The organism is Ruegeria sp. AD11(2025), from assembly GCF_056542405.1.
This window is the reverse complement of record NZ_JBQFZU010000013.1, coordinates 1-55,413: the sequence shown is the minus strand read 5'-3', so window position 1 is coordinate 55,413 and position 55,413 is coordinate 1. Positions and strand designations below refer to the sequence as shown.

The window sequence follows — 55,413 nt, the reverse complement described above, 5'->3', positions numbered from 1 at the left end:
ACCCGGCCTCGGTCAGAATCCGCTCGATCTCACCGCGCGAAGGGGGATCATCATAGATGCCGACAGCATAGGCCGCCGGATGCGCCTCGAACGCCTTGCGAATTTTCGAGCTGGGCTTCAGTTGCCCGGCAGTGACGATGATCTGGGCATCACCCGGAGCCCAGTCTTCGAACGCAGCGAGAATCGCAGCGGCGGCCACATCTGTGGTGTCCTCGACAAAAACGGCACGCGGCCCAGGGAAGAATCCCACCGCCTTGACCGCGTCCAACAAAAGGGCCGGATCACCGCGCAAATCCGCGCCCGGCATACGGGTCAGGCGCATTTCCTCTTCGGCGTTGGGTCCCAGCAGGGCGGCCAGAACCTGCTGCCGTTTCAGCGCCACGCGCATCGCATCCGTGCCGTAGATCAGCAGCCCGGCCTTGTCGGCGTCTGGTCGGGCAAAATACCCCTCAGCCTCGCGCGGGCTGAGCTTCATGTGCCAAGACCCGGCGCGGCGTAGAGCTCGGCTATGATCTGATCCGACAGAATCACCATCAGCCGTTCTTTGGCATCGCGTTCGTCGGCCAGCGTGGACACGGTCGATCCGGCGGCCGAATAACCGACAAAATTGTTGACCGTGCCGGATGCAACGACCTGACCGGTCGCATTTGATCTGAGCGCGAAGTTCGCCCTGCCTTCTATTGTGTACCGGTTGGTCTCGTTCGTCGTGGTGATCGCAGCCGACCGGAATGCGGTCGAAACGTTCACATCCAGATTATACTCGCTGCCCGAATTTGCGCTGCGGCCCAGACGCTGTTCCAAATTCTGGACCAGCATATAGCTGTCGACCGAATTCGGGGCCGAGACGGCGACCTGACCATTCAGGGCCGCGCCGGAACCGCCGGGTGCGTAGACCGGTTCAAAGCCGCAGGCGGCCCCCAGAAAACAGGAAGCCAGCGGCATCAACAACAGGGTTCTGCGATTAAACAACGACATTCACGATCCGGCCCGGGACAACAATTACCTTCTTGGGCGCATTGCCATCCAGCGCCTTTTGTACAGCTTCGGTGCTGAGCGCGATTTTTTCAACCTCATCCTTGGCCAGATCCTTGGCGACGCTGATTTCCGCGCGGCGCTTACCGTTGATCTGGATCGGTAGAGTGACGGTGTCGTCGACCAGCATTGCCTCATCAGCGACCGGCCACGGCGCGACCGCGACCAGGCCTTCACCACCCTGATGCGCCCAGATGTCTTCGGCCAGATGCGGTGTCATTGGCGACATCAGCTGCGCCAGTGTCTTGATCGCCTGCTTCTGAGCCGCAGCACCAGCCTTGGATTTTGCCAACGTGTTGGTAAAGGCGTAAAGCTTGGCGATGGCTGCATTGAAGCCAAAGCTTTCAACACCCAATGTCACGTCGCGGATGGTTTTGTGCATCTCGCGCAGCAGGTCTTCATCCCCTTCGCCTTTGGCATCGGTGTCCATGGCGCCGATCTTGTCGCAGAGGTTCCAGACGCGGTTCAGGTGTTTATAGGCTGCTTCTGCACCTGCAGCTGTCCATTCCACGTCCCGCTCGGGCGGCGAATCGGACAGCACGAACCAACGCGCGGTGTCTGCACCAAAGGCCGAGATGATGCTGACCGGATCGACCACGTTCTTCTTGGATTTGGACATCTTGGCCGAGGGGATGATCTCGACCTCGGTGCCGTCTGCCAGTTTGCCGTCGGTCACATCCTCGGGCAGGTGATAGACCGGACGGCCATTGGCGTCGCGGGTCTGGTAAATCTCATGCGTCACCATGCCTTGGGTGAACAGCGCATCGAACGGCTCGATCGCCTTTTTCGGCAGGTGGCCGGTAATGTTCATCGCGCGTGCAAAGAACCGGGAATAGAGCAGGTGCAGAATCGCGTGCTCGATGCCGCCGATATACTGGTCCACATTCATCCAGTATTCGGCCTCGGCCAGATCGGTCGGTGTTTCGGCGCGCGGGGCGGTGAAACGGGCGAAATACCACGACGAATCGACGAACGTGTCCATCGTGTCGGTCTCGCGCTTGGCCGGGGCATCGCAATTCGGGCAGGTGCAATCGCGCCAGGTTGGGTGACGGTCCAGCGGGTTGCCTGGTTTGTCAAAGCTGACATCGTCGGGCAGGCGAACCGGCAAGTTTTCCTTTTTCTCTGGTACGACACCGCAGGATTCGCAATGCACGACGGGAATCGGGCAGCCCCAGTAACGCTGACGGGACAGACCCCAGTCGCGCAGTCGGTACTTAGTTACGCCTTCGCCCCAACCTGCTTTTTCAGCGAAATCGACAGTGGTGTTGATTGCTTCTTCGCCGGTCGCCTCGGTAAGACCGGCAAAGTGGTTCACCCAGCGAACTTTCTCGGTCTTCGGTGGGACGAATGCGATCTTGTCGACCGGTGTCTCATCGTCCAGAGCAAAGAAGGTGTCCACCACGGGCAACCCGTATTTTCGGCAGAAGTCGAGGTCGCGCTGATCGTGCGCCGGGCAGGCGAAGATCGCGCCGGTTCCGTAATCCATCAGGATGAAGTTGGCGATCCAGACCGGTAGTTCCCAATTCGGATCCAGCGGGTGCTTGACGCGAATCCCGGTGTCATAGCCCAGCTTTTCAGCCGTTTCGATGGCTTCTTCTGTGGTGCCGCCCTTTCGGCATTCGGCAACAAAATCAGCAATTTCGGGGATTTCCGCTTCAAGCTGCTTTGCAATCGGGTGGTCCGGCGAGATGCCGACGAAAGACGCGCCCAGCAGCGTATCGGGGCGAGTCGTATAGACAGTGATTGGCTCACCTCCGTCGGTGCGTTCGAACCCGAACTGCAGGCCGCGCGACTTGCCGATCCAGTTTTCCTGCATCAGACGCACCTTGGCAGGCCAGTTCTCCAGCGTGTCCAGCGCGTCCAGCAGCTCTTCGGAATAGTCGGATATCTTGAAGAACCATTGGGTCAGCTCACGCCGCTCCACCAAGGCGCCTGAACGCCAGCCACGACCGTTTTCCACCTGTTCATTGGCCAGAACGGTCATGTCGACCGGGTCCCAGTTCACCACGGCGTTCTTGCGGTAAACCAGCCCGGCTTCGAGCATATCCAGGAACAACGCCTGCTGCTGGCCATAATACTCCGGGTCACAGGTAGCGAATTCGCGCGACCAGTCGATCGACAGGCCCAGCGGCTTCATCTGCCCCCGCATGTCGGCGATATTGCCATAGGTCCAGTCCTTGGGGTGACCGCCGATGGCCATGGCGGCGTTTTCCGCAGGCATCCCGAACGCATCCCAGCCCATCGGGTGCAGTACGTTGTGGCCGGTCGCCAGCTTGTGCCGCGCGATCACGTCGCCCATCGTATAGTTGCGCACATGCCCCATATGGATTCGGCCCGAGGGGTAGGGAAACATTTCGAGCACATAGTATTTCGGTTTGTCCGCCGCGCGGTTGGCGGTAAAGATTCCGGCCTTGTCCCAGGCCTCTTGCCATTTTGCTTCGATTTCGTTGGCCGAGTAGCGAGACATCGTGCGGTCCTTCGTGAATGAAAACGCCGGGTAGGAACCCGGCGTGGTATTAGTGTGATTTTCGGCGGGTTGCTAGAACTTGTTGTCCGCGATGCGTAGCTGGCGGGCACGGGACAGGATCGCATCTTCGACCGCGCGCGCCGTAGCCGCACTGACCGGAGCGCCGCCACTGGTCTGCAGCGACACTGACAAAGAGCGCGCCGCCAGCGCCGGGTCACTGATGTGAACGGTCGCACGGTATTGGCGTCCGCCACCCGGAGGTGTGCCGTAACCCGTTACAATCACGCCGGTAAACGGATCGACCTCCTGAACGGGCAGGAAGTTCAGCACATCCAGCGACGCAGCCCACAGGTAGCGATTCACATTTGTAATTTGTTCGGCATTGGCGGTGTTGAACACATCCCAGATGGTCGAACGCTCCGGGTCGTTAAGCTCGCGCTCTTCGGTATTGCCACCAATCAGATTCGGGTTGTACTCGGTCGGCGTGGCCCGATTCTGTCCGCAGGCCGACACGGCAGCAGTCACTATGATCAAACCGAAAATCGTCTGCAGGCGCATTGTCGACTGGTCCTGTTCACTTTGGTCTACGTTGTCAGATGTTACTCCTAGACAAGGACCCGATCCGCAACAACCCTATTATTGTCGCATTCGCGTGGGTTTGGCCCCGTTCCGGCCCTCAAAACCGACTGTGGCATCCTTGCACCAATTTTATGCCAATGCGATCCATTCATTTATGCCAAGCTTGCGTGTCAGGGGCAAAAAGAGCGAAACGGTTCCCGTGCTGAGACATGTGCTGAGGCATGTGTCGAGTAGAAAAACTTTTGAAACCGAGGGAAACAAGATGAAAAAAGTTCTCTTCGCATCGACCGCTCTGATCGCGACCGCAGGTGTCGCAGCGGCTGACTCCGGAATTAACTTCAGCGGCTACGGCCGTTTTGGTATCGGCTACCTGGAAGACCGTGCCGGTGCTGTTACCAACTTCGTAACCGGTACCACCACCACCACTGGCGGTGCCGTGAACACCGGTGTTATCACCACCACCAACACTGCAGTTGTCGACACCGACGACGCGATCCTGGTTTCGCGCTTCCGTCTGAACATCGACGGTTTCACCGAAACCGACGGTGGCGTTCGCTTTGAAGCACGTGTTCGTATGCAAGCCGACGAAAACGCGGCCAACGGTGAAGCCAACAACGCTCGTCTGAACGGCGCACGTTTCTCGGTTATCTACGGTGGTCTGCGCGTTGACGCCGGCAACGTCGCCGGTTCGTTCGACAACCTGGCAAACTACTACGGTAACGAAGTTGGTCTGGAACTGTTCGCAGGTCAGTACTCGGGCGTTGACTATAGCTTCCTGAGCTATGTTTCGGGCGACAACCCGGGTTCGAACGCTGTGTTCTTCCAGTACGCGGTTGGCGACTTCGCCTTCGGCGCATCGTATGACCAGCAGACTGTGGCCATCAACGGCAACCCGCAGGACGCTGACCGTTGGGACGTAAGCGCAACTTACACCTTCAACAACATCACTGCTGCTGTGGCCTATGGTCAAACCGATCTGCCGGGCGGTGGTAGCGATCCGAGCCTGACCGTTCTGACCCTGGGTGGCGAATGGGGTGATTTCAACGGTACCCTGTTTGTTGCAGACGACGCGACAGAAGTTGACGCAACTGACGGCACCGCATGGGGTCTGTCGGCTGCTTACAACCTGGGCGCCGCAACCACCCTGCTGTTCACCTACGGTGACGGTAATGCCGACGCTGACACACAAGAAGTCGCAATCGGTGCCATCTACGACCTGGGCGGCGGTGCATCGCTGCGCGGTGGTATCGGCGTCAACGACTGCGACATCTGCGACGACAGCCGCATCCAAGCTGACTTCGGTGCACAGTTCAACTTCTAAGTTGATCTGAAACCGGAAGGTTTTAGGGCAGGTCCTCGGACCTGCCCTTTTCTTTTGTGCCGACATGGTGTTTTTCTGCGCGGAAAGCAGATTGAGGAAACCAATGTCGCTGCAAGAAATCACTGTCCGAATCGCCAAAGCCGAAACTGCCGCGGGGCGGGCCGCGGGATCCGTCAAACTGATCGCGGTGTCCAAGGTGCAACCGGACACGCGTGTGCAGGCCGTTCTGGATCAGGGACACCGGTGTTTCGGTGAAAACCGGGTGCAAGAGGCGGTAGGCAAATGGCCGGGCTTCACCGCGCGATACCCGGATGTCGATCTGCACCTGATAGGACCGCTGCAAACCAACAAGGCCCGGCAGGCGATAGACTTGTTCAGCACCATCCATTCCGTCGATCGGCCCAAGCTGGCCAAGACACTGGCTCGGCTGGCGCAGGAGGTTGGTTCCTGCCCGGAGTTGTTCATTCAGGTCAATACCGGAGAGGAGGAGCAAAAGGCCGGTATCCTGCCTGCCGACGCGGACGCCTTTATCGCCGAATGCCGGGAACTGGACCTGCCGATTCAGGGCCTGATGTGCATTCCACCGGTTGACGAGGAACCCTCGCTGCACTTTGCCCTTCTGGCCAAGATTGCCGAGCGCAACGGTCTTCAGGGCTTGTCGATGGGAATGAGCGGAGATTTCGAACGGGCCATCGCACTTGGCGCAACGCATGTGCGCGTGGGATCCGCCATATTCGGTGAGCGGATCAAGCCGGAGGGATAATCAACCGCGCACCCAGAGCCACCTTGCTGGCGATCCAACGCAGGTGGTCGCGGCGGAATGCAATGCAGCCCTCGGTCGGATAACCGGGGCGGCGCCACTGGTGAATAAAGATTGCCGAGCCGTTGCCGGGCACGGCATTGGGCCAGTTCCAGTCGGTGATCAGCACCAGATCATACAGGGGATCGGCGCGGCGCAGCTTTTCATGGCTGAAGGCATAGGGTGCGGAGACGAGGCGGTTATAGTGATTGTCCCGCACGTCATCCGACCACAGGTCCCACGGACCGATTGGAATCGCCCACTCAGCTGGTTTCGCAATCCGGTCCGGCCGGTACAGCATCCCGACGATGTGATGCGTACCCATCGGTGTCGCACCATCCCCCTCGCGCTTCGAGCGTGCCAACCCGCCCTTGCCAATCGAACAGGGAAAGACCCGGCCGGCAAACCGCACGCCGCGCGGGGTCAGTACCAGGTCGTCAGGCGTCACAGCAGGTGCCCAGACTTGGCCGCCTTGGTCGCCAGGTATCCCCGATTGTGGGCTGTTTCACCCACTTTCAGGGGCACGCGCTCCGTCACGGCGATCCCGGTTTTCTCCATCATGACGATTTTCGCAGGGTTGTTGGTCAGCAGCCGAACCGAGTTGAATCCCAGCGATTTCAGGATATCCGAGCCCAGGCGAAAATCACGCTCATCATCTTCAAAGCCTAGCCGGTGGTTGGCTTCGACCGTGTCAAACCCCTGATCCTGCAGGAAATATGCGCGCATCTTGTTGGCCAGACCTATCCCCCGACCTTCTTGGTTAAGGTACAGCAGCACCCCGGCTCCTTCCGAGCCCATCTGTGCCAGCGCGCCCCGCAACTGAGGCCCACAATCGCATTTCAGGCTGCCCATCAGGTCACCAGTGAAACAGGCCGAATGCAGCCGCGCCAGAACCGGCTTGCCGCGATCCGGGCGACCGATTTCGACGGCATAATGCTCTTCACCGCCGTCCTCGGGACGAAACACATGCAACCGTCCTGCCTCGGAGACTTCCATCGGCAGGCGCGCCGCGACCACTTCATGCAGTGCGCTGCGATCCGCCAGGTGCGGCGCGGCGCGGGTGTGGTCGATGCATGTCAGGCCATGTGTCGCGGCAAAGTTGCGCCCATCCTCGATGGGAAGAACAACCGCCGCAGGTAGCAGGCGTGCGGATTTGGTCAGGGCGATGGCGATGCGGTGCAGGTTGGCGTTACCCTGACGCTCGGTCATCAGGGGGCCTTTCATTGGCGCGTTCAGATCGTCCGATGGATCGGCCACGGCCTGAACCCAGCCAATATCCGCATCTGCCGGGATGATCACCCGGGCCAGATCACCGTCATAGGCCCGCGCCTTCAGCGTCTCGGCCCGGCGCACGGTGACGGCGACCGCAGGGTTGCCGCCAAGGCCGCGCAGATCAGCAAGCCGCTGGGCGCTCAGTGTCTCGGTAGCAACGGCCAGTACGCTGAAACCGCTGTCATCGGTCAGGGCAACTGGAACGCCCATACGCAGATCCGCGCGGGCCCGCGACAGCAATTCTGAAATATCCGGGACAAGACTCATCTGTGTTACCCTGTAACCATCCGGCCTCCCTGTAGCCTGATAAGACGGAAATGTGAAACATTTCCTCTGCCTCAGACACGAGGGCGTGAAACCATTGCAGCAAACCTTGTTGATTGCATCTTCCGCGCGCAAGTGGTGGAAAAGGCTTAGGAGGACCGCACATGGCTCAGCTCAAGAAAATCCTGCTGGTGGATGACGACGAAGACCTGCGCGAGGCGCTTAGTGAGCAACTTGTGATGACCGAGGACTTCGACGTGTTCGAAGCCCATGACGGAGCATCCGCGATGGAGCGTGCGCGCGAAGCGATTTATGACCTGGTCATTCTGGATGTCGGCCTGCCGGATACTGACGGGCGCGAGTTGTGCCGCCTGATGCGCAAGCAAGGCGTCAAAAGCCCAATCCTGATGCTGACCGGCCATGACAGCGACGCGGATACCATTCTGGGTCTGGATGCGGGTGCCAACGACTATGTTTCCAAGCCATTCAAGTTTCCGGTCCTGCTGGCCCGTATCCGGGCGCAACTGCGCCAGCATGAACAGTCCGAGGATGCGGTGTTTGTTCTGGGCCCCTACACGTTCAAGCCTGCGATGAAGATGCTGATCACCGAAGACGATCGCAAAATCCGGCTGACCGAGAAAGAAACCAACATTCTCAAGTTTCTGTACCGCTCGACCGATGGCGTCGTTGCCCGAGACGTGCTGTTGCACGAGGTCTGGGGCTATAACGCCGGTGTCACCACCCACACACTTGAAACGCACATCTATCGCCTGCGCCAGAAGATTGAGCCCGATCCGTCCAATGCGCGCCTTTTGGTCACAGAATCGGGTGGATATAGGCTGGTGTCTTAACTGGTTGTGGATTGACGTGGATCAAAGTGATACTCTGGATGTGTAATTAGATTGCTCCCAACCCGCGCATGTCCGGGTTATGACATGCACCTCCCTGTTGGACTGCCGGGCCTGATGGCCCGGCTTTTTTCTTTATATTGGTTGAAGAGAAAGCGAATCTGCCACCTCGGGGAATGGGTTAACTGGTTCCTTCTTTCTCCAGGATAGTGCCGTAGGTCATGCCACTGCGGAGACTGCGGAAATCGGCATAGATTTTGCCATCTTCAAAGGTGGCATCAATAAGACCGTTCACTTTGCGGTTTTCGCCAGTGTGACTTTCAACCATGGCAATCGTTCCTGAGCCATCGCGGCTGATTGTTCCGGTTACCTGACCTTCGTTCCAACGATCCGAACCGATGCGGCTCCATTTGCTGGTACCCCAGAATGCATTGTCCTGTTGTTCTTTTATCTCCAGAACCCATTCGGACTGGTTGAAACGCGGTGCCCCGTCGCTGTGTTCGTTGGGCAGGGCGGCAACTGTGTGGGTGCCATTCCAGATTCCGCGCAGGTCGGGTGCGTTTTCGGCGGCCGCAAGGGTGGCAAAAGCAAAGGTGCTGGCAAGTGCGGCGGCGCCAAGTGTCTTAAGTCTGGTCATGATCTCCTCCATTTTCTTTCCATAGATGTTGGGGGTGGAGACTTCGATTTCTATGCGGGCGTTAATACATAAAGGTTAATTCATCCACGCTTCATGAAGGAAAAATTGCGTTCAGAGCGCTCACCTTGGCGCGAGTTTCAAAACATGATTGTCTCTGTCATTTCCCATGGTGCCGGGCGAAACGCCACGCTAGTCTGCGCCAACCGCGACAGAGGAATCCCCCATGCCCTTTACCCTTGCCACCTGGAACATCAACTCGGTCCGCCTGCGCGAGCCCATCGTGCTGAAATTGCTGCAGGAAGAGGCGCCGGATGTTCTGTGTCTGCAGGAATGCAAGTCTCCGGTCGAAAAGATCCCCACGGAGGGGTTTGCGGAGCTAGGCTACACCCACATGATCGCGCGCGGGCAAAAGGGTTATAATGGCGTCGCCATCCTGTCGCGCCTGCCGATGGAGGAGGTGGGCGACAAGGATTTTGCTGGTCTCGGTCATGCCCGCCACATCGCAGGGCGGTTGGAGAATGGTGTAACGATCCACAATTTCTATGTTCCGGCGGGCGGCGATGTGCCGGATCGCGAGAAGAACGAGAAATTCGGTCAAAAACTCGATTACCTGACCGATATGCGCGACTGGTTCCATGCGGAAAAGCCGAAAAAATCCATTCTGGTCGGCGATCTGAACATCGCCCCGCGTGAGGATGACGTCTGGTCGCACAAACAACTGCTCAAGGTCGTCTCGCACACACCGATCGAAGTCGAATCGCTGGCCGAAACCCAGGATGCGGGCGGCTGGGTTGATATCACCCGCCAGGATATTCCCGAGGGGCAGCTCTATAGCTGGTGGTCTTATCGTGCGCGTGATTGGGACGCGGCCGACAAGGGGCGGCGGCTGGATCATGTCTGGGCCACGCCCGATATCTCGAACGCGGGGCACTCCAGCCGTATCCTGCGCGACGCACGTGGGTGGGAGAAGCCCAGCGACCACGCCCCTGTTTTTGCCAGTTTTGACCTGTAATTGCGTAACTCGGCCCTTGGTTTCTGCAACAAGCGGTTGCATATAGGGCGCGAGTTCGAACCGGAGAGTGAATGCCATGGACCTTCTGAACGCTGCTGCCAGCCCCGAGGCAACTGATCTGATCAAGGACGGAACCGAGGCCACGTTCATGGCCGACGTGGTCGAAACCTCTCAGGTTACTCCGGTCATCGTCGATTTTTGGGCGCCCTGGTGTGGCCCCTGCAAGACGCTCGGGCCGCTGCTGGAAGAGGCCGTGACCGCGGCTAAGGGTGCGGTGAAGATGGTCAAGATCAACGTGGACGAGGCGCAGACGATCGCCGCGCAACTGCGCATCCAGTCGATCCCGACCGTGTACGCGTTCTTCAAGGGCCAGCCCGTAGACGGGTTTCAGGGTGCAGTGCCGGGGTCCGAGATCAAGGCGTTTGTCGACCGTGTGATCGAGGCCGCGGGCGGTGAAAGCCCCGGCGGGCAACTGGACGACGCCATTCAGGCCGCCGAAGAAATGCTGGCAGAAGGCGCGGCCACTGACGCGGCTCAGACTTTTGCTGCCATTTTGGGCGAAGATCCGAACAATGCCAGGGCCTATGGCGGGCTGGTGCGCGCGCATATCGCGGCCGGTGATCTGGAACAGGCCGAGGCAATCCTGAACGGTGCACCAGCCGAGATTTCCACCGCTGCCGAGCTGGAAGCCGCCCACGCGCAATTGGAGCTGGCCAAGCAGGCCGCAGATGCCGGCCCCGTGGCCGAGTTGACCACTACGGTTGAGGCAGAGCCCGACAACCATCAGGCACGGTTCGATCTGGCGCAGGCACTGCACGCCAATGGCGATGTGGAGGAGGCCGTTGCGCAGCTGTTGGAGCTGTTCCGACGCGACCGTGAATGGAATGACGGCGCCGCCAAAGCGCAACTGTTTACCGTTTTTGACGCGCTCAAGCCCAATGATCCGATTGTTCTGAACGGTCGCCGCAAGCTCAGCTCGATGATATTTGCCTAATTCGGGATCAGGGCTACACTCGGATACATGATGCATCCCGCTGATCTGCCGGAAACGGTATCCGTTTTTCCATTGCCCGGGGCGCTGTTGCTGCCCCGTTCTCGCCTGCCGCTGCATATATTCGAGCCGCGCTATCTGCAAATGTTGGACGATGCGCTGAAAACGCAGGAACGTCTGATTGGCATGGTGCAGCCGAACCCCTGTCAGAGCAATGAAGACAAACTGCACCGGATCGGCTGCGCCGGGCGGGTGACGCAGTTTTCAGAAACCGAGGATGGCCGTTATCTGATCACGCTGACCGGTATTTCCCGGTTTCGCATCACGTCGGAGCTGGACGCCTTTACACCTTATCGGCGCTGCGCCGTGTCATGGGGCGGGTTTGACCGCGATCTGGGAAAGGCCGAGCTGGACGAAGGCTTTGATCGTTCGCAGTTTCTTTGCCTGCTGGAACGTTTCTTTGCCTCGCGTCAGCTGTCGACGGATTGGGATACGTTGAAAGACGCCGATGATGAGCTGCTGGTGAATTCATTGTCGATGCTGCTGGATTTCGATCCCGAAGAGAAACAGGCACTGCTTGAGGCCCCGTGCCTGCGCACCCGGCGCGAGACTTTGGTGACATTGATAGAATTCGCCATGCGCGGCGGAACGAACGAGGAAAAACTGCAATGACCGACCCCGAACCCCCCTTTGATCGCCACATGCTTGAGGCGCTGATCTGCCCGCAGACGCACACCACGCTGCAATACGACGCTGAAAAGCAAGAGCTGATCTCGAAGGCCGCCAATCTGGCCTTTCCGATACGAAATGGGATTCCGGTGATGCTGGTCGACGAGGCGCGTACGCTCGACTAAATTGAGCGACCTTGCAGCAGTTTCGGCAGGTCTCCGGTCAGTCCGGCGGCCTCGCGCACGAAGCCGCGACGCAATCCGGGCAGAGACCCGACGATCCCCATCCCGATATCGCGCCCAGCACGCAGCAGCGGGTTGTCGTTGGAGAACAGCTTGTTGAACACATCCGTCGCCATGGCCAGCGCGGCCGTGTCGAAGCGGCGCCATTCCTGATAGCGTTCCAGTACCTGGACCGAGCCGATATCCTCACCGCGCCGCCCCGCCAGCGTCAGCACCTCGGCCAGCGCGCCTACGTCGCGGAGCCCGGCGTTCAGACCCTGACCGGCGATAGGATGCATGCCGTGTGCCGCGTCTCCGACCAGAGCTAAGCGGTCGCCAATGAATGAATTGGCGATGGTCAGGTTGAGCGGGTAGGTGAACCTGTCTCCCTGCAGGCGTATATCTCCTAGAAAATCTCCGAACCGTGGGCGCAGAACCTGCAGATATTCGGCCTCGGGCAGGGCGTCGATGCGCTGTGCGGTTTCAGTCCGTTCGCTCCAGACGATCGAGCTGCGGTTGCCGGTCAACGGTAAGATGGCCAGCGGGCCGGGGGGCATAAAGAACTGGTGTGCGATACCGTGATGGGGCAGGTCGTGTTCGATGGCGCAGACCAGTGCGGTCTGGCCGTAATCCCACCCGCTGCGCTTTATGCCGGCGCGCGAGGCGGTACCGCTACGGCGCCCGTCGCAGCCGACCAGCAGGCGGCCAGTAACAGTACTGTCATCGTCCAGTGTCAGGGTTACGCCGGTCGCGTCGACCTCTTGCGCTATGACCATCCGGCCGCTGATCTGGGTGATGCCCTTTTCCCTGGCCATGGCGTCCAGAAAAGCGCGGCGCAGGTGGCGATCCTCGACCATGTAGCCCATCGGACCTTCTTCGATCTCGGCATGGTCGAAATGCATGAAAAAGGGCGACGGTCCTGTGCCCGCGTGCCCGTCGGTGACCTTGATCTCCAACATCGGCTGGGCGTGTTCGGCCACGTGATCCCATACCCCGATCACGTCCAACAGGCGCTGAGACGCCAGCGCCAGCGCATAGGCGCGCCCGTCAAAGGCTGCGTTCTTGCGCACTTTTTCAGCCAGTGCGTCAATCACGGTGACGGAATGTCCCGTCTGCGCCAGAGCCAGTGCCAGGGCCGGGCCATTGAGGCCGCCGCCAACGATCAGGATTTCGGTCTTCTGTTCCATGCCCCGCAATATGCGCGGCCTTTCGGGATTGTCCATGTGCGGTCCTGTCGCTACCGTTCGATGAACACGATTTTCCAAAGGGGGGCAGGGATGCAGGACTGGCTGACCATGACGGCGTGTGATCTGGGCCGGGGCATCGGTATGGGGCGGATCGATCCGGTTGAGCTGACTGAAACCTATCTGTCTGCCATCGACGCGCATCATCACCGCGAGCGGATCTATGCCCGCGTTACCCACGACCGCGCCCGCGCCGAAGCCAAGGCCGCGCAAGAGCGCGCCAAGCTGGGCCTGCGCCGGTCACTGCTGGATGGGGTGCCGATCAGCTGGAAAGACCTGTTCGATACGGCTGGAACCGGGACCGAGGCCGGATCGGCGCTGTTGAAAGGCCGCGTGCCCGAAGCGGACGCGGTCGTCTTGCGCAACGCCACTGCGTTGGGCGCCGTTTGCCTGGGCAAAACCCATATGAGTGAGTTGGCCTTTTCTGGGCTGGGCCTGAACCCGATCACAGGAACCCCGCCGTGCATTGATGATGAAGACGCTGTGTCCGGCGGCTCATCCTCGGGGGCGGCAGCGTCGGTGGCCTGGGGTTTGGCGGCCGGTGGAATCGGTTCGGATACGGGCGGCTCGGTGCGCATTCCGGCGGCGTGGAACAATCTGGTCGGGCTGAAAACCACCACCGGGCGGGTCAGTCTGGAAGGGGTGGTACCCTTGTGCCTGCGCTTCGATACCGCTGGCCCGCTGGCCCGGTCGGTCGAGGATGCGGCACATCTGCTGGCCTTGCTGGAAGGCAGTTCCCCGGCTGATCTGCGTGGCGCCAACCTGAAGGGGTGCCGATTTGCGGACCTGCAGAACGTTGCCAAAGACGATCTGCGGGACGCACCGCGCAAGGCCTTCGAGGACGTGCTGGACCGTCTGCGGGAAGCCGGGGCCGAGATTGTTCCCCTTGAAGTGCCCGAGTTGAACGAGGCGATGGGGTTGTCTGGCATTCTCTATACAACCGAAGCCTATGGCCTGTGGCGCGATGTGATCGAGGCCAACCCGGAGGCGATGTACCCGGAGATTCTGGAACGCTTCCGCGCTGGAAAAAACGCCTCTGGCCCCGACTATATCGCCGCCTGGTCCAAGCTGAAGGCTAGCCGCGCCGCGTGGGACGCGGCCACCGCAGGGTTTGACGCGGTTCTGGCCCCGACCGCTCCCATCCTTCCGCCGAATCTGGACCGGCTGATGACCGACCATGACTACTATGTCGCCGAAAACCTGCTGGCCCTGCGCAACACCCGGATTGGCAATCTGATGGGTCTGGCCGCGCTGACATTGCCCACCGGAACGCCCGGCTGCGGGGTGATGATGATGGGCTATCCGGGCTCGGAAGAGGCGTTGTTAAGGCTTGGATCCGCAGCCGAGGCCGCTTTGGCCTGAATGCCACAATCCCCTGATTCGGCGCCTCTTTGTCTGGACGAAGCGGGGTGTGGCCTGTAATCTGCCAAAAAAACGGGGCAAAAATGATCCCGATATTGAGGCAGCAGTTATGAATTTCCCCGAGCGGTTTTCGAACCTACCGGAATACGCATTCCCGCGTCTGCGCACCCTGTTGGACCACCACCAGCCGGGCGGAGAGGTGATTCACATGACCATCGGCGCGCCGATGCATGACTTTCCGGCTTGGGTGACGGATGTGATCATGGAAAACGCCGCCGGTTTTCAGGGCTATCCGCCGAATGAAGGCTCGCCCGAGCTGCGGGGTGCAATCACCGACTGGATCAGCCGCCGTTATGGCGTGCAGATGGACCCAGACACCAACGTGATGGCCCTGAACGGTACGCGCGAGGGCCTGTATAACGCCGCTATGGCGCTGTGCCCCGAGGAAAAAAACGGCCAAAAACCGGTAGTCCTGTGCCCAAACCCGTTTTACCAGGTCTATATGGTCGCTTCGATCTCGGTCCGGGCCGAGCCGGTTTTTGTGCCCGCCACAGCAGCCACGGACCATCTGCCAGACTATGCGGGACTGCCCGAGGATGTTCTGAACCGAACTGTCGCGGCCTATATCTGTTCGCCTGCAAACCCGCAGGGGGCTGTGGCTTCGCGTGACTATTGGGTTGAGCTGATCCAACTGGCAGAGAAATACGATTTCCGCATTTTCGCCGACGAATGTTATTCCGAGATTTACCGCAATGAGGCGCCCACGGGCGCGCTGACTGTGGCGCAGGAACTGGGCGCCGACCCCGAGCGGGTTGCGTTGTTTAATTCGCTGTCGAAACGTTCGAATCTGGCCGGATTGCGATCAGGTCTGATCGCTGGCGGCCCAGAGTCGATTAAACAGGTCAAGCAGTTGCGCAATTATGCGGGGGCACCGCTGCCGTTGCCGTTGCAGGCCGCTGCAGCTCGGGTCTGGGCGGACGAAGAGCATGTCGCTGAAAACCGTGCGCTGTATCAGGAAAAATACGCGATTGCCGATCAGGTGTTCGCGGGCATTCAGGGGTATATGCCGCCCGAGGCCGGGTTCTTCCTGTGGCTTCCGGTCGAAAACGGCGAAGAAACTGCATTGAAGCTGTGGCAGCAGACCGGTGTCCGGGTGCTGCCGGGCGCATATCTTTCTCAAGGTGATCCGGGGCAAAACCCGGGCGAGCAATTTATCCGGGTCGCTTTGGTGGCCCCAAAAACAGAGTTGCAGCAAGGGCTGATCACGCTCCGCGACTGCATCTATTCGTGAGGTACGAGGGCAAAATGGCATCATTGAACGCGCGCAACCGCGATCCATTGTTGGACAGCACGACTCAGGCCGCGATTGAGCGGCGCAGCAAGGAGTTGATTGGGATCGCCCTGATCCTGTTGGGGCTTGCTGCCGCAGCGATGATCTGGTCCTACACGCCGGATGATCCGAACTGGATGGTGTCGACCGATGCGCCGGTGCAGAACTGGTTGGGTCGGATTGGGGCCTCGATCGCTGCACCGTTGTTCATGATTGTCGGCTGGGGCAGCTGGAGCATCGCGCTGGTGCTGATCGGTTGGGGCGTGCGTTTTGCCGGGCATTTCGGCGAAGAACGTGCGGTCGCGCGTCTGATCTTCGCTCCGATCTGGATTGCCATTGTTTCGGTTTACGCTGCAACGCTGGTGCCGGGTGAGGCCTGGCGCGCGACCCATAGTTTTGGTCTGGGTGGCCTGTTTGGTGATACCGTAATGGGGGCGTTGCTGACTTTGCTGCCGATCTCCTCGCATTTCATGGTCAAGCTGTTGTCGCTGGCGATGGCCGCCGGGATGCTGGCGTTGGGTGTTTTTGTTCTGGGTTTCACCAGGGCAGATGTACGCAAAGGATTCCGCGCTTTCCTGCTGGGTTTGGTGATGTCTTACGACATGCTGATGAACCTGCTGGGCCGTGGGGCCACGGCCACAGCGCACGCGGCCCGCGATCGGCGCGCCCAGTGGGAGGAACGCAAGGTTGCCCGCACTGAGGCCGCCGAAGCGGTATTTGATGATGAATCGGCCTATGCCGAACCGATCTTCGAAGAACCTGAATTTGATGAGCCCGAGCCTGCCAAGCTGGGCCTGTTGGCACGGATGCCCAGCCTGATCCGCCGCCCCGAGCCGATGCCCGAGCCTGAACTGGTTGATCCCGAACCCGTTGCGGGCTTTGACGAGATGCCGGGCGAGGATCGAATTCGATCGAAAATCTCCGCCGCCGTGCGTAACCGCAAAGTCGCCGCTGGCGAGATGGCACCCGAGCATGATCCGAACCTGCCGCTGACCAAGGGTCGGGGCCGTGGTCCGGACCCGTTGATCCTGAACACCCGAGGCGGGGAAGAATTGCCACCTGAACCGCCGGTAACGTTGGCCGGTCTGCCTCCCGAGCCGATGCTGACAGCCGACCCCGTGCCCGAATGGCAGCAGGAACCGCTGCATGAGGATTTCGCGCCCGAGCAGGATTTTGAAGACGAGGCCGTGTTCGAAGATGCTCCCGAATCCGCACCGCAGCCGCGCCCGGCTATGAAAATCCCGGTGGCAGAGCCGCGCAAGCCGGTGGTGGCGCAACCCGTACGCCGCACCCCGCCGCCGTCGCGCCGCGCACGGGCCGAGGCGCAGCCTGCGCTGTCTTTTGAGGACAGGCATTCCGATTTCGAACTGCCACCGTTGGGTCTTTTGTCAAACCCGGCCAGCATTCAGCGCCATCACCTTAGTGATGAGGCATTGGAAGAAAACGCGCGGATGCTGGAAAACGTTCTGGATGATTACGGCGTCAAGGGTGAGATCGTCAGCGTACGCCCGGGCCCGGTCGTTACCATGTACGAACTGGAACCAGCCCCAGGTTTGAAAGCCAGCCGTGTGATCGGTCTGGCCGACGATATCGCCCGGTCGATGTCTGCCCTGTCGGCGCGGGTTTCAACCCTGCCCGGGCGGTCCGTGATTGGGATCGAATTGCCGAATGAGAACCGTGAAATGGTGGTTCTGCGCGAGATCCTTGCCAGCCGTGACTTTGGCGACGGAAACCACGCACTGCCCCTGGCGCTGGGTAAGGATATCGGCGGCGAATCCGTTGTGGCGAACCTTGCCAAGATGCCTCACCTTCTGATCGCGGGGACCACCGGTTCCGGTAAGTCGGTGGCGATCAACACGATGATCCTGTCGCTGTTGTACAAGCTGACACCGGACGAATGCCGACTGATCATGATCGACCCAAAGATGTTGGAACTGTCTGTCTATGATGGCATCCCGCATCTGCTGTCGCCCGTTGTGACTGACCCGAAAAAGGCGGTTGTGGCCCTGAAATGGGTCGTGGGCGAGATGGAGGACCGCTATCGCAAGATGTCCAAGATGGGCGTCCGCAACATCGCCGGCTACAACGGCCGCGTTAAGGATGCGCTCTCCAAGGGCGAGATGTTCAGCCGCACGGTCCAGACCGGATTTGACGATGAAACCGGCGAGCCGGTGTTCGAGACCGAGGAATTCGCCCCCGAGGCGATGCCGTACATCGTTGTCATCGTCGATGAGATGGCCGACCTGATGATGGTCGCGGGCAAAGAAATCGAAGCCTGCATTCAGCGTCTGGCGCAGATGGCGCGGGCTTCGGGCATTCACCTGATCATGGCCACGCAGCGCCCCTCGGTCGATGTGATCACCGGTACGATCAAGGCGAACTTCCCGACCCGGATTTCGTTCCAGGTGACCTCGAAAGTCGACAGCCGCACCATTCTGGGAGAAATGGGTGCCGAGCAACTGCTGGGGCAAGGTGATATGCTGTATATGGCAGGCGGTGCCAAGATTACCCGTTGCCACGGGCCGTTTGTGTCGGATGAAGAGGTCGAAGAAATCGTCAACCACCTGAAACAGTTCGGTCCGCCGGATTACATGAGTGGTGTGGTCGATGGCCCGGCCGAAGAAAAGGCCGACAATATCGACGCGGTTCTGGGGCTAAACACTGGTGGCAACACCAATGGTGAGGATGCGCTCTATGATCAAGCGGTGGCGATTGTGATCAAGGATCGCAAATGCTCGACCTCATACATCCAGCGGAAACTTGCCATCGGCTACAATAAGGCCGCGCGTTTGGTTGAGCAGATGGAAGACGAAGGCGTTGTTTCGGCGGCAAATCACGTCGGTAAGCGGGAAATCCTCGTCCCCGAGCAGTAGGATATTTAATAACAAGGGCAGAGCGCATATCTGTGACGCATGAAACAGATCGCTTTTGCCCTTACCCTTGCCCTGACCCTGGCCGCACCTGCCGCCTGGGCGGCCGATAAACTGCCGCTGTCGCAGATTTCCAACTATCTGAACGGCCTGAAAACTGTTCAGACCACATTCACACAGGTCAACGAAGATGGCTCGCTGAGCACCGGCAAGCTGTGGTTGCAGCGGCCCGGCAAGATGCGGTTCGAATATGATCCGCCTAACAGCGCGGTTGTTCTGGCCAACACGGGTACGGTGCAGATTTTTGACCCGAAGTCGAACCAGCCGCCCGAGCAATACCCGCTGAAGCGCACGCCTTTGTCGCTGGTTCTGGCGCGGAACGTGAATCTGGGTCAGGCAAATATGGTCGTGGCTCATGATTTCGACGGCACGGCCACAGTCGTGACCGCTCAGGACCCGAAAAACCCCGAGTCCGGTCGAATCGAACTTATGTTCACAGATAATCCGATCGAGCTGCGCAAATGGGTCATACATGACAACGCAGGCACCCAGACAACCGTTCTGCTGGGGCAACTGGATACGGGCAAAAGCCTGAGCCACGATCTGTTCTCGAAATCGAAAAGAAGCGGGTCAGGCAATCGCTGACCCGCTAGCCTGTCAATAACGGCAACCGGACAGTTGCGCCTGATAAAGCTTGGCGCGCGCATCCACGTCATTGGCGACGTTCAACAGCCAGGTCTTGCTGTAATGGCTGCCGCGGGCGTAACCGGTATGGCCCTCGTGATAAGCAAGGTACTGGTTGCGCGTGTCGCTGGGGTGAATGCCGTTCCGCTCGTAGCTTTTGTTCATGTACCAGCCGATGAAATCCGACGCATCGCGGATGCGATCCCGCTTGGCACGGCGTTTCCCAGTTTCTTTTTGGTATTGCTCCCAGGTTCCGTCCAGTGCCTGGCTGAATCCATAGGCGCTGCTTTGGCGACCCATTGGGATCACACCCAGAACGTATTGGTGCGGTGTGCGGGCATCGTGCTTATAGCGGCTTTCCTGATAGATCGTCGCCATCTGTACATGGACCGGAACGCCCCATTTCCGTTCGGTGCTTTTGAAGGCCTTCATGAATTCGGGCCGTTCGCGCGCAATGCTGCACGCGTCATTCAGTTTGCTGGGCGGCTGTTTAGAGCCACCCCCACAGGATGCCAGAAACAGCACCCCGAAGAGTACGATAAGAATTCTGCTCATGTGCCTCGTGCCTTTTTCTTTTATTCTAGCGCAGATTGAACTTTTAGGAAATCACAATCGTTGCGGAACGTTAGCTCGAATTAGATGTAATGCGCCTGCGGACAGAAATATTGTGGTCATGATCCCCGTCGGCCAACAGAAAGAATCGGGCCGCAATTTAGAGCACTGTCAGCAAGTGGTTCACAGACTGTTTCCTTTGATTTCGGATCAATGATTGGCTTTTCAGCCCGGAAACAGGTAGTAAGTTCAATGGGGGCAGAAACAATGCTGAAGACACATGCCAAGTACCGCCTGGGTCAGGTGGTCCGTCACAAGAAACATCCCTTCCGCGGGGTGATTTTTGACGTGGATGCAGAGTTTTCGAATACCGAAGAGTGGTATCAGGCCATTCCCGAAGACAGCCGCCCAATCAAGGATCAGCCGTTTTATCACCTGTTGGCGGAAAACGACCAATCCTTCTATGTTGCTTATGTTTCAGAACAAAATCTGGTTGCGGACCAGTCCGGCGAACCGGTTGAGCACCCGGATATCCCCGACATGTTCGGTCCGTTCGAAAACGGGTCCTATCCGCTTCATTTCCATCTGAACTGAGTCCCTTTGGCAGCGCGTTCGCCGGTCAAAACCCGAGCGCGCAACCGTCTTTCCGCGGGTCACTTGCGCCCATCAGAACGCCATTTTCACAGATTCGAATGGCTTGTGCTCCGCCCAGCGGCGATTCCGGTACTTCAACAGTGTGGCCCAATTCACACAATTGTTGAGCCACTTTGGGCGAAATATCGCGTTCCAGCTTCAATACACCGTTGTGCGCAAAAGCACGCGGCGCATCGATGCTGGTTTGCATGGCCAGTTCGTGGTCGGTCAGGTTTGACATGAACCGGGCGTGACCGGTGGGCTGGTAGGCGCCGCCCATCACTCCAAACGGCATCAGAATCCGGCCATTTTGTTTCAGAATCCCGGGAATGATGGTGTGCATAGGGCGTTTGCCGCCGCTCAACTCATTGGGGTGACCTGCTTGCAGTGTAAAGCCAGCCCCGCGGTTTTGCAGCAGAATGCCATATTTTTCGGATGCGATCCCCGAGCCGAAGCTGTGGAAGATGGAATAGATCAACGAGACCGCCATCCTGTCTCGGTCCACCACTGTGATATAGACGGTGTCTTTGTGAATGGCTTCGGTCAGCGGGGCCGCAGCAGGCATTGCGCGCTTTGGGTCGATCAGCGCGGCCAGCCTATCGGCCACGTCCTGATCCAGAAATCGATCCGCGTGCATTGTGTGATCGGGATCGGCAATAAACCGGTTGCGGGCGTCATAGGCCAGTTTTGAGGCTTCAGCTTCGATATGCAGACGTTCGGCCCCGAACGGGTCGAGGCTGGCGAGGTCGAAATTCTTGAGTATGTTCAGCAGCAAAATTGCAGTGGCGCCCTGACCATTGGGCGGGTGCTCGACCAGTTCCAGCCCGTTATACAAGCCGCTGACAGGTTGGGTCTCGGTACAGGCATTGGCAAGAAAATCCTCAACCGTATGGGTACCACCCCGTTGAGCCAGCACGGCGAGCATATCCTCGGCAATGTCGCCGGAATAAAATGCGTCCCGCCCGTTCCGGGCAATCCGGCGCAGGACCTCGGCCTGACCGGGGGATTGGAAAACCTGCCCAATCCCTGGTGCCTTGTCATTGACCAGATAATGCGCCCGCGCCGCCCCTTGCAGGGTGGCCGCCCCGACCGCCCAGTCAAAAGCAACCCTTGGCGCAACCGGTACACCTGTCTCGGCATAGTGAATGGCGGGTTGCAGGATGACATCCAGCCCCAGCTTGCCCTCGGTTTCCGCCAAGTGGCAGAACGCATCTACAGCGCCGGGGATGGTTACAGCATCCGGGGTATTCAGGGGTACCGCAGTCAATCCTTGCGCCCGCAGTTTCTCTGCATCGGTTGCGGCAGGCGCACGGCCCGAACCGTTCAGGGCGCGAACATCATCCTCTCCGGCCCGGTTGTATAGGACAAAACAGTCGCCCCCCAACCCGGTCATTTGAGGTTCGCAAATGCCCAGCAGGACCGCTCCGGCAATGGCCGCATCCATCGCGTTTCCGTCCTGTGCAAGAACATCCACGGCCACTTTCGCGGCCAGAGGGTGCGACGTGGCGCACATTCCTTCGGTCGCCAGAACTTCGGACCGGCCCGGAGTGTGAAAATCCCGCATGGTGCGTTTCCCCGCTTTGAACGCGCCGAAGATATCGCGCGGTCAGAGGTTGTCCAGTCACATGGGGGAGAAGTTCCTCGGCGCCGTTCACTGGGTGGGGGCTGTGACACTTGACGCCGAGGGAAGCTATCTGAGCTACAGGTATCTTTTTGCCCGTTGTTTGCGGCGCTACAATGGTTCGATCTGGGCCTTATTGTGACGTTTTCTTGCCGTCAGGCGGGATCGGGAAAGTCAAACCGCAGCGATAGCCGGTTGCAGCCATCGGAGCGTACATATCGGATATCGCTGGTTAATTCGTGGATCAGGTACCAGCCGAACCCTCCTTCGGGCAGTTCATCGACGGTTGATCCCAACGGTGCCGGAACCCCGTCTGGTACCCGAAACCCGGGCAGGGGGTTGCCGGTGTCGGAGATCACGATATCGAGCCAGTTCCGATGCAGGCGGCATCGCACCTTGACCTTTGCGGGCGTCACATCGGCATAGGCGTGTTCCACAACATTGTTGATCGCTTCGGCGAGAGCAATCTTCACGTCACCCGCCTTTTGCTGCGGCAACCCCTGTGTCGCAAGGCATCTGCTGAGCTGCGCAATACCGGCGCTGGCCTCAGACTCGGTCGCTGCAAAGCTCAGATCCAAACACTTGCCGTTACACATGGGCATTGGGCCTATTCAGATGGTCAGGAGGGTCAGCTGGCGGTGGCCGACAAGGCGTCATCCAGCGTCGGGTACAGTTTGAAGACCGTGTCCATCCGGGTCAGTCGAAACACCTTTTCGACAAAGGGGTGCAGACCGGCCAGATCCAGCCTGCGGTCGTTGCCAAGCTGCTTCATCGAGGCGACAATGGCGCCCAGCCCGCTTGAATCGATGAACTCAACGCTGCTTAGGTCCAGCACCACCCGTGTGGTGCCGCCTTCGGCCTCGTTGCGCATGTCTTCCTTGAACTGGATAGCCATGGCCGCATCAATTCGGTCTGAATGTACTTTGATAATCTGGGTTTCGTCGGTTGTTGTGCTGGTCAGGGCCATGCGCGACGGTCCTCTAATCTGAAATTCGCTAGTAGAAATACGCTAGACGGCAAATCTTACCATTCGGTATCCATCGAATGGAAAAAAAGGAGGAACACGCCGATGAAACAGGTTGTTATCGCCGGGGCCGCGCGCACACCCATGGGGGGATTTCAAGGGATGTTTGACGGCGTAGCAGCCGCCGAGTTGGGTGGAGCCGCCATCCGGGCCGCGCTGCAGGGTGCTGGCGCTGAAACGGTGGACGAGGTGCTGATGGGATGCGTGCTGCCCGCGGGTCAGGGCCAGGCGCCAGCGCGACAAGCCGGGTTTGCAGCAGGCTTGGGCGAAGAGGTGCCCGCGACGACCCTGAACAAGATGTGCGGATCGGGGATGAAAGCCGCGATGATGGCCTTTGACCAGATCGCTCTGGGCCACGCCGACACGATGATCGCGGGCGGGATGGAGAGCATGACCAATGCCCCCTACCTGTTGCCAAAAATGCGCGGGGGCGCGCGGATCGGGCACGGTCAGGTAGTCGATCATATGTTCCTGGACGGGCTTGAGGATGCCTATGACAAGGGCCGCCTGATGGGCACCTTCGCAGAAGACTGCGCCGAAGCCTATCAGTTTACCCGCGAAGCGCAGGACGAATACGCGCTGCAATCGCTGTCCAACGCCCTGTCGGCGCAGGAAAACGGCGCTTTCGAGGGCGAGATCACACCGGTCACCACCCGCTCTCGCAAGGGTGAGGTCACCTTTGGCCAAGACGAGCAACCGCAATCCGCGCGGCCCGACAAAATCCCGACGCTGAAACCCGCCTTCCGCAAGAACGGCACGGTGACGGCGGCCAATTCCTCATCAATCTCTGACGGTGCCGCCGCGCTGGTGCTGGCCTCGGCCGACGCTGCCGAGACGCAGGGCCTGACGGTGCGTGCCCGGATCGTCGGTCACGCCAGCCATGCGCAGGCACCTGGCCTATTCACGACGGCTCCGGTTCCTGCAGCGCAAAAGTTGCTCTCGACCATCGGCTGGTCCCATGATGATGTGGACCTTTGGGAAGTCAACGAAGCCTTCGCCGTTGTCCCCATGGCTTTCATGCACGAGATGGGCCTGCCGCGCGATAAGGTGAACGTGAATGGCGGTGCTTGTGCGTTGGGCCACCCGATCGGAGCGTCGGGGGCGCGGATCATGGTCACGCTGCTGAACGCACTGGAAAAGCGGAACCTCAAACGCGGTGTTGCGGCCATTTGCATCGGCGGAGGAGAAGGTACCGCCGTTGCCATCGAACGAATTTGACGCTGCATCCTTTTGAAAATATTCCGGGGGTGAATTGAGTCATTGGCTCAAGATGGGGCAGTGCCCCCGCCCCATACGGAATAAGACTGACCATGACTGTTGATTACGACACGCTCGCCAAAACCATCGCCGCCCTTACAGCAGGCGAAACGGATCAGGTCGCCCTGATGGCAACGATCACCTGCGAGGTGCATCACGCCGACGACCGGTTTGACTGGACCGGGTTTTACCGGGTGACTGAACCGGGCCTGCTGAAGATCGGCCCCTATCAAGGCGGGCACGGCTGTCTGGTCATCCCCTTTGATCGCGGCGTCTGTGGGGCGGCGGCCCGCACCGGCGAGGTGCAGTTGGTGCCGGACGTGGATGCGTTTCCGGGTCACATCGCCTGCGCGTCGTCCACCCGGTCCGAACTGGTGCTGCCGGTGCGCGACGCATCGGGTGAAGTTATTGCCGTGTTCGACATTGATAGCGATCAGCCGGATGCTTTTGACGAGGAAGATGCCGACCAACTGGCTCGCATTCTGGCGCAGGTCTTTGCCTGTTAGGCCTTTGATTGTGAGGCTGTGATGCTGCGCTCGCGCAGCCAAATGATGACACCGCAAATGGCGACGAACGACAAGATACCGTCAACGAGGTTGATGGCGTTCCGCAGCGAAATGCCGCCTGAAATCGCGCCAAACAGGTCAATTGTGCAGAACACGGCAAATAACAGGGCAACCCAACGCTTTTCTCTGCGGAGACCGGCACGAAAGGCCAGCAAGATCAAGATGACCAGCCCGATCTGCAGGGATACCGCAATGGCTTCGGGCGAATTGTATCCAATGGCGATTCCAGTCGCGCCGACGATCATCGCTCCGTTCAGCCAAAGCATGTACTTGATCGACTGCAATACAAGATCCATCGGCTACCCCATAAATTCACCCAGTACGTTGGCTTGAACAGCACTTTTCTGATCAATTTGCCTGCGCAAACTGCACAAGAAAAAAGCCGCAGACAACCTGCATCCCGACAATAAGAAAAAGCCGCATCGAAAAGCCGCGTTTGCGGGTTTTGTGGTTGAAAATGCAGCGGCCCAGAACCGCACCAGGGCTGCCGCCCAGTGCGGCCAGCCACAGCAACCGACGTTCCGGAACCCTGCCTTTGCGCCGCCGGGCGCGGGCCTTGTCCCACGCAAATGCCAATAGCGTCAGGGCGTTGATCGCCCAAAGATAGATCACTACAATCCACATGGCCTTGGCATAAACCGGTACGCTTTCACGTGTAAATGAAAAAACTCTTGGAAATTTCACGAATCTGGGTCATCGTGAAAAAGGAGAGAAAAATTTCACCAGAATCGGAGCGGGACGTGAACACTCAGGCCCCCCATAGCGCGACGCTTGGTGCAGATATCCGCGCCCTTCGCAAGGCGCGTGGGCTGACGCTGACCGAAATAGCCGAACGTCTGAACCGCTCGGTCGGATGGCTCAGCCAGGTTGAGCGGGACATGTCCGACCCTTCGATCTCGGACCTGCGCCAAATCGCCGAATGCCTAGGTGTGCCGATGTCGATGCTGTTTGCGCATTCCTCGGTGCCGGTGGACGAGCAGGGTTATGTCGTGCGTGCCGGGTTGCGCCGCCCGATGGGTTCGGGCGAGGAAGGGTTGATCGAAGAGCTGCTTTCACCTGATCTGACCGATGACTTCGAAATGGTGCATTCCACGTTCGAGCCATTCTCGAAGATGCAGACGCCCGCAAATCGCCCAACGCAAGAGGTCGGCTATTTGGTGTCGGGTCGTTTGGATCTGATGATCGGGGGCCGTGCATTTTCGGTCGGTCCGGGGGACAGTTTTCGCATCAAGAACGAGCCTTATCAATGGGCCAATCCCTATGATGAGCCCGCAGTGGCCATCTGGGTCATCGCGCCGCCAGTGTACTGACATGTCGGGTCCTGCATTCAATTTTGGTGGGGTTGGGCAGGTGCTCATCCATGCGCCAGCAGCAAGGAGATAATCACATGCATACCGGTTCCTGCCTTTGCCGCGCTGTTTCGTTTGCCATCGACGGCGATCTGTCACCGCCCTCGGCCTGCCATTGCGGCCAATGCCGCAAGCAATCGGGCCATGTCTGGGCCTCGACCTCGACCCATCAGGACAACCTCAGCTTTACCGCCAGCGACACGCTGCGTTGGTTCCGGGCATCAGACACCGCACGGCGCGGCTTCTGCAGTGCCTGTGGTTCGTTCCTGTTCTGGCAGCACAATGACGAGGACACGATTTCCATTTCCATGGGCGCCCTGAGCGAACCCACCGGACTGAACCTCGCCCGGCACATCTTTGTGGCCGACAAGGGCGATTACTACGACATCACAGACGATCTGCCCCGGCGGGCACAGTAAAAGAGGATCAAAACACATGAGCGATTTTCCAACCAAGGCCCGTGTGGTCATCATCGGCGGCGGCGTAGTTGGCTGTTCGTCCCTGTATCATCTGGCCAAGAAGGGCTGGACCGATTGCGTTCTGCTGGAAAAGAACGAACTGACAGCCGGCTCGACCTGGCACGCGGCGGGTAACGTCCCCACGTTTTCGAATTCTTGGGCGATCATGAACATGCAGCGCTATTCAACCGAGCTGTATTCGGGTTTGGCCGAAGAGGTTGACTACCCAATGAACTACCACGTTTCGGGCTCGATCCGTCTGGCGCATAGCAAAGAGCGGATGCAGGAATTCGAACACGCCATGGCTATGGGCAAGTATCAGGGCATCCCGATGGAGATGTGGACTCCGGAACAGGCGAAAGAGCATTACCCGTTCCTCGAAACCCATGATCTGGAAGGTGTACTGTATGACCCCACTGACGGTGATATCGACCCGGCGCAGCTGACTCAGGCGCTGGCGAAAGGTGCCCGCGACATGGGGCAGAAGATCATCCGATTCTGCCCGGCCACAGGTGTGACCCAACATGACGACGGAACTTGGACCGTACACACCGAAAAAGGCGACATCGCCTGTGACTATGTGGTGAATGCCGCCGGCTACTACGCGCAGCGCGTGGGCGAGATGTTCAAGCCATATGGTGGCCGCACCGTGCCCGCGATGGTCATGAGCCACCAGTACCTGCTGACCGACGAAGTGCCCGAGGTCGAGGCTTGGTCGAAAGAAAACGGCGGCAAGCTGCCGCTGCTGCGCGACGTGGATATCTCGTACTACCTGCGTCAGGAAAAGAACGGCTTCAACCTCGGCCCCTACGAGCCCAACTGTAAGGGTGAATGGATGACCGAAAACGATCCGATGCCCGAGGATTTCTCGTTCCAGCTGTGGAATGACGATCTGGACCGCATCGAAGACATCATCACCGACGCGATGGAGCGGGTGCCGCTGATGGCCACCTCAGGCGTTGGACGCGTCATCAATGGCCCGATCCCCTACGCGCCGGATGGTCTGCCGCTGATCGGCCCGATGCCGGGCGTGACAAACGCGTTCGAGGCGCACAGCTTTACCTTCGGCATTGCACAAGGCGGTGGCGCAGGCAAGGTATTGGCCGAATGGATCGTCGATGGCCACACTGAATGGGATATGTGGGCGGTCGATCCGCGCCGCTACACCGACTATACCGATCAGGATTACTGCAACCAGAAAGGTATGGAGGTCTACGGCAACGAATACGCCATGCATTTCCCACATCACGAATGGCCTGCAGCGCGTGACAAGAAGCTGTCACCGGTCCATGCCAAGGTCAAAGAACTGGGCGGTGTCATGGGCGCGTATAACGGTTGGGAACGCGCCAACTGGTTCGCCAAGCCGGGCGACAACACCTCCGAGGAAGCCACCCACACATGGGGCCGGTCCGGCCCGTGGGAACAGCGCATCAAGGAAGAGTGTGAAGCCGTCCGCGACAATTGCGGCGTGCTCGACCTGCCGGGCTTTTCGCGCTTCATGGTCAAAGGTGAAGGCGCGGCCGAGGCCCTGCGCGGCCTGATCACCGGTGGTCTGCCCAAGGTCGGCCGCATCAATCTGGTCTACATCTCTGATGACCGGGGCCGCATCCTGACCGAGATGTCCTGTGTCCGTCTGGGTGAGGATGAGTTCATGATGATCACTGCCGCCACCGCACAGTGGCATGACCGTGATATCCTGACAAAGGTCATGCCCGCCAGCGTTTCCGTCGAGGACGTCACCACCACCCGCGACACCCTGATCGTGACCGGCCCGAAATCGCGTGAGATCCTGTCGGGTCTGACCGATGCGGACCTGACCACCGGCTGGCTGACCCATCAGGCGGCCATAGTAGCTGGTAAATCGGCCTTCCTGATCCGTGTGTCCTTCGCCGGTGAACTGGGCTGGGAAGTGCACGCCCTGAACGAGGACATGCCCGCGATTTACGAGGCGATCCTCGACGCCGGTGCGACACCCTTCGGTATGTATGCGCTGAACGCGCTTCGGATCGAAAAGGGCTACCGCACCTGGAAGGGCGATCTGTCGAGTGACTACTCGCTGCTGGAAGGTGGTCTGGGACGGTTCGTCAAACTGGACAAGCCGCAGGACTTCCCCGGCAAGGCTGCGATCCAGAACGAAAAGCAGCAGGGTGTTAAGAAAGCCTTTGTCACGCTGACCGTTGAGGCCGGTGATTGCGACGCACCCTACATGTCCTGCATCTCGCAGAATGGCGAGATCGTGGGCGAGACCACCTCGGGCGCCTGGGGCTATCGCGTTGGAAAGTCCATCGCACTGGGCATGGTCAAGACCGAAGCCGCCAACCCGGGCACTGAGCTGGAGGTGGAAATCTACGGCCAGAAATACCGTGCTGTGGTACAAGAGGACCAACCGCTCTGGGATCCGGCAAACGAGCGGCTGCGCGCATAACCCCGGACGGAGCTGCCATGAGCAAGCGATACTCCAAACTGGGGCCTGGCGCAGGCCCCAACTATGACTGGGAAAACGACCATACCTTCGTCAAGGTTTCCGGTCAGGACTCAGGTGGTGCCTATACGCTCATGGAAGACAATCTGAAGGCCAGCTTCGCGCTTGGCCTTCATCGCCACGACAGCCATGCCGAGACCTTCTACTTTCTGGAAGGTAAGGTGGATTTCTACGTCGATGGCGACTGGCACCGGTGCACGGCAGGCACCACGATGCATGTCCCGCCCGGTGTGCCCCATGCCTGCCGTGTGGCGGGAGGGAAACCCGCGCGGATGCTGATGATCTTTCAACCATCGGGGTTTGACGGTTTCCTCGCAGAGCTTGCGGCAATGAGCCAGGCCGATTTCGCAGATGAGGCAAAGATGGCTGCTCTGAACGCCCGCTATGACATCATCCCGATGGGTCCGGTTCCGCCACATCCGGACGATCAGACCTGAAAGCGGCATCAGATGACACTCCCCCATACAATGTCTGGCGTTTATCTGACCCAACACGGCGGGCCGGAGGCGCTGGACTGGCGCGAGGATATACCGTTGCCCCATCCCGGACCGGGGCAGGTGCTGGTTCGGGTTCTCGCCGCGGGGGTGAACAACACCGATATTAACACGCGCGTTGGCTGGTATTCCTCTGACGTGACGGGCGCGACCGATGCCGTCGATCAGGATGTCGAGGCCGGAGGCTGGGGCGGCGCGCTGCACTTCCCGCGCATTCAGGGTGGTGATCTGTGCGGTATCGTCGAGGTTGCCGCGCCTGATACGGGTTTCAAACCGGGTCAGCGGGTGACCTGCCCGATCAACCTGCCGCGTCCACGTCCGGGCCATCCGACCGGGTTTATTGCTCTGGGCTCGGAAATGGATGGTGCATTTGCGCAATATTGTCTTGTTGAGGCGGATGATCTGTATGACGTGACCGCCTCACCCCTGTCGGATGTCGAAATCGCCGCCATCCCCTGCGCCTTTGGCACCGCCGAAAACCTGCTAACCCGCGCAGGCGTGACCTCGGGGCAAAAAGTGTTGATTACGGGTGCGTCCGGCGGTGTCGGTCTGGCCGCTGTGCAACTGGCGGCGCTGCGGGGCGCAACTGTCTGGGGCGTGAGCAGCCCCGCCAAGGCCGAGGTGGTCAAAGGGCAAGGTGCGGCAGCGACCTTTGCACGCGATGCGGTGCTGCCTGCGGATATGTTCGATGTGGTGATCGACGTTGTAGGTGGTCCGGCGTGGCCCGGCCTGATCCTGGCATTGAAACCGGGTGGGCATTACGCCGTGTCGGGCGCAATTGCGGGGCCAATCGTTCAGGCCGATCTGCGTGACATCTATCTGCGCGACATCACCATTCACGGCTGCACCCATCAAGCTTTTGATGTGTTCGGGAGGTTGGTAGAGATGATCAATGCCGGACGGATCAGACCCTTGGTTTCAAGAACTTATCCTCTAAAGGACATTGCGGCGGCGCAGGCGGATTTCCAATCCAAGGCGTTCCCGGGCAAACTTGTTCTGATTCCGTGAAAAGGCTGGGGTAATGGCGAATATCACTCTTCTGGATGGCTCAATCGGGCAGGAACTGGTCAAACGCAGCGGGAAACAGCCGACGCCATTGTGGTCGACCCGGGTGATGATTGACCACCCCGAATTGGTCGGGGACGTTCATGCCGAGTATTTTCGTCGCGGCGCGACGGTTGCCACCACGAATACCTATGCCTTGCATCGGTCACGGCTGGTGCGGGAAGGGATGGAAGATCAGCTTTACAATCTGATCGACACTGCAGTTTCGCAGGCCGAGCAAGCGCGCGGCTCAAACGGAGGGCGCATTGCCGGGGCGCTGGGGCCACTTTTGGCCTCGTACCGGCCTGACCTGAAACCTGATGTGGCCGAGGCGGCCGAGAAGTTTGCTGAATTGGCCAAGCTGATGGCGGATCGCGTGGACTTTTTCCTGATCGAAACCGTATCCTCGGTTCAGGAAGCCGAAGGTGCCTTGCGCGGCGCCGCGCAAGGCGGCAAGCCCGCCTGGTTGGCGCTGACAGTGATGGACGACAATGGTTCACGCCTGCGCTCGGGCGAGCCGCTGTCCGACGTCGCGCCATTGGTTGATCGGTTTTCGCCCGAGGCCGTGCTGATCAATTGCTCGCGTCCCGAGGCCATTCCCGCAGCTCTGAACGTCATCGCAAAACTGGGCCGACCGTTCGGGGCCTATGCCAACGGGTTCACCGGCATTACTCAGAAATTCCTGGAAGACGCGCCCACCGTAGACGCGCTGGAGCAACGTCACGATCTGGGGCCTGAGGCCTATGCCGATCATGCGATGGCATGGGTTGCGCACGGGGCGACCATTGTCGGCGGCTGCTGCGAGGTCGGCCCGGATCATATCGAAACTCTGGCCAACCAGTTGCGTTCTGCCGGTCACCAGATCGTCTGAGGTGTAGATAATGCGGAAACCTGCGGGCAATTCAGATCAGCTCCAATTCGATATCCTGGTTGCGCCGGGATTTGTGCTCTTGGAACTGGCCTCGCTGGTTGAAGTGCTGCGGCTGGCCAATCGCGTGTGTCCGACACCTCCGTTCACCTATACCTATCGTTCGCTGAAAGGCGGCCCGATTGCCAGCAGCAGCGATGCGGTGGTGCAAACGGAACCAGTGCAGGCCCAACCCGAGGCGAATTACCTGTTCGTGATCGGCAATTCCAACCCGGATCACCCGGACCTGTCTCTGGGCCGCGTGGTGACGGATTATACCTTCCGCGGGGCCAAGGTGTTTTTGCTGGCCGAAGCCGCCAGCCGCTATATTGATGAACAGGGCACAGACGACATGGCAACGCATTGGGAAAATGCCTCGTTCCTGCGCGAACGCGGCGCCCGGTTCGAGGCCAAGCTGTCGATCGCGACAGAACAGGGCGCGGTGGTGACCTGCGCCGGGATGGGGGCGACGACGGATGTGGCGTTAGCCGTCATAGGCCGGCATATCTCGGGACCGGCCAAGATGACCGTGGCCGACATCATGCTGCACGAAAACATCCGCGACTTTGCCTCGATGCAGCCGTTTTCCGGGGCCAAGCAGACCGCAACCGGCGACGCCAAGCTGGATCTGTGCATCAAACTGATGCAGGCCAATATCGAAGACCCGCTGCCGATCCACCAGATTGTCGAATCACTGCACCTGTCGAACCGGTCTTTGGAGCGGAAGTTCAAAAATTACTTTGGCACCACGCCGAACGGGTTTTATCGCGAAATGCGGCTGGCCAAAGCCAATAACCTGTTGCTCAACACCACCATGAGCGTCCGTGAAATCGGTCTAGCCTGCGGGTTTCCCAACGGTTTTTCTTCTGTTTACAAAAGTTTTTTCGGCGTCACCCCCTTTGTTGTCCGACGGGAAAAGCGGGCGGCGACATATCGGTGAAAATCGCCGATACTGTGACGTTTTTGGTGCATTTAGTGTCGATCTTCCGTGGCATTTTGCGCAAAACCTGACACAGCGGAGATTTCAGGATGGTTGATCTTCCCAGCAAGGCCCGAGTGGTCATCATCGGCGGCGGCGTCATTGGATGCTCGGTCGCGTATCACCTGACCAAAAAGGGCTGGAGCGACGTTGTCCTGCTGGAGCGCAAGCAGCTGACCAGCGGCACCACATGGCATGCCGCTGGTCTGATTGCACAGCTCCGTGCAACGGCGAACATGACCAAGCTGGCGAAGTACAGCCAGGAGCTCTACGGCTCTTTGGAAGAAGAGACTGGGGTCGCTACCGGCTTCAAGCGCTGCGGCTCGATTACCGTTGCCCTGACCGAAGAGCGCAAGGAGGAGATCTATCGTCAGGCCGCCATGGCCCGCGCCTTTGGGGTTGAGGTTGAAGAGATCTCGAACGAGCGCGTGGCCGAGCTGTATCCGCATTTGAACATCGAAGACGTCAAAGGCGCAGTGTATCTCCCGCTGGACGGGCAGGGCGATCCGGCGAACATTGCGCTGGCCCTTGCCAAAGGTGCTCGTCAGCGTGGCGGCATCGTAAAGGAACGTGTGAAGGTCACCGATATCGTCAAGCAGGGCCGCAAGGTGACCGGTGTAGATTGGGTCGCTGACGATGGCAGCGCCTCGGGTCACATAGAATGCGACATGGTGGTGAACTGCGCCGGGATGTGGGGTCACGAGGTCGGCCGCATGGCGGGCGTGAATGTCCCGCTGCATGCGTGCGAACACTTTTATATTGTGACCGAAGGCATCGACGGCCTGACACAGCTGCCGGTTCTGCGTGTTCCGGATGAGTGCGCATACTACAAGGAAGACGCGGGCAAAATCCTTCTGGGTGCGTTTGAACCTAATGCCAAACCCTGGGGTATGGGTGGTATTCCGGACACCTTTGAGTTCGACCAACTACCCGAAGATTTCGACCACTTTGAGCCGATCCTCGAAGCGGCCTGTAACCGGATGCCGATGCTGGCCGAGGCGGGCATTCACACCTTCTTCAACGGCCCCGAGTCCTTTACCCCCGACGACGCCTATCACCTGGGTCTGGCACCCGAGATGGACAATGTCTGGGTCGCGGCGGGGTTCAACTCGATCGGTATCCAGTCCGCCGGTGGTGCGGGCATGGCGCTGGCCGAATGGATGGACAGCGGTGAGAAGCCCTTTGATTTGGGTGACGTGGACATCGGCCGGATGCAACCGTTCCAAGGCAACAAGAAATACCTGTTTGAACGCTCGAAAGAGACGCTGGGTCTGCTCTATGCGGACCATTTCCCCTATCGGCAAAAGGCGACCGCACGTGGTGTGCGCCGCACACCGTTCCACCATCACCTGCTGGAACAGGGTGCTGTCATGGGCGAAATCGCCGGTTGGGAACGCGCCAACTGGTTTGCAAATGAAGGGCAGGAGCGCGAATACCAATACAGCTGGAAGCGCCAGAACTGGTTCGAAAACTCGGCGGCCGAACACCGTGCTGTGCGCGAAAATGTCGGCATGTACGACATGTCGTCTTTCGGCAAGATCCGCGTCGAAGGACCCGATGCCGAGAAGTTCATGAACTATATCGGCGGCGGCGATTATTCGGTGCCCAACGGCAAGATCGTCTATACCCAGTTCCTCAACCGCACTGGCGGGATCGAATCTGATGTGACCGTCACCCGACTGACCGAGACCTCATATCTGGTGGTGACACCGGCTGCGACGCGTCTGGCCGATCAGACCTGGATGATGCGCCATGTGGGCAACTTCAATGTGGTCCTTACCGACGTGACCGCTGGCGAAGGGGTTCTGGCGGTGATGGGCCCGAACGCACGCGCGCTGTTGGAGAAAGTCTCGCCCAACGACTTCTCGAACGCGACCAATCCTTTCGGCACTGCGCAGGAAATCGAGATCGGCATGGGCCTCGCCCGCGTGCACCGCGTGACTTATGTGGGTGAGCTTGGGTGGGAGGTTTATGTCTCGTCCGACATGGCTGGTCATGTATTCGAGACGCTGCACGAAGCCGGGCAGGACATGGGGTTGAAACTCTGTGGGATGCACATGATGGACAGTTGCCGGATCGAGAAAGGTTTCCGCCACTTTGGTCACGACATCACCTGCGAAGACCACGTCGTGGATGCGGGGCTCGGCTTTGCGGTCAAAGTGGACAAGGGCAGCGATTTCATCGGCCGCGAGGCGGTGATTGCGCGCAAGGAAAGTGGTCCTAAGAACCGTCTGGTGCAGTTCAAACTGACCGATGCCGAGCCGCTGCTGTTTCACAATGAGCCGATCATCCGTGATGGTGAATATGTGGGCTATCTGAGCTCGGGCAACTACGGCCACACTTTGGGTGCTGCCATTGGTCTGGGCTACGTACCGTGCGAAGGTGAAAAGGCAGCGGATGTGCTTGCCTCGACCTACGAAATCGACGTCTGCGGTGTGAAGGTCAAAGCCGAGGCGTCGCTGAAGCCGATGTACGACCCGAAATCGGAACGCGTTAAAGTATAACCAAACTGTCGGGGCGCTGCGGCGCCCCGGCTTTTTTCTTGGGGTGTGCTGGTGGGCGTCGCGACGTATCAGATTTCCTGATGACCTGCTTCACAGTTTTCGTAGTTTCCAACCCGGTCTGATTTGCCGTAGAGAGATCCGGTATCAGTCGGAGACCCGCCGTGGCAGACACTCCTGTACCGCCCAACAATGCAGATACGCCCAAAGGGTTGGCATTAGCCGTGACGGCCTATGTCCTGTGGGGTTTTCTGCCGCTATATATGAAGGCGGTGTCTCATGTGGGGCCGATTGAGGTCGTTTCGCACCGCATCATCTGGTCGGTTCCGGTGGCGGGGCTGTTGCTGGTGGCCTTGGGGCGCACGCGCGATTTAAAAGCGGCGCTGGTGAACCCAAAGATGTTGGGGATGGCTTGCATAACGGCGGCTCTGATTTCGGTGAACTGGGCGATTTACGTCTGGGCGATTGCCAATGACCGGGCTTTGGATGCGGCGCTGGGTTATTACATCAACCCGCTGTTCAGTATTGCTTTGGGCGCGGTTTTGTTGCGTGAGCCTTTGACGAAAATCCAACTGGCAGCAGTGGCAATTGCAGCGTTAGGGGTGCTGGTTTTGGTGGTCGAGGCAGGCAGCCTGCCGTGGGCGGCGCTGGGTCTGATGATCAGCTGGGGGTTCTACGCGTTTTTCAAGCGGTCGCTGCCTATTGGTCCAAATCAGGGGTTTCTGCTTGAAGTTGTGATCCTGCTAATCCCAGCGCTGATGTACGTCACGTGGCTGGGTGTGCAGGGCACCGGGCATTTCGGTGTAGCGGCAACCGACACTATGCTGCTGGCTTGTGCAGGCGTTGTGACGGCGGTGCCGCTGCTGGTTTATGCCAACGGGGCGAAACTGGTGCGGCTGTCGACCATGGGTATCCTGCAATACATCGCGCCGACCATGATTTTCATCACAGCCATCACCGTATTTGGTGAGCAGATCGACCGGGGGCGCATGATCGCGTTTCCGCTGATCTGGACGGCGTTGGTGGTCTATTCGATCCCGATGATCCGGCAGATGCGGGCTCAGGCCTGACGCAAGAGGCGTGCGGCCTCTTCGGCCCAAATGGCATAGGTTTTTGGGCTGGGGTGGTAGCCATCCGGCGCGGCGAGGGCCGGGTCGTTGGGCAAATCCAGTTGCAGATGTCGTGCCTGCGGAAAGCTGGCCGCAACCTGCTGCAAACCGCGATCCAACCGCGCGGCCTGCCGTCCCAGTACCCAGGCCAGCGGCTGCGGCAGTGCTGGGAACAGGTTCATCTGCGGCACGGCCGTGACCACCAGCCGTCGCGCGCGCAGGTGACCGGTCAAAAGATCCAGCAATTGGGTTTGGTGGGCGATGAACTTTTGGCGTGTCACACCGCGTGTCACGTCATTAACGCCGAGCGCAGTGATGGCCATATCGAACTGGCCGGTCAAGCCGCTTAGTCGATCGATCGTGTCCTGTGTTGTATGTCCGGTCGTGGCCTCAAGCCGCCATTCAACCGTATAGTGCTTGGCCAGCTGTGCCACGAGATAGCCAGACAGAGCTTGTGCCTGCGTCCCCGCGCCAACCCCTGCGGCGGAACTGTCGCCTGCGATCAGAAGACGCCGTCTCGGCCCTCGTCCCACGCGCCCCTGGCGCGGGCCACTGGGTTCCGGCAAAAGTTGAGCATTGCGGCGCACCGACAGGCCTTGAACCGCCAGAACCGGCAGCAACGGCACACGCAACAGCTGATCGGCGGCGACAGGCATGGTCAGCTGAGCGCGTTCTTGTATTCAAGGAACCGCGGGTCGGTCATGACGCGCGCCATCATCGCCTCGCGCAGGGCGCCGATGGTTTTGTAGGGGCGCATGACGACTTCGAACTCCTGAATCAGCCCGTCATCGTTCAGCGTGATCAGATCGACCCCCACAGCGTCCAGATCTCCGACCTTGCACTGGAATTCCAGCGCCCAGTCCTTGCCCTCACCCATCACACGGCGATAGCGGAAATCTGAGAATACCTGCCCCACGTGGCCCAGCACGGCCGCCACCGGTTCGCGCCCGGTCCAGGTGCTGTAATAGGTGGGTGGGGAAAAGCGCACATCCTCGGCCAGTACTTCATGGATCAAGCTCTCATCGCCTTTGGCGACCACCTCCTGCATGCGTTCGATCGTGGGGTGCATGGATTCTCCTTCCGCTTTGAGGGCAGAGTTGCTGAACTGTTTCGTTCAGGCAAGCCCGACGTTGCGGGAGGTCGCGCGCTGCGATAGGCAGGCGCGCATGAGCGAGACCTATGATCCCCCGAACACCCCTCTGGACGTTCTGTATGAGGACGCGCAGCTGATAGTGGTGAACAAACCCTCGGGCCTGTTGTCAGTGCCGGGGCGGGGCGAGCACTTGGCCGATTGCCTGCTGTCGCGGGTACAGGCGGCGTTTCCGCAGACGTTGCTGGTGCACCGGCTGGACCGGGATACCTCGGGTGTGATGGTCTTTGCCCAGACCCCCCATGCACAACGCCATCTGAGTATGCAGTTCGAGAACCGCCAAACCCGCAAAACCTATGTGGCGCGGGTCTGGGGACGGGTTGAAGAAAAGACTGGTGCCGTTGACCTGCCGCTGATCGTGGATTGGCCCAACCGTCCGCGCCAGAAGGTGTGTCATGAGACCGGAAAGCCCGCTGTCACCGACTGGAGAGTCGTCAAACACGAGGGCGAAACGACCCGCATGCGCCTGTTCCCCAAAACGGGTCGGTCGCATCAATTGCGGGTTCACATGCAGGCGCTGGGCCACCCTATCCTGGGTGACCCGTTCTATGCCGATGGGGCGGCCCGGGATTTCCCGCGGCTGATGCTTCATTCCGAGGAGCTGCGCCTGAAGAGCCCCGAGGGCGGGGATTCGATGAAGTTCCGCGCCAAGGCGGATTTCTGAATCTTAGGCGCTACTGGTCCACAGCATCTTCAGGTTACCCAGCGAAAAACGCCAGCGGCGTTTGCGCGGGGTGCAGGGTTGGCGGGCGGCCATGATCTCGCGCTCGATTTCAAAGCTGCGCAAGGTGTGATCCTGCGCCCAAGGACCCAGTTTCAGGGTCATCATCACGTGATTGTCGAGGCTTGGCATCGGTGATCTCCTTTTCGTCTGACGCCAAGTCTCGACCATCACTCCTGACACCACCTTGTCAGGGGGGTGTGCTAGAGTGTCAGCATATGAACCGGAGAAACCCATGCGCCGTTCCACCCGCCTGTTCGAAATCATCCAGATTTTGCGTTCGGCCGAAGCGCCAGTGACGGCGGATGCATTGGCAGAAAAGCTCGAAGTGTCCGCGCGCACGGTCTATCGCGATATCGCAGCCCTGCAGGCGCAACGCACCCCGATCGAGGGTGAGGCCGGTGTTGGTTACCTGATGCGGCGCGGTTATGACCTGCCGCCATTGAATTTTGATGCCGAGGAGGTCGAGGCGCTGTGGGTCGGCCTGTCGATGCTGGCGCGCACCGGGGACAGTACGTTGCAACAGGCTGCTGACCGGGTGTGTCGCAAGATCGAAGCTTTGCGCGTGCCGACCGACTGGCTGCAAGTCGCGCCGTGGGGTGCCCCAATGGACGACCCCGAAAAAGGCTGCGTACCCGTGGTGAACTATCGCGAGGCAATCCGGGACGAACGCAAGATTCGCATCACCTACGAAAACGCGGAAGGGGAACGAACCGAACGGATCGTCCGGCCCGTAGCGCTGATCTATCACATCGAATGCACCTTGCTGGCCGCCTGGTGTGAGTTACGGAACGGGTTCCGCCATTTCCGCACCGACCGAATCTGGGCGTGCGAGTTGACCGAGGATCACTTTTGCGGGCAGGGCGAACCCCTGCGCGCGATCTGGCAGGAACAGAACCACTGGGATGCCTCGGCACGGGCCTCCTAGGCGGCGGGTATTCGCCGATTTCACCGGATTGTTGCTTGAGAACGCCTGCAAGCAGCGCGATAAACTGCACCAAACAATATGCGCCCGGTAAACGGGTGCCGGAGCAGAAGGTGATATCATGACGAATTCCAAATTTGTATTGTCCGCCGGGCTGTGCTCGGCCTTGTTTCTGGGGGCCTGTACAGATCCCGGCACGCTGAACCTGCCAGCCGATCCCAACCAAAACGCGAAACAAGGCGCGATTTTGGGTGGTCTAGTAGGGGCCGGAGTTGGCGCGATTGCCAATAACTCGAACCCGGGTCTGGGTGCATTGGCCGGGGCTGCGGTCGGTGCCGCCGGTGGCGGATTGATCGGCAATCAGCTGGACCGTCAAGCGGCCGAGCTGCGTCAGCAACTGGCCAATCAGGGCATCACCGTCACCAATGCAGGCGACCGTCTGATTGTCACCGTGCCGAATGATATCTCCTTTGACACCGACAGCGCGACCGTGCGCCCGGCGCTGCGGGCTGATCTGGAGAAAGTGGGCCAGAACCTGACGCGGTATCCCAATTCGAGCGTCCAGGTCGTCGGCCATACCGACAGCGATGGCGAGGCGTCGTATAATCAGGCCTTGTCCGAACGCCGTGCCCGGTCGGTGGCGGATATCCTGCAGGCCAATGGTGTCAGCAGTGCCCGGATCAGCACAGTAGGCCTGGGTGAGAACCGACCAGCCGCGTCGAACCTGACGCCCGAGGGCAAGGCCCGCAACCGCCGGGTCGATATCGAGATCATCCCGAACGGTAGCGTTTAATGTGAAGGGGGCACCTGCGGGTGCCCTTTTTCGCACATTGACTGCGCGTCAACTGGGCTTTGGCGCGTGCGGCCTTTGGGCTAGCTATTGGGAAACACCAAGACGGAGTTTCCTGATGTCTGAACCGATCCTGCTGAGCCTTTCAGGCTCGTTGCGCCAAAATGCCACCAACCGCAAACTGCTTCGCGAGGCCGCGCGGCTGTTCAACCCCGGCACCCATATCGAGGCCGATCTGAATCTGCCGCTCTATGACGGTGATCTGGAAGCGGGCGAGGGCATTCCACAGGTGGTTCAAACGCTGGCTGAACAAATCGCGCAGGCCCATGCGGTGATCATCTCAACGCCGGAATACAACAAAGGACCGTCTGGCGTTCTTAAAAACGCGCTGGACTGGGTCAGCCGGACCAATGGTCGCCCGTGGGCAGACAAACCGGTTGCCGTGATGTCGGCGGCAGCTGGCCGTGCGGGCGGCGAACGTGCGCAGATGGTTCTGCGCAGCTGTATGGTGCCGTTCCAGCCGCGCATCCTGCAGGGGCCGGAAATCCATCTGGCTGACAGCTCGAACGAGTTCGACGAGCAGGGGAAACTGACCAGCGACCACTACGAAAGCAGCTTGCGGACCCTGATGGAGAAGCTGCGAACTGAGGCAGGGTTCTAACGCTTGTTGACCCTCTCCGGGCCGCTTAATCTGCCGCCATGGCAGATGAAATTCAATCTGATGTGATCGACCCGGCCCGTGCTGCCGCATTGCAGGTGGCGTTGGGGCTGGACGCAACGATAATGGCGGGGGCGGCGCTGCCGCCGTTCTTTCACCAACTCTATTTCTGGTTGCCCCAGCCGCCCGAGCGTTTGGGCCGCGATGGGCATCCGAAGGTGGGGGGCAGTCTGATCCCCGATATGGGCCTGCCCCGTCGCATGTGGGCGGGCGGCCGCCTGCACTTCCACACGCCTCTGATCGCGGGGGCAGGGGCCGAGCGCCGCTCGGTCTGTGAAAAAGCGACTTCGAAAACGGGACGCACCGGGCCATTGGGATTTGTTACGCTGCGCCACGAGGTTTGGCAGAGTGATACGCTGTGCCTGACCGAATGGCAGGATCTGGTCTACCGTCAGGATCCGTCGCCTGATGAGGTCAAACCGGTTCCGCTCCTTGCGCGCACGGACGAGACAGACCTGTGCACGGTCACTTTTGACAGCACTTTGCTGTTCCGCTATTCGGCGCTGACCTTCAACGGCCACCGTATCCACTACGATCTGGACTATGCCCGCGATGTCGAGGGCTATGCCGGGCTGGTCGTGCACGGCCCGTTGCTGGCGCAGCACCTGATGCTGTATGCGGAAGACGCTATGGGGCCTTTGGCGAAGTTCTCGTTCCGGGCAACCGCGCCGCTGATGCATTTCGAAACCGCGACACTGTGTCGGAACGGGCAAACCCTGTGGGTACGTGGCCCAGATGGTCGGCAATGCATGTTGGCTGAGGCTGTGTCTTCATCAGAGTGAGGCCTCGGGCCGGAAATCGTCGGGGATCGTGTCGCGCCCGTCCAGCACCAGATCGGTCATGACCTCGGCCAGTTTTGGGGCCATGCCGAAACCAATCTTGAAGCCACCATTGGCGATGAACTGCCCCTGATGCAACGGATGTGCACCCAGCATCGGGGCGCGGCTTTTGCTGCGGGGGCGCACGCCGGCCCACCGTTCGATCACCTCGGCGCCGTGCAGCACCGGCACCGCCCGCGTGGCGCGATCCAGCACGTCGTCCAGCGCGGCATCCGTGCTGGACGGGTCGTCGTAGTCGCGTTCTGAGGTCGAACCGATAGCAAGGGTTCGATCGGCATGGGGCACGATGTGGATCGCATCGGCAAACAGCTGCGGCACTTCACCCGCATCAAAACGCAGCAGCGCGGCCTGTCCCTTAACGCCATTGCCGACGGTTTTGCCAAAGGCCTGGCTCAACTCCTGCAACCCAGCCAGACCGGTGGCATGAACGACCTGACCCCGGTCCGGCGCTTCCGCCACCACGTCCACTCCCATCACTGCCAATGCCGACACCAGCGCGGCACAGGCGCGGCGGGGGTGCATTCGCGCGCTTAGCGTGTCGTGGATTACGAATCCGGTCGGGCTGGGCGGGCACCACGAACCGAGGGCCTCGGCAGCAACAACCCTCCATTCGGCGCGCCCCTGCCACAGCTCGGCAGCGGTTTCCGCGCGCGCATGGGCAAGCTCCAGCGTGCGAGCGTCAGCAATGGGTTGCAACCGGCCCAACCGCGCGTAACCGGGGGAAACGCCGCCGGTGGCTTCGACCTGCTTCCAGAACGGTTCGGCCATGATCAGGCTGTCGAACTGAAAGGCTTTCTTGGCGTTCCAGTTCTCGGGCACATGCGGGGCCAGCGCACCGACCAACCCGCTGCTGGAGCCTGAACCGGCACCAAACGGATCGACGACCTGCACTTTTGCGCCACGTCGGGCGCAGGTCCAGGCGATGGACAGGCCAAAGATGCCCGCACCGCGCACCGTTACATCGACCATTGCCATTCCCCTTTTCCTTGTTCAGTGTCGCGCCGCTTAGCTACAGGATTCCCCGATGGCAGACCAGCGCGCTGAACTGACATGGACCGAGGATCAGATTCCGGTCTCGGACCGTTTCGATGATCCGTATTTCTCACTGCAGAACGGGCTGGAAGAGACGCGACACGTGTTTCTGGCGGGCAATGACCTGCCCGCGCGGTTTGCGCCGGGGTTTCACATTGCCGAACTGGGGTTCGGCACCGGTCTGAATATGCTAACCGTGTGGTCTGAGTGGGAGAGGGCTGGCCAAACCGCCCCCCTGAGCTTCACCAGTTTTGAGGCTTTCCCGATGGTGGCCGACGACATGTCCCGTGCGCTGGCGGCCTTTCCGGAACTTGCGCCTTGGACCGACCGTTTTCTGGATCGATGGCAGGGCGGTCGGTGTAATCTGGGCACCCTGCATCTTGAGGTGATCGAAGGCGACGCGCGTCAAACGCTGCCCGCATGGGAAGGCGAGGCTGATGCCTGGTTTCTGGACGGGTTCTCGCCAGCCAAGAACCCCGAACTCTGGGGGGCGGACCTGATGCAGCAGGTGGCCGACCACACGGTGGCTGGCGGTACGGCGGCCACGTATACTGCCGCTGGGTTTGTGCGGCGCGGTTTGGAGGGTGCGGGCTTTACTGTCACCCGTACTCCCGGTTTCGGCCACAAACGCCATATGACCCGGGCTATCCAGGAATGACGCAGCAGAACAACTCCCGCGTGGGCATCGCGCTAATGATCGCGGCGACAATTGTGTTTGCCCTGCAGGACGGCATCTCGCGCCATCTGGCGGGAACATACAACACCTACATGGTGGTGATGATCCGCTATTGGTTTTTCGCCGCCTTTGTGATTGCGCTGGCCGCGCGTTCTCCCGGAGGCTTGGTGGCTGCCACCCGAACCAGCCAGCTTGGGCTTCAAGTCTTCCGTGGCCTCTTGTTGGCGGCTGAGATTTGCGTCGCCGTTTATGCCTTCACGGTGCTGGGTTTGATCGACAGCATGGCCGTGTTCATCTGTTATCCGCTGCTGGTCGCGGCACTCAGCGGGCCGGTGCTGGGCGAGCAGGTCGGTTGGCGGCGCTGGGTGGCGATCGGAGTGGGCTGCATCGGCGTTCTGATCATCCTGCAACCGGGTGTTGGCGTTTTTAACCCTTGGGCCATCCTGCCACTGATTTCCGCGCTGATGTTCGCGATTTATGGATTGCTGACCCGCTATGTTGCCCGCAAGGACAGTTCGGCCACCAGTTTTTTCTGGACCGGCATTGCCGGCGCCGTCGCGATGACACTGGTGGGGATGTGGTTCTGGGAACCGATGGTGCGCGCGGATTGGGTGTGGATGGCGCTGCTCTGTGTCAGCGGCGTTCTGGGCCACTGGCTGTTGATCAAATGCTATGAAATGGCCGAGGCCAGCGCCGTACAGCCCTTTGCCTATTTCCATCTGGTCTGGAGCGCCACCCTCGGCATCTTGGTCTTTGGTGAGGCGTTACGGCCCGCAGTTGTCATCGGTGCCGCATTGGTTGTGGCTGCGGGCCTGTTCACCCTATGGCGCGAACGAAGCCAGGGTTGAACCGACCAACTCCTGCGAGAAAGGAACCGGCAAAGCGGGCTGACCCAAACGGGCACGATAGACCGGAAGGCTTTCGGCCACCCGCATCACGTAATTGCGGGTTTCGCTGAAGGGGATGGTCTCAATCCAGTCGACCACGTCAATCTCACCGGTGCGGGGGTCACCATAGCGCTCCATCCAAGAGATCGGGCGGCGCGGTCCAGCGTTATACCCTGCGGCCATCATCACCACATTGCCGTTGAAATCAGCTGCCAGACCCGAGAGATAGTTTGCACCCAGCTTGGCGTTGTATTGCCAGTCCGAAGTCAATTTCAACGTCTTGTGACCGCTGAGGATGCCCAGTTCCTTGGCCACCAGCTTGGCTGTGGCCGGCATTACCTGCATCAACCCGCGTGCGCCGGCACCGCTGACGACCACAGGGTCAAACTCACTTTCGCGGCGGGCGATGGCCAGTGTCATTTCTTTCGCCATGGGCAGGCCCATATCGGCCACCGGATGCATCGGGTAATAGGCAGCGGGCAAAACAACGCCGGTTTTGGCCGCGCGCTTGGCAATCATCACCGCCAGATGAGGCTCTTTCAGTTCGATCACCAGATCGCCCAACTGTGTGGCTTGCACCGGGTCAAGCTCTTCGACCAGATGGGTCAGGAAACGCTCGGACAAGTTTTTTTCCCCGGCGCGCAGCAACAGCAGTCCGGCTTCCAATACGCTTGAGTTGGCGAAATCGGCCTGTTTCCAATGCGGTGCCCGGCGCGGATTGGCCAGTTCACCGTCGAAGGGCCGTCCGATCCGTTCGGCTGCCAGCAGCCCATAAAACGAGGTTTGATAGTCTGCGCCCATCGCATAGGCGTCATAGGCTTTGTCAGCCTCCCCCTGAGCCGCATAGGCCCGGCCGAGCCAATAGCCGCCGCGCCCTTTCGAGATCGGCGACTCCACTGCGCCCGAGAAGTTCTGGAAATGCCGCACCGCCGTGGCGGGATCATTCAGCTTGCGCAGCGCAAGGAACCCGGCTAGCCATTCCAGATCCGCATAGGCGTAACCCATCTCGGGTGTCATGTGGTGGCTGGCAGCGATCTTGTAGGCACGGCTGGCGTCGCCATTGCGCATCTCAAGCCGCGCCAGACGGCGGCGGCCCTCGGCCCATTTGTCCGGCTCACCCAGCGCATCCGGCCCGGTTGAACGTGCCAGCATCAGGTCAATCGCGCTGTCGTCCAGTTCCTTCTTGTCGCGCCAGACAAACCGGTCAAAAGCCAGACCCGGAGATTCGACCAGCGCCTTCGGAACCGCGGCGACCTTGTTATCCACACCGGGCTGGCGTTTTTGCAGGGCAATCCGCGCCTCGGCCAGCTTGCGCTGATCGGCGCTGACCAAGGGCAACATCTGCCCGGCGCTGACATGGTGCCCATCCCACAGCATTCGGTCCAGTCGGGCGGCGTGATGGGGTTTCAGCAGCTTGCCGAAATTCTCAAGGTAGTCCTTTTGCAGCCCCGACCCCATCGGCATAGTGCGCCAGGCGGCCACGATATCGGCTTCGGCATCGCCCGGATGCCCCTTAGCCTTCAGCGCGACGGCATAGTTCAGCGCACCTTCCGCTGTTTGCGGCCGATTGCCGACATAGAATTTCATCACCCGGTCAGGATCGGCACCGGTGAACGCAGGCTCGCTTTTGTGTCGCAGCCAAGCCAGCCCGGGCCAGTCCGGACGGCGGTCCAGAAACACAAGCACATCGCCCGAGCTGCCAAAGCCCTGCCGCAGCCAGTGCCAAACGATGATATCGCGGCTGACGGACCCCCGCTTGCCCGACACACGCAGGGCCGCATTCCAGTCGCCCTTGCGCATTTCATTCATCCCGGCGCGCAGATCGCCCGCGGCGTCAGCCCGCGCTTGCCCGATTGACCCCAGAATCACCGCTATCAAAAGCGCCAGAACGCGTGTCATGCCTTGCATTTCCCAACCAACCAAGGATACAGCCACTCAGGATAAACCTTGCGCCGCCGGGATCAACTCACATCGTGACGATTGTGATGGCCCGAGGCATAAAAATTACTAACCGCACACCAAGGAGCGTGTCATGTTCAAAGGCTCAATGCCAGCCCTCGTCACCCCGTTCACAAACGGCGAGTTGGACCTGAAGACTCTCAAACACTTGGTGGAATGGCAGATTCAAGAAGGTTCGACCGGGCTGGTTCCCGTAGGCACCACCGGTGAAAGCCCGACGCTCAGCCATGAAGAGCACGAAACCGTTGTGGAAGAGGTTGTCAAAGCCGCCGCCGGTCGAGTGCCGGTTATCGCGGGTGCGGGCTCGAACAACACGGTCGAAGCGATCCGCTTCGTGCGATTCGCAGAACGGATCGGTGCGGATGCGGCGCTGGTTGTGACGCCGTACTACAACAAGCCCACCCAAAAGGGGTTGATCGCGCATTTCCGCGCGCTGCATGATTGCGCCGATATCCCAATCATCATCTACAACATCCCTGGCCGGTCAGTGATCGACATGACTCCCGCAACGATGGGAGAGCTGGCCGAGCTGCCGCGCATCGTTGGCGTGAAGGACGCAACAGGCGACTTGGCCCGCGTCAGTCAGCAACGTGCTTCCTGTGGACCCGACTTCTGTCAACTGTCGGGCGAGGACGCCACCGCGCTGGGCTTCAACGCGCATGGCGGCGTCGGCTGCATTTCGGTCACCGCAAACGTTGCGCCGAAGCTATGTGCCGAGTTCCAGCAGGCGACGCTGGCGGGCGACTACACCAAGGCGCTGGCGTATCAGGACCGTCTGATGCCCCTGCACGAAGCGATCTTTATTGAGCCGGGTCTGGTTGGCGCCAAATACGCGCTCAGCAAGCTGGGCCTGTGCAGCACCGAAGTCCGGTCGCCCCTGACCGCGTTGGACGACAGCACAAAGGCCGCCATCGACGCTGCAATGGAGCATGCGGGGCTGCTCTGAGTCATTAGCCGGGGCCTGTTGATATCAGCAGGCCCTGTCTGCCAGCAGTTTTTCCAGATGTTGGGTCTTCTCGGGATTGCGAACCACATAGATGGCTGCGATCTTACCCTTTTCTATCTTTAGCGAGGTCGCCTGCATTGACCCCGCCGGTTCTTTGTTGATTACTGCCGGTAGTCCATTCAGCCAACAGAAGGTTGCGGAATAGGTCTGATCGGCAGTGGCTTTCCGCGCCAGCCCCGCGAAAAACCGAATGACTTTATCCCGCCCGTAAATCGGGTTCAGTGTTGCGATGATTTTACCGCCACCATCCGTGTGCAATTGCACATCCCGTGCCAACAGGTTGGTCAGGTTTCTTGTGTCGCCACTTTTTGCTGCGTCAAAAAACGCCTTGGCCAGTTCTTCGCCGTGCTCACGCGTGACGCTTGCACGGGGCTTCACGTGCTCAACATGCTTTCTGGCACGGCTGACGAGTTGGCGACAGCTGCTCTGGCTGCGGTTTAGCGTATCAGACAAGTCGGAATAGGTATGTTCGAATACGTCATGCAAAAGGAATGCAGCGCGTTCCAGAGGCGACAAACGCTCCAAAGCCATCAAGAGCGCAACAGAAACATCGCGGTCCAATCGTTCTGTCGCGTCTTCCGTAACCAGCGGTTCTGGCAACCATTCTCCGGGGTAAGCCTCACGCGTGGCCCGGGCCGCGCGTAGATGATCGAGGCAAAGCCTGGAAACCACGCGGATGAGATATCCTGTGGTGTCGCGCACCTGCTCGGTGTCGACGCGCTGCCAGCGCAAGTAAGCTTCCTGAACGATATCCTCGGCATCGCTGACTGATCCAAGCATATGATATGCAACCGCGAAAAGACGCGGTTGCATGTCGACAAATGCCCGATCTTTGGGCAGAGGGATCGTACGGGTCACGCAGCTGTGGCCTGGTTGCTTTCGGGGTGTGGAATCGCAAACCCAATGGCCAGACGGTTCCAGGCATTGATTGTGGTGGTCACAAGGGTCAGTGTGATTAGGTCCCGCTCCGAAAACTGCGCAGCAACTACGCGGTAAACATCGTCAGGTGCACGGCTGGTTTCGATCCGGGTGAGCGTTTCAGCCCAGATCAATGCCGCGCGTTCGCGCTCCGAAAACAGCGAAGCTTCATGCCAGGCGTTCAGCAGGTGCAAGCGGTCTTCGGTTTCTCCGTTTGCGCGCGCGTCATGCGTATGCATGTGAATGCAATAGGCACATCCATTGATCTGAGAAACTCTGAGTTTCACAAGCTCGATCAGGCTATGTTCCAGTTCGGACGCGCGCAGTCGTTCCTCCATGTCGAGCATGGGCTGCAACAGGTCGGGTGCAAGGGCAAAGTGATTGATCCGGGGGGACATCGATTTCTCCTGTTTGGGTATTGAACAAAAACAGGACGCACGAGTCACCGGGTTTGTGACATGGGGCAAAGAAAAAGAGCCTCACTCCCGAGGCTCTTTCTACCGTTTTCAGCGCTTGCCGTAATATAGCCCCACCACGTGTTCAGCTTGCGCGAAGAAAAGCCACCGCGAAACTACGACGCCGGTCAGATGTGACAGTACGGCAAGCAGTGCAAGGATGTGTTTGATGGCAACCCCCGAGACCGGGATCAGAATCAACAGCAACGGGAGGACAAAGGCCAAGCCAAAGGAAATCGCACGCAGTTTCTGTGCATGTTTGCGCCCGACGACGTGGACGAATTCTCGCAGCAGATAGTTGGTTCCCGTGTGTGGCGGTTCAAACGCACGAACAGTGCCTCGGCCTCCCAACCCGGTTGCGGTGCCCAAGGTGGTGCCAGACCGGGTCAATGCGCCGTCGCCCTTAGCCCAATAGGCAAGCTGCACGGCCCCAGCGATGGCCAACAGCCAGGGAGCCAAGGCTTCGACCCCGGCCAATAGAGCACCCCCTGCAAGGCTGAAAGACAGAAACAGTGCCGGTGTCAGGTTCATGTTCCAACGCGGGACTGTCTTGAGCTGTGTATAGATCATCGAGGTGGTAAACACGGTGGCCAGACTGAGCAGTGCTCCGACCCACCCCAAAACGGTCCAGTGGCTGCCCATGAACACGGCACCAAGGGCATAAAGCCCCATGACAAGCAGTGCAGCAACGGCGCAGACCCCCTCCCGGCTGAGCCAGCTGGATTTCCATTGGCTGAACGCTTTCCAGGCACGTTCTGGGTGTCCAAGGTGGAAGGTTGAGGCGAGCAGGCCGCCCACCGCCAGAGCGTAGGCGATGAGGTAGAATACGAACGCGACGAAACCGGTTACTGAGGGTTGGCCGAGGCCAAGGAAAAACAGCAGGCCGAAGCCCAGCCCGGAACAGGTTGTGAAGATGATGACAGATGGGGCCGGATGCATCAGAGCTTCTCCAGAGTTTTGTCGAGCCAGCCTAGGAAGCCTTTGGGCTCTTCGGCGACCGGGGCAAGCAGGGGTGCCAGAATGTCGATCTGGTCCTCGATCTGATCCTTGGGCCGTGGCGGCAGGTACTTGTTGACGGGTTTGGTGCCCATTTCAGGCATCAGGTCCATGCCCTCGCGCTCGGCCACCAGTTTGCTGACATCGCTGTCGGGGTCGCCAAGATCACCGAAATGACGTGCTCCAGCGGGGCAGGTACGGACGCAAGAGGGGACGCGGTCCACTTCGGGCAGGTTTTCGTTATAGATACGGTCGACGCAGAGGGTGCATTTTTTCATCACACCTTCGGCCACGTCCAGTTCACGCGCGCCATAGGGGCAGGACCAAGCGCAGAGGCCGCAGCCGATACAGTCGCTTTCATTGACCAGAACGATGCCGTCTTCGACCCTTTTGTAGCTGGCCCCGGTTGGGCAAACGGTGACGCAGGGCGCGTCCTCGCAATGCAGGCACGACTTGGGGAAGTGGATCAGTTGGGCGTGACCCTGTTCAGGTGTTACCTCGTAGGAATGCACACGGTTCAGGAAGGTGCCCGATGGGTTACCGCCATAGGCGTCCTGATCCGACAGCGGCGCGCCGTAGTTCTCGGTGTTCCAGCCTTTGCATGAGATCACGCAGGCATGGCAGCCGACACAGGTATCCAGATCAATGACCAGACCCATTTTGCGTTCGGTGGATTGGGGGAGCTGAGTCATTTGCCTACCTTCCACGCCAGATCTTTCGGACCGGTGCCAACGGGTGACTTGATCGGACCAAACTCGGGCTGGCTTTCCGCGTCACTCGGGGCCTCGGCTTTTTCGATTTTCACTTTCAGGTCGAACCATGCGGCCTGTCCGGTGATCGGGTCCGAGTTGGCCCAGCGTTGCCCGTCGCCTTTTGGCGGTAGCAGCTCGTGGATCAGGTGGTTCAGCAGGAAGCCCTTGGTGGCCTCCGGCGCATCCTCCTGCAGGGCCCAGGCGCCTTTGCGTTTGCCGATGGCGTTCCATGTCCAGACGGTGTTGTCGTTCAGCGCTGCCATCTCCATGACCGGAACGGTGATTTCCCCGTGTGGAGAGCTGACCTTCGCCCAGTCGCCGTCGCTCAGCCCGTGCTCGCGCATCAGTTTTGTCGGGACATATAACGGGTTGCGCCCGTGCAACTGGCGCAGCCACGCGTTCTGGGTGCCCCAGCTGTGATACATCGCCATCGGACGTTGGGTCAGGGCGTTGACCGTAAAGCCCTCATTGCCTTGCTGATCGGTTTCGTACCAGATTGGCAGCGGGTCCATGGTGTCCTTGATGCGCTGGCGCAAGTGCTCGGGGGGCTGGCGATCTCCGTGGCCTTCAGCGGCCAGCTGGAACTTTCGCATCGGTTCGGAATAGAGCTGGAACAGGTAGGGTTGCGGGCTGTCATAGATGCCCATTCCCACGGCCCAATCCTGATAGGCAGCGTTCCACGGCTTGTAGTAATCCGCGCCTTCGGGGATATGCGCAACGTAGAAGCCGCCGTTTTCGATATAGCGGTTCAGCTGGTCAGGGTTGACTTCTCCGCGGCCTTCTTTTTCACCGTTTTCACCCCGGAACCCGGCTAGCGGGCCGATGCCCGGCTTGCGCTGATGGTTGACGATATAGTCGGCATAGTCCTGCCACTTGGGCGTGCCGTCTTCGTTGGTGAATCCCGGGAGGCTCATGCGGTTAGCCAGTTCGATCAGCACCGACTGGAACCCGCGCACGTCGCGGTCGGGTTCGACCACCGGCCAGCGGATCGCGTCGGCGGCGGCGTCAGCCTCGCAGATCGGGCGATCCAGCAGAGAAATACAGTCGTGCCGTTCCAGATAGGTGGTGTCGGGCAGGACAAGGTCGGCATAAGCCACCATTTCCGAAGAATAGGCATCGGAATAGATGATCTTGGGGATGACGTATTTTCCGTCTTCGTTGCGGGCGGTCAGCATCTCCATCACACCCTTGGTGTTCATGGAGGAGTTCCATGACATGTTCGCCATGTACATGAACAGCGTGTCGATCTTGTAAGGATCACCTGCGGCGGCGTTCGAGATCACCATGTGCATCAGCCCGTGGGCGGACATGGGATTCTCCCAAGTGAATGCCTTGTCGATGCGCTGTGGCGTGCCGCAATCGTCGATCAGCAGGTCTTCGGGGCCACGCACAAATCCCAGATGCGGACCTTCCAGCGGGCGTCCGGGCCGACGGTCTCCGTGCGGGCTGGGGTGTGCCTCTATCGGTTTGGGGTAGGGCGGTTTGAAACGGAAGCCGCCGGGGACTTCAACCGTTCCAAGCAGGATCTGCAGCACATGCAGCGCCCGGCAGGTCTGAAACCCGTTGGCATGGGCCGAAATCCCGCGCATGGCGTGAAAGCTGACCGGGCGGCCGATCATTTTTGAATGTGTTTCACCCCGGAAATCGGTCCACTCGTGGTCCAGTTCGAAGGCCTCGTTAAAGGCGACGCGGGCGATTTCGGCGGCGATGGCACGGATGCGCTGGGCTGGGATACCGCAGCGATCGGCCACGTTTTCGGGTGAATGCTCGTCGGACAGGTACTTCTCGGCCATCAGGTGGAAGACGGGGCGATGGGTGACGCCATCTTTTTCATAGGTGGCCGACAGATCCGGGCGGACGCCCGGCTTGTCAAAAGCCGTCGGCTCACCTGTCACGCGATCGATGACCAGCGGCTTGCCATCGGCGTTGCGCAGGAACAGGCCCTTTTCGGACCCTTCGGCGGCGTTCACCAGAACCGGCGCGTTGGTGTAGCGGCTGAGGTAGTCGAGATCGATCTTGCCCGCCTTCATCAGCACATGGATCAGCGACAGGATGAACAGCCCATCAGTGCCGGGGGTTATCCCGACCCAGTCATCAGCGACGGCGTTATAGCCCGAGCGGATCGGGTTTACGCCGATCACCCGCGCGCCGCGTGCCTTGATCTTGCCGATACCCATCTTGATCGGGTTGCTGTCATGGTCTTCGGCCACACCGAACAGCATGAACAGTTTGGTATGCTCCCAGTCGGGCTGGCCGAACTCCCAGAAGGCGCCACCCATGGTATAGATGCCGCCAGCGGCCATGTTGACCGAGCAGAACCCGCCATGGGCCGCGTAGTTGGGCGTGCCGAAATTCTGTGCCCAGAACGATGTGAAGCTCTGGCTTTGATCGCGGCCAGTGAAGAAGGCCAGTTTCTGCGGTGCGGTCTCGTGCAACTCGTTCAGCCAGCCGACGGCGGTGCTGATCGCCTCATCCCATTCGATCTCACGAAACTCACCCGAACCGCGCGGCCCGACCCGAAGCAGCGGCTTGCGAAGGCGGGATGGCGCGTTGACCTGCATGATCCCTGCCGATCCTTTGGCGCAGAGAACGCCCTTGTTCACCGGATGGTCGCGGTTGCCTTCGATATAGGCGACCTTGCCGTCCTTCATATGCACGTTGATGCCACAGCGACAGGCGCACATGTAACAGGTGGTGCGCCGGACCTCGTCCGAGACTTTGGGGCTGGTGTCGATCTTCGGTTGCTGGATGGTCATCTGGCGTCCTTCTGTCGGGTCAGCGTATCAGGTCAGGAATGTTATTCCGGCGAGGATAACTCCTGCAATAAAAAGAGTTTCCACGACGATCAGGGCGATTGCAGCGCCGCCGACCGACAGGATTTGCTTCAGGTTGGTCTTCATGCCGACCGCCGCGATGGCGATCAGCAACAGCCAGCGCGAGGTTTGGCTGAGCAGTTCCGAAATGAACGGCGGAATCAGACCGAATGAGCTGGCCCCAGCCAAAACCAGAAAGCCCACGACAAAGCTGGGCAGGATCGGCGGGCGTTGGCCTGCCTCATCCATGTCGGCGACACTGCGGATTATCAGCGAGGCGACCAGAACCACCGGAGCCAGCATGGCCACGCGGAATAGCTTCACCAGCGTCGCGGTGTCGCCGGTCTGTTCCGAAATCGAGAATCCCGCGCCAACAACCTGCGCCACGTCGTGGATCGTGCCGCCCAGGAACACGCCGCCTGCCACGTCGCTCATGCCCAGCGTGCGCACCAGGATGGGGTAGGCGATCATAGCAATAGTCGACAGCACGGTGACACCCAGAACGGTAAAGATCAGCCGTTCCTCGGACCGCTCGTCCTTGGGCAGGATGGCGCTGATTGCCATTGCGGCAGAGGCACCGCAGATCGCAACCGAACCCGCGGTCAAAAAGGCAAAGCGCCACTTATGTCCAAAGAACCGCGCGATCAGCAGGCCAAATGCGATCGTGGCCAGAACACCACCAACGACCAATGCGATCAGGTCCCAGCCCAGCCCCATCATCAGCGTCATCGAAACCCGCACGCCCAAAAGCGCCACGCCCAGCCGCAACAGCGATTTCGCGGCAAAGCCGATGCCAGGTACGGTTTTACCCTCTTCCCCCAGAAAGCTGAGCGCGATGCCCAGCAACAGCGCCATTAGCATGGCGGGGGTGGCATAGTGCTCGGACAGGAACTTGGCCGTCGCGGCAACGGTCATCGCCACCAGCACGCCGGGAAACAGGGTGCGGATCGTCCGGGCGGCGTTTGCGCCGAAAAGAGACGTAAGCTCGGTCTTTGCCAGCATCTACCCAACAGGCCTTCTTGAAAAATTACGGTATCGGCAGACAAGCCGCCAGGGGTCTTTGGTGATCGGGTCAACACGTCTCCGGCTTGGACTCGGCATGTTGAGCCTGCACGGCCGTCACGGCGATCATGTGCAGAATGTCTTCGGCGGAACATCCGCGCGACAGGTCGTTTGCGGGTTTGGCCAGCCCCTGCAGGACCGGGCCGATCGCCTCGACCCTGCCAATGCGCTGGGCGATTTTGTATCCCAGGTTTCCGGCATCCAGATTGGGAAAGACAAAGACATTCGCCTCACCCTTCAGCGGCGAATCGGAGGCTTTCTTGGCCGCGACCTCGGGCACGAAGGCGGCATCGAACTGCAGTTCTCCGTCGATCAGCAGCGTTGGGTCCCTATCGCGCGCAATTTGCGTGGCCTCGACGACCTTGGAAACTTTGGCATGTTGGGCGCTGCCGGAGGTGGAAAAGGACAGCATTGCCACGCGCGCGGTTTCACCGGTCAGGGTCTCGTAGGACGCGGCCGAGGCGCGGGCGATCTCGGCCATTTCCTGTGCGCTGGGGTCAACGACCAGACCGCAATCGGCAAAGATGCGTGCGCCCTTGACCTCGTGATGGTCCTTGCAGAACAGCATCAGAAAAAAACTGGAGACCATGGCGGCATCCGGGGCTGTGCCGATGATCTGCAACGCGGCACGCACGGTGTCTGACGTGGTTTCAACCGCGCCGCCGACAGTGCCGTCTGCAATGCCCTGCTGCACCAGCATGGCGGCAAAATTCAGACGGTTTGTGATCTGTCGCCGCGCCTGGTCAAGCGAAATTCCCTTGTGTTTGCGCCGTTCATACAGCGCTTGTGCAAGTTCAGGTGTCAGTGAAGAGTGGGCAGGATCGTGAATTTTGATCCGTTCGCGATCATAGCTTTCATGCGTGTCCAGCAAGGCCGAGACTTCGGCCTTGCTGCCAATCAGAATAATCCGCGCAACGTTCTCTTTCACGGCCATGACCGCGCCTTCGACAACACGGGGATCATCGCCCTCGGCTAAGGCGATGATCTTGTCAGAGGCGCTTGCAGTCCCGAGAATGGCGCGCAGAGGTTTCACTCGGATTACGCTCCGGCCTGTGGTGTCATGTCGTTTTCGCTGATACCGGCGACTGCGACCGGTTTTTTCATCGCGTCACGACGGAAGGGCTCGCCCAGTTCCT

The 55,413-nt window shown here is 59.9% G+C and carries 57 protein-coding genes (1 of these 57 only partly in view); 31 read left to right on the top strand and 26 right to left on the bottom strand.

Annotated features, from left to right (window positions below; translation table 11 throughout):
• The 4 genes from holA to ACR1XY_RS13820 form a co-directional block, all read right to left on the bottom strand.
• Positions 1-475, bottom strand: partial view of a DNA polymerase III subunit delta gene (gene holA, locus ACR1XY_RS13835; protein WP_480594033.1) — the beginning only. Its footprint begins 554 nt before the window's first position; only the first 475 of its 1,029 coding nucleotides appear in the window; it begins with the start codon at positions 473-475; its stop codon lies off the left edge, out of view.
• Complete coding sequence (gene lptE, locus ACR1XY_RS13830) at positions 472-975, bottom strand: LPS assembly lipoprotein LptE (RefSeq protein ID WP_480594031.1); 504 nt, start codon at positions 973-975, stop codon at positions 472-474. The genes holA and lptE overlap by 4 nt, the downstream gene beginning before the upstream one ends.
• Positions 962-3,499 carry a leucine--tRNA ligase gene (gene leuS / locus ACR1XY_RS13825; RefSeq protein ID WP_480594029.1) on the bottom strand — a complete coding sequence of 846 codons (2,538 nt, stop codon included), beginning with the start codon at positions 3,497-3,499 and terminating at the stop codon, positions 962-964. The genes lptE and leuS overlap by 14 nt, the downstream gene beginning before the upstream one ends.
• 72 nt (positions 3,500-3,571) lie before the next feature.
• Positions 3,572-4,057 carry a DUF3576 domain-containing protein gene (locus ACR1XY_RS13820; RefSeq protein ID WP_480594027.1) on the bottom strand — a complete coding sequence of 162 codons (486 nt, stop codon included), beginning with the start codon at positions 4,055-4,057 and terminating at the stop codon, positions 3,572-3,574.
• Positions 4,058-4,340: 283 nt separating this feature from the next.
• On the opposite strand from ACR1XY_RS13820, the gene ACR1XY_RS13815 reads away from it, so the two are divergent.
• Positions 4,341-5,399: a porin gene (locus ACR1XY_RS13815; protein ID WP_480594025.1), complete on the top strand. Its 1,059-nt coding sequence runs from the start codon at positions 4,341-4,343 to the stop codon at positions 5,397-5,399.
• Between the two features lie 103 nt (positions 5,400-5,502).
• Positions 5,503-6,162 (top strand): YggS family pyridoxal phosphate-dependent enzyme, encoded by a 660-nt coding sequence (locus ACR1XY_RS13810; RefSeq protein ID WP_480594023.1) that lies wholly within the window; start codon positions 5,503-5,505, stop codon positions 6,160-6,162.
• Here ACR1XY_RS13810 and ACR1XY_RS13805 read toward each other — a convergent pair.
• A complete protein-coding gene (locus ACR1XY_RS13805) occupies positions 6,146-6,646 on the bottom strand; it encodes a L,D-transpeptidase family protein (RefSeq protein ID WP_480594021.1) in 501 nt (166 codons plus the stop codon). The two genes, ACR1XY_RS13810 and ACR1XY_RS13805, sit on opposite strands and share 17 nt — an antisense overlap.
• Positions 6,643-7,737, bottom strand: coding sequence for a GTP cyclohydrolase II (ribA, locus tag ACR1XY_RS13800; RefSeq protein ID WP_480594019.1), 1,095 nt, complete (start codon positions 7,735-7,737; stop codon positions 6,643-6,645). The genes ACR1XY_RS13805 and ribA overlap by 4 nt, the downstream gene beginning before the upstream one ends.
• Before the next feature lie 161 nt (positions 7,738-7,898).
• On the opposite strand from ribA, the gene ACR1XY_RS13795 reads away from it, so the two are divergent.
• Positions 7,899-8,585, top strand: a complete 687-nt coding sequence (locus tag ACR1XY_RS13795; RefSeq protein WP_170328103.1) for a response regulator transcription factor — start codon at positions 7,899-7,901, stop codon at positions 8,583-8,585.
• A gap of 178 nt (positions 8,586-8,763) precedes the next feature.
• Here the strand turns inward: ACR1XY_RS13795 and ACR1XY_RS13790 are convergent, their stop codons facing one another.
• The gene (locus tag ACR1XY_RS13790) at positions 8,764-9,219 is read right to left on the bottom strand and encodes a hypothetical protein (RefSeq protein WP_480594018.1); all 456 of its coding nucleotides are present in this window, start codon (positions 9,217-9,219) and stop codon (positions 8,764-8,766) included.
• A gap of 223 nt (positions 9,220-9,442) precedes the next feature.
• Between ACR1XY_RS13790 and ACR1XY_RS13785 the strand changes: the two genes are divergently transcribed.
• From ACR1XY_RS13785 to ACR1XY_RS13770, 4 genes are all read left to right on the top strand, one after another.
• Entirely contained in the window at positions 9,443-10,231 is a 789-nt protein-coding gene (locus ACR1XY_RS13785) for an exodeoxyribonuclease III (protein ID WP_480594016.1), read from the top strand.
• Positions 10,232-10,307: 76 nt separating this feature from the next.
• Entirely contained in the window at positions 10,308-11,225 is a 918-nt protein-coding gene (gene trxA, locus ACR1XY_RS13780; RefSeq protein ID WP_480594014.1) for a thioredoxin, read from the top strand.
• A 27-nt stretch (positions 11,226-11,252) separates the two neighbouring features.
• Entirely contained in the window at positions 11,253-11,894 is a 642-nt protein-coding gene (locus ACR1XY_RS13775) for an LON peptidase substrate-binding domain-containing protein (RefSeq protein WP_480594013.1), read from the top strand.
• On the top strand, positions 11,891-12,076 hold the full coding sequence (locus ACR1XY_RS13770; protein ID WP_480594012.1) for a Trm112 family protein: 186 nt from the start codon (positions 11,891-11,893) through the stop codon (positions 12,074-12,076). Before ACR1XY_RS13775 ends, ACR1XY_RS13770 begins: the two co-directional genes overlap by 4 nt.
• Here ACR1XY_RS13770 and ACR1XY_RS13765 read toward each other — a convergent pair.
• Positions 12,073-13,335 (bottom strand): FAD-dependent monooxygenase, encoded by a 1,263-nt coding sequence (locus ACR1XY_RS13765; RefSeq protein ID WP_480594010.1) that lies wholly within the window; start codon positions 13,333-13,335, stop codon positions 12,073-12,075. The two genes, ACR1XY_RS13770 and ACR1XY_RS13765, sit on opposite strands and share 4 nt — an antisense overlap.
• Positions 13,336-13,389: 54 nt before the next feature.
• Between ACR1XY_RS13765 and ACR1XY_RS13760 the strand changes: the two genes are divergently transcribed.
• The 4 genes from ACR1XY_RS13760 to ACR1XY_RS13745 all read left to right on the top strand — a co-directional run bounded on the left by ACR1XY_RS13760 (position 13,390) and on the right by ACR1XY_RS13745 (position 19,563).
• A complete protein-coding gene (locus tag ACR1XY_RS13760) occupies positions 13,390-14,718 on the top strand; it encodes an amidase (protein WP_480594008.1) in 1,329 nt (442 codons plus the stop codon).
• Positions 14,719-14,827: 109 nt separating this feature from the next.
• Positions 14,828-16,009: an aminotransferase class I/II-fold pyridoxal phosphate-dependent enzyme gene (locus ACR1XY_RS13755; RefSeq protein ID WP_480594006.1), complete on the top strand. Its 1,182-nt coding sequence runs from the start codon at positions 14,828-14,830 to the stop codon at positions 16,007-16,009.
• Between the two features lie 14 nt (positions 16,010-16,023).
• On the top strand, positions 16,024-18,921 hold the full coding sequence (locus tag ACR1XY_RS13750) for a DNA translocase FtsK (protein ID WP_480594005.1): 2,898 nt from the start codon (positions 16,024-16,026) through the stop codon (positions 18,919-18,921).
• 39 nt (positions 18,922-18,960) lie between these two features.
• A complete protein-coding gene (locus ACR1XY_RS13745) occupies positions 18,961-19,563 on the top strand; it encodes a LolA family protein (protein ID WP_480594003.1) in 603 nt (200 codons plus the stop codon).
• Positions 19,564-19,575: 12 nt separating this feature from the next.
• On the opposite strand, the gene ACR1XY_RS13740 is transcribed toward ACR1XY_RS13745, so the two are convergent.
• Positions 19,576-20,157, bottom strand: coding sequence for a transglycosylase SLT domain-containing protein (locus ACR1XY_RS13740; RefSeq protein WP_480594001.1), 582 nt, complete (start codon positions 20,155-20,157; stop codon positions 19,576-19,578).
• A gap of 264 nt (positions 20,158-20,421) precedes the next feature.
• On the opposite strand from ACR1XY_RS13740, the gene hspQ reads away from it, so the two are divergent.
• Complete coding sequence (gene hspQ, locus ACR1XY_RS13735; RefSeq protein ID WP_170328114.1) at positions 20,422-20,748, top strand: heat shock protein HspQ; 327 nt, start codon at positions 20,422-20,424, stop codon at positions 20,746-20,748.
• Positions 20,749-20,773: 25 nt separating this feature from the next.
• Here hspQ and ACR1XY_RS13730 read toward each other — a convergent pair whose 3' ends face one another.
• From ACR1XY_RS13730 to ACR1XY_RS13720, 3 genes are all read right to left on the bottom strand, one after another.
• The gene (locus ACR1XY_RS13730; RefSeq protein WP_480593999.1) at positions 20,774-22,351 is read right to left on the bottom strand and encodes a gamma-glutamyltransferase family protein; all 1,578 of its coding nucleotides are present in this window, start codon (positions 22,349-22,351) and stop codon (positions 20,774-20,776) included.
• 212 nt (positions 22,352-22,563) lie between these two features.
• Positions 22,564-23,004: an ATP-binding protein gene (locus tag ACR1XY_RS13725; protein ID WP_480593998.1), complete on the bottom strand. Its 441-nt coding sequence runs from the start codon at positions 23,002-23,004 to the stop codon at positions 22,564-22,566.
• 32 nt (positions 23,005-23,036) lie between these two features.
• Complete coding sequence (locus ACR1XY_RS13720) at positions 23,037-23,375, bottom strand: STAS domain-containing protein (protein WP_480593997.1); 339 nt, start codon at positions 23,373-23,375, stop codon at positions 23,037-23,039.
• 102 nt (positions 23,376-23,477) lie between these two features.
• Between ACR1XY_RS13720 and ACR1XY_RS13715 the strand changes: the two genes are divergently transcribed.
• Positions 23,478-24,650, top strand: a complete 1,173-nt coding sequence (locus ACR1XY_RS13715; protein ID WP_480593995.1) for a thiolase family protein — start codon at positions 23,478-23,480, stop codon at positions 24,648-24,650.
• A gap of 92 nt (positions 24,651-24,742) precedes the next feature.
• A complete protein-coding gene (locus ACR1XY_RS13710; RefSeq protein ID WP_480593994.1) occupies positions 24,743-25,195 on the top strand; it encodes a GAF domain-containing protein in 453 nt (150 codons plus the stop codon).
• On the opposite strand, the gene ACR1XY_RS13705 is transcribed toward ACR1XY_RS13710, so the two are convergent.
• On the bottom strand, positions 25,192-25,551 hold the full coding sequence (locus tag ACR1XY_RS13705) for a hypothetical protein (protein WP_480593993.1): 360 nt from the start codon (positions 25,549-25,551) through the stop codon (positions 25,192-25,194). The genes ACR1XY_RS13710 and ACR1XY_RS13705 overlap by 4 nt on opposite strands.
• Before the next feature lie 52 nt (positions 25,552-25,603).
• Entirely contained in the window at positions 25,604-25,939 is a 336-nt protein-coding gene (locus tag ACR1XY_RS13700; RefSeq protein WP_480593992.1) for a DUF1294 domain-containing protein, read from the bottom strand.
• 56 nt (positions 25,940-25,995) lie between these two features.
• Here ACR1XY_RS13700 and ACR1XY_RS13695 point away from each other — a divergent pair, with 56 nt between their 5' ends.
• The 9 genes from ACR1XY_RS13695 to rarD all read left to right on the top strand — a co-directional run bounded on the left by ACR1XY_RS13695 (position 25,996) and on the right by rarD (position 36,539).
• On the top strand, positions 25,996-26,565 hold the full coding sequence (locus tag ACR1XY_RS13695) for a helix-turn-helix domain-containing protein (RefSeq protein WP_480593990.1): 570 nt from the start codon (positions 25,996-25,998) through the stop codon (positions 26,563-26,565).
• Positions 26,566-26,642: 77 nt separating this feature from the next.
• The gene (locus ACR1XY_RS13690; protein WP_480593989.1) at positions 26,643-27,023 is read left to right on the top strand and encodes a GFA family protein; all 381 of its coding nucleotides are present in this window, start codon (positions 26,643-26,645) and stop codon (positions 27,021-27,023) included.
• A gap of 16 nt (positions 27,024-27,039) precedes the next feature.
• Positions 27,040-29,487: a GcvT family protein gene (locus tag ACR1XY_RS13685; protein ID WP_480593988.1), complete on the top strand. Its 2,448-nt coding sequence runs from the start codon at positions 27,040-27,042 to the stop codon at positions 29,485-29,487.
• 17 nt (positions 29,488-29,504) lie between these two features.
• On the top strand, positions 29,505-29,981 hold the full coding sequence (locus ACR1XY_RS13680; RefSeq protein ID WP_480593986.1) for a cupin domain-containing protein: 477 nt from the start codon (positions 29,505-29,507) through the stop codon (positions 29,979-29,981).
• A 12-nt stretch (positions 29,982-29,993) separates the two neighbouring features.
• Positions 29,994-31,046: a zinc-binding dehydrogenase gene (locus ACR1XY_RS13675; protein ID WP_480593984.1), complete on the top strand. Its 1,053-nt coding sequence runs from the start codon at positions 29,994-29,996 to the stop codon at positions 31,044-31,046.
• Positions 31,047-31,059: 13 nt separating this feature from the next.
• Complete coding sequence (locus ACR1XY_RS13670; protein ID WP_480593983.1) at positions 31,060-31,953, top strand: homocysteine S-methyltransferase family protein; 894 nt, start codon at positions 31,060-31,062, stop codon at positions 31,951-31,953.
• 10 nt (positions 31,954-31,963) lie between these two features.
• Entirely contained in the window at positions 31,964-32,929 is a 966-nt protein-coding gene (locus ACR1XY_RS13665) for a GlxA family transcriptional regulator (protein ID WP_480593982.1), read from the top strand.
• 89 nt (positions 32,930-33,018) lie between these two features.
• On the top strand, positions 33,019-35,472 hold the full coding sequence (locus tag ACR1XY_RS13660) for a GcvT family protein (RefSeq protein ID WP_480593981.1): 2,454 nt from the start codon (positions 33,019-33,021) through the stop codon (positions 35,470-35,472).
• Positions 35,473-35,633: 161 nt separating this feature from the next.
• On the top strand, positions 35,634-36,539 hold the full coding sequence (gene rarD / locus ACR1XY_RS13655; protein ID WP_480593980.1) for an EamA family transporter RarD: 906 nt from the start codon (positions 35,634-35,636) through the stop codon (positions 36,537-36,539).
• Here rarD and ACR1XY_RS13650 read toward each other — a convergent pair.
• Both ACR1XY_RS13650 and ACR1XY_RS13645 read right to left on the bottom strand, forming a co-directional pair.
• A complete protein-coding gene (locus ACR1XY_RS13650) occupies positions 36,530-37,234 on the bottom strand; it encodes an SGNH/GDSL hydrolase family protein (RefSeq protein WP_480593979.1) in 705 nt (234 codons plus the stop codon). The two genes, rarD and ACR1XY_RS13650, sit on opposite strands and share 10 nt — an antisense overlap.
• Positions 37,235-37,236: 2 nt before the next feature.
• On the bottom strand, positions 37,237-37,647 hold the full coding sequence (locus ACR1XY_RS13645) for a nuclear transport factor 2 family protein (protein WP_480593978.1): 411 nt from the start codon (positions 37,645-37,647) through the stop codon (positions 37,237-37,239).
• A gap of 97 nt (positions 37,648-37,744) precedes the next feature.
• Between ACR1XY_RS13645 and ACR1XY_RS13640 the strand changes: the two genes are divergently transcribed.
• Positions 37,745-38,392 (top strand): RluA family pseudouridine synthase, encoded by a 648-nt coding sequence (locus ACR1XY_RS13640; protein ID WP_480593976.1) that lies wholly within the window; start codon positions 37,745-37,747, stop codon positions 38,390-38,392.
• 3 nt (positions 38,393-38,395) lie between these two features.
• Here the strand turns inward: ACR1XY_RS13640 and ACR1XY_RS13635 are convergent, their stop codons facing one another.
• Positions 38,396-38,581 (bottom strand): hypothetical protein, encoded by a 186-nt coding sequence (locus ACR1XY_RS13635; RefSeq protein WP_480593975.1) that lies wholly within the window; start codon positions 38,579-38,581, stop codon positions 38,396-38,398.
• A 103-nt stretch (positions 38,582-38,684) separates the two neighbouring features.
• On the opposite strand from ACR1XY_RS13635, the gene ACR1XY_RS13630 reads away from it, so the two are divergent.
• The 4 genes from ACR1XY_RS13630 to ACR1XY_RS13615 all read left to right on the top strand — a co-directional run bounded on the left by ACR1XY_RS13630 (position 38,685) and on the right by ACR1XY_RS13615 (position 41,664).
• A complete protein-coding gene (locus ACR1XY_RS13630) occupies positions 38,685-39,377 on the top strand; it encodes a helix-turn-helix transcriptional regulator (RefSeq protein ID WP_480593974.1) in 693 nt (230 codons plus the stop codon).
• Between the two features lie 118 nt (positions 39,378-39,495).
• Positions 39,496-40,167 (top strand): YiaD family glycine zipper/OmpA-like lipoprotein, encoded by a 672-nt coding sequence (locus ACR1XY_RS13625; protein WP_480593973.1) that lies wholly within the window; start codon positions 39,496-39,498, stop codon positions 40,165-40,167.
• Between the two features lie 115 nt (positions 40,168-40,282).
• Positions 40,283-40,825, top strand: a complete 543-nt coding sequence (locus tag ACR1XY_RS13620; protein ID WP_480593972.1) for an NADPH-dependent FMN reductase — start codon at positions 40,283-40,285, stop codon at positions 40,823-40,825.
• A gap of 38 nt (positions 40,826-40,863) precedes the next feature.
• Positions 40,864-41,664 (top strand): HTD2 family dehydratase, encoded by an 801-nt coding sequence (locus ACR1XY_RS13615; RefSeq protein ID WP_480593971.1) that lies wholly within the window; start codon positions 40,864-40,866, stop codon positions 41,662-41,664.
• Here ACR1XY_RS13615 and ACR1XY_RS13610 read toward each other — a convergent pair.
• The gene (locus ACR1XY_RS13610) at positions 41,656-42,696 is read right to left on the bottom strand and encodes an NAD(P)/FAD-dependent oxidoreductase (protein WP_480593970.1); all 1,041 of its coding nucleotides are present in this window, start codon (positions 42,694-42,696) and stop codon (positions 41,656-41,658) included. The two genes, ACR1XY_RS13615 and ACR1XY_RS13610, sit on opposite strands and share 9 nt — an antisense overlap.
• Positions 42,697-42,745: 49 nt before the next feature.
• On the opposite strand from ACR1XY_RS13610, the gene mnmC2 reads away from it, so the two are divergent.
• Both mnmC2 and ACR1XY_RS13600 read left to right on the top strand, forming a co-directional pair.
• A complete protein-coding gene (gene mnmC2, locus ACR1XY_RS13605; RefSeq protein WP_480593969.1) occupies positions 42,746-43,411 on the top strand; it encodes a tRNA (5-methylaminomethyl-2-thiouridine)(34)-methyltransferase MnmC2 in 666 nt (221 codons plus the stop codon).
• On the top strand, positions 43,408-44,277 hold the full coding sequence (locus ACR1XY_RS13600; protein WP_480593968.1) for a DMT family transporter: 870 nt from the start codon (positions 43,408-43,410) through the stop codon (positions 44,275-44,277). Before mnmC2 ends, ACR1XY_RS13600 begins: the two co-directional genes overlap by 4 nt.
• Here the strand turns inward: ACR1XY_RS13600 and ACR1XY_RS13595 are convergent.
• Positions 44,251-46,215, bottom strand: a complete 1,965-nt coding sequence (locus ACR1XY_RS13595; RefSeq protein ID WP_480593966.1) for a lytic transglycosylase domain-containing protein — start codon at positions 46,213-46,215, stop codon at positions 44,251-44,253. The genes ACR1XY_RS13600 and ACR1XY_RS13595 overlap by 27 nt on opposite strands.
• Positions 46,216-46,348: 133 nt before the next feature.
• Between ACR1XY_RS13595 and dapA the strand changes: the two genes are divergently transcribed.
• On the top strand, positions 46,349-47,221 hold the full coding sequence (dapA, locus tag ACR1XY_RS13590) for a 4-hydroxy-tetrahydrodipicolinate synthase (protein WP_480593965.1): 873 nt from the start codon (positions 46,349-46,351) through the stop codon (positions 47,219-47,221).
• A 24-nt stretch (positions 47,222-47,245) separates the two neighbouring features.
• Here dapA and ACR1XY_RS13585 read toward each other — a convergent pair whose 3' ends face one another.
• The 7 genes from ACR1XY_RS13585 to pta all read right to left on the bottom strand — a co-directional run bounded on the left by ACR1XY_RS13585 (position 47,246) and on the right by pta (position 55,310).
• Positions 47,246-48,139 carry a sigma-70 family RNA polymerase sigma factor gene (locus tag ACR1XY_RS13585; protein ID WP_480593964.1) on the bottom strand — a complete coding sequence of 298 codons (894 nt, stop codon included), beginning with the start codon at positions 48,137-48,139 and terminating at the stop codon, positions 47,246-47,248.
• Positions 48,136-48,597 carry a carboxymuconolactone decarboxylase family protein gene (locus tag ACR1XY_RS13580; protein WP_480593963.1) on the bottom strand — a complete coding sequence of 154 codons (462 nt, stop codon included), beginning with the start codon at positions 48,595-48,597 and terminating at the stop codon, positions 48,136-48,138. The genes ACR1XY_RS13585 and ACR1XY_RS13580 overlap by 4 nt, the downstream gene beginning before the upstream one ends.
• Positions 48,598-48,705: 108 nt before the next feature.
• Entirely contained in the window at positions 48,706-49,593 is an 888-nt protein-coding gene (locus ACR1XY_RS13575) for a dimethyl sulfoxide reductase anchor subunit family protein (RefSeq protein ID WP_480593961.1), read from the bottom strand.
• Positions 49,593-50,342, bottom strand: coding sequence for a 4Fe-4S dicluster domain-containing protein (locus ACR1XY_RS13570; RefSeq protein WP_480593960.1), 750 nt, complete (start codon positions 50,340-50,342; stop codon positions 49,593-49,595). Before ACR1XY_RS13570 ends, ACR1XY_RS13575 begins: the two co-directional genes overlap by 1 nt.
• Positions 50,339-53,158, bottom strand: a complete 2,820-nt coding sequence (locus ACR1XY_RS13565) for a molybdopterin oxidoreductase family protein (protein ID WP_480593959.1) — start codon at positions 53,156-53,158, stop codon at positions 50,339-50,341. Before ACR1XY_RS13565 ends, ACR1XY_RS13570 begins: the two co-directional genes overlap by 4 nt.
• A gap of 27 nt (positions 53,159-53,185) precedes the next feature.
• The gene (locus ACR1XY_RS13560; RefSeq protein ID WP_480593958.1) at positions 53,186-54,217 is read right to left on the bottom strand and encodes a YeiH family protein; all 1,032 of its coding nucleotides are present in this window, start codon (positions 54,215-54,217) and stop codon (positions 53,186-53,188) included.
• A gap of 70 nt (positions 54,218-54,287) precedes the next feature.
• Entirely contained in the window at positions 54,288-55,310 is a 1,023-nt protein-coding gene (gene pta, locus ACR1XY_RS13555; protein ID WP_480593957.1) for a phosphate acetyltransferase, read from the bottom strand.
• Between the last annotated feature and the right edge of the window lie 103 nt (positions 55,311-55,413).

Bases quoted from the DNA above. Each gene is read 5' to 3' on its own strand.
- ACR1XY_RS13580 (WP_480593963.1), bottom strand. From the start codon at position 48,597: ATGTCCCCCCGGATCAATCACTTTGCCCTTGCACCCGACCTGTTGCAG.
- hspQ (WP_170328114.1), top strand. From the start codon at position 20,422: ATGCTGAAGACACATGCCAAGTACCGCCTGGGTCAGGTGGTCCGTCAC.
- ACR1XY_RS13615 (WP_480593971.1), top strand. From the start codon at position 40,864: ATGGCAGATGAAATTCAATCTGATGTGATCGACCCGGCCCGTGCTGCC.
- ACR1XY_RS13815 (WP_480594025.1), top strand. From the start codon at position 4,341: ATGAAAAAAGTTCTCTTCGCATCGACCGCTCTGATCGCGACCGCAGGT.
- dapA (WP_480593965.1), top strand. From the start codon at position 46,349: ATGTTCAAAGGCTCAATGCCAGCCCTCGTCACCCCGTTCACAAACGGC.
- ACR1XY_RS13660 (WP_480593981.1), top strand. From the start codon at position 33,019: ATGGTTGATCTTCCCAGCAAGGCCCGAGTGGTCATCATCGGCGGCGGC.
- ACR1XY_RS13630 (WP_480593974.1), top strand. From the start codon at position 38,685: ATGCGCCGTTCCACCCGCCTGTTCGAAATCATCCAGATTTTGCGTTCG.
- ACR1XY_RS13775 (WP_480594013.1), top strand. From the start codon at position 11,253: ATGATGCATCCCGCTGATCTGCCGGAAACGGTATCCGTTTTTCCATTG.
- ACR1XY_RS13740 (WP_480594001.1), bottom strand. From the start codon at position 20,157: ATGAGCAGAATTCTTATCGTACTCTTCGGGGTGCTGTTTCTGGCATCC.
- ACR1XY_RS13750 (WP_480594005.1), top strand. From the start codon at position 16,024: ATGGCATCATTGAACGCGCGCAACCGCGATCCATTGTTGGACAGCACG.
- ACR1XY_RS13730 (WP_480593999.1), bottom strand. From the start codon at position 22,351: ATGCGGGATTTTCACACTCCGGGCCGGTCCGAAGTTCTGGCGACCGAA.
- trxA (WP_480594014.1), top strand. From the start codon at position 10,308: ATGGACCTTCTGAACGCTGCTGCCAGCCCCGAGGCAACTGATCTGATC.
- ACR1XY_RS13560 (WP_480593958.1), bottom strand. From the start codon at position 54,217: ATGCTGGCAAAGACCGAGCTTACGTCTCTTTTCGGCGCAAACGCCGCC.
- ACR1XY_RS13570 (WP_480593960.1), bottom strand. From the start codon at position 50,342: ATGACTCAGCTCCCCCAATCCACCGAACGCAAAATGGGTCTGGTCATT.
- ACR1XY_RS13640 (WP_480593976.1), top strand. From the start codon at position 37,745: ATGAGCGAGACCTATGATCCCCCGAACACCCCTCTGGACGTTCTGTAT.
- ACR1XY_RS13625 (WP_480593973.1), top strand. From the start codon at position 39,496: ATGACGAATTCCAAATTTGTATTGTCCGCCGGGCTGTGCTCGGCCTTG.
- ACR1XY_RS13670 (WP_480593983.1), top strand. From the start codon at position 31,060: ATGGCGAATATCACTCTTCTGGATGGCTCAATCGGGCAGGAACTGGTC.
- mnmC2 (WP_480593969.1), top strand. From the start codon at position 42,746: ATGGCAGACCAGCGCGCTGAACTGACATGGACCGAGGATCAGATTCCG.
- ACR1XY_RS13790 (WP_480594018.1), bottom strand. From the start codon at position 9,219: ATGACCAGACTTAAGACACTTGGCGCCGCCGCACTTGCCAGCACCTTT.
- ACR1XY_RS13715 (WP_480593995.1), top strand. From the start codon at position 23,478: ATGAAACAGGTTGTTATCGCCGGGGCCGCGCGCACACCCATGGGGGGA.
- ACR1XY_RS13635 (WP_480593975.1), bottom strand. From the start codon at position 38,581: ATGCCAAGCCTCGACAATCACGTGATGATGACCCTGAAACTGGGTCCT.
- ACR1XY_RS13720 (WP_480593997.1), bottom strand. From the start codon at position 23,375: ATGGCCCTGACCAGCACAACAACCGACGAAACCCAGATTATCAAAGTA.
- ACR1XY_RS13760 (WP_480594008.1), top strand. From the start codon at position 13,390: ATGCAGGACTGGCTGACCATGACGGCGTGTGATCTGGGCCGGGGCATC.
- ACR1XY_RS13810 (WP_480594023.1), top strand. From the start codon at position 5,503: ATGTCGCTGCAAGAAATCACTGTCCGAATCGCCAAAGCCGAAACTGCC.
- ACR1XY_RS13705 (WP_480593993.1), bottom strand. From the start codon at position 25,551: ATGGATCTTGTATTGCAGTCGATCAAGTACATGCTTTGGCTGAACGGA.
- ACR1XY_RS13600 (WP_480593968.1), top strand. From the start codon at position 43,408: ATGACGCAGCAGAACAACTCCCGCGTGGGCATCGCGCTAATGATCGCG.
- ACR1XY_RS13620 (WP_480593972.1), top strand. From the start codon at position 40,283: ATGTCTGAACCGATCCTGCTGAGCCTTTCAGGCTCGTTGCGCCAAAAT.
- ACR1XY_RS13690 (WP_480593989.1), top strand. From the start codon at position 26,643: ATGCATACCGGTTCCTGCCTTTGCCGCGCTGTTTCGTTTGCCATCGAC.
- ACR1XY_RS13765 (WP_480594010.1), bottom strand. From the start codon at position 13,335: ATGGACAATCCCGAAAGGCCGCGCATATTGCGGGGCATGGAACAGAAG.
- lptE (WP_480594031.1), bottom strand. From the start codon at position 975: ATGTCGTTGTTTAATCGCAGAACCCTGTTGTTGATGCCGCTGGCTTCC.
- ACR1XY_RS13770 (WP_480594012.1), top strand. From the start codon at position 11,891: ATGACCGACCCCGAACCCCCCTTTGATCGCCACATGCTTGAGGCGCTG.
- ACR1XY_RS13680 (WP_480593986.1), top strand. From the start codon at position 29,505: ATGAGCAAGCGATACTCCAAACTGGGGCCTGGCGCAGGCCCCAACTAT.
- ACR1XY_RS13685 (WP_480593988.1), top strand. From the start codon at position 27,040: ATGAGCGATTTTCCAACCAAGGCCCGTGTGGTCATCATCGGCGGCGGC.
- ribA (WP_480594019.1), bottom strand. From the start codon at position 7,737: ATGAGTCTTGTCCCGGATATTTCAGAATTGCTGTCGCGGGCCCGCGCG.
- ACR1XY_RS13565 (WP_480593959.1), bottom strand. From the start codon at position 53,158: ATGACCATCCAGCAACCGAAGATCGACACCAGCCCCAAAGTCTCGGAC.
- ACR1XY_RS13745 (WP_480594003.1), top strand. From the start codon at position 18,961: ATGAAACAGATCGCTTTTGCCCTTACCCTTGCCCTGACCCTGGCCGCA.
- ACR1XY_RS13820 (WP_480594027.1), bottom strand. From the start codon at position 4,057: ATGCGCCTGCAGACGATTTTCGGTTTGATCATAGTGACTGCTGCCGTG.
- ACR1XY_RS13665 (WP_480593982.1), top strand. From the start codon at position 31,964: ATGCGGAAACCTGCGGGCAATTCAGATCAGCTCCAATTCGATATCCTG.
- ACR1XY_RS13595 (WP_480593966.1), bottom strand. From the start codon at position 46,215: ATGACACGCGTTCTGGCGCTTTTGATAGCGGTGATTCTGGGGTCAATC.
- ACR1XY_RS13610 (WP_480593970.1), bottom strand. From the start codon at position 42,696: ATGGCAATGGTCGATGTAACGGTGCGCGGTGCGGGCATCTTTGGCCTG.
- ACR1XY_RS13795 (WP_170328103.1), top strand. From the start codon at position 7,899: ATGGCTCAGCTCAAGAAAATCCTGCTGGTGGATGACGACGAAGACCTG.
- ACR1XY_RS13650 (WP_480593979.1), bottom strand. From the start codon at position 37,234: ATGCCTGTCGCCGCCGATCAGCTGTTGCGTGTGCCGTTGCTGCCGGTT.
- ACR1XY_RS13725 (WP_480593998.1), bottom strand. From the start codon at position 23,004: ATGTGTAACGGCAAGTGTTTGGATCTGAGCTTTGCAGCGACCGAGTCT.
- leuS (WP_480594029.1), bottom strand. From the start codon at position 3,499: ATGTCTCGCTACTCGGCCAACGAAATCGAAGCAAAATGGCAAGAGGCC.
- ACR1XY_RS13675 (WP_480593984.1), top strand. From the start codon at position 29,994: ATGACACTCCCCCATACAATGTCTGGCGTTTATCTGACCCAACACGGC.
- ACR1XY_RS13710 (WP_480593994.1), top strand. From the start codon at position 24,743: ATGACTGTTGATTACGACACGCTCGCCAAAACCATCGCCGCCCTTACA.
- ACR1XY_RS13755 (WP_480594006.1), top strand. From the start codon at position 14,828: ATGAATTTCCCCGAGCGGTTTTCGAACCTACCGGAATACGCATTCCCG.
- ACR1XY_RS13575 (WP_480593961.1), bottom strand. From the start codon at position 49,593: ATGCATCCGGCCCCATCTGTCATCATCTTCACAACCTGTTCCGGGCTG.
- ACR1XY_RS13645 (WP_480593978.1), bottom strand. From the start codon at position 37,647: ATGCACCCCACGATCGAACGCATGCAGGAGGTGGTCGCCAAAGGCGAT.
- ACR1XY_RS13785 (WP_480594016.1), top strand. From the start codon at position 9,443: ATGCCCTTTACCCTTGCCACCTGGAACATCAACTCGGTCCGCCTGCGC.